Source organism: Sphingopyxis sp. (assembly GCF_050725615.1).
Taxonomy (GTDB): domain Bacteria; phylum Pseudomonadota; class Alphaproteobacteria; order Sphingomonadales; family Sphingomonadaceae; genus Sphingopyxis.
Genome location: NZ_JBOHHU010000029.1, coordinates 1 through 44,971 on the forward strand (window position 1 = coordinate 1; position 44,971 = coordinate 44,971).

General features: G+C 65.9%; 45 protein-coding genes and 1 tRNA gene. 25 read left to right on the forward strand and 21 right to left on the reverse strand.

Features of this window, described 5'->3' with window-relative positions; translation table 11 throughout:
• The 4 genes from ACREB7_RS08720 to ACREB7_RS08735 all read left to right on the forward strand — a co-directional run.
• On the forward strand, positions 1–1,654 hold a 1,654-nt coding region (locus ACREB7_RS08720; protein ID WP_431591878.1), incomplete at its 5' end, for a class I tRNA ligase family protein.
• A gap of 101 nt (positions 1,655–1,755) precedes the next feature.
• Positions 1,756–3,120 carry an MATE family efflux transporter gene (locus ACREB7_RS08725; protein ID WP_431591918.1) on the forward strand — a complete coding sequence of 455 codons (1,365 nt, stop codon included), beginning with the start codon at positions 1,756–1,758 and terminating at the stop codon, positions 3,118–3,120.
• Between the two features lie 94 nt (positions 3,121–3,214).
• A complete protein-coding gene (locus ACREB7_RS08730) occupies positions 3,215–4,387 on the forward strand; it encodes a sensor histidine kinase (RefSeq protein WP_431591879.1) in 1,173 nt (390 codons plus the stop codon).
• Between the two features lie 4 nt (positions 4,388–4,391).
• On the forward strand, positions 4,392–5,123 hold the full coding sequence (locus tag ACREB7_RS08735) for a LytR/AlgR family response regulator transcription factor (protein WP_431591880.1): 732 nt from the start codon (positions 4,392–4,394) through the stop codon (positions 5,121–5,123).
• Between the two features lie 63 nt (positions 5,124–5,186).
• Here ACREB7_RS08735 and ACREB7_RS08740 read toward each other — a convergent pair whose 3' ends face one another.
• Positions 5,187–5,522: a UrcA family protein gene (locus ACREB7_RS08740; RefSeq protein ID WP_431591881.1), complete on the reverse strand. Its 336-nt coding sequence runs from the start codon at positions 5,520–5,522 to the stop codon at positions 5,187–5,189.
• A gap of 268 nt (positions 5,523–5,790) precedes the next feature.
• Between ACREB7_RS08740 and ACREB7_RS08745 the strand changes: the two genes are divergently transcribed.
• Positions 5,791–6,273: a hypothetical protein gene (locus tag ACREB7_RS08745; RefSeq protein WP_431591882.1), complete on the forward strand. Its 483-nt coding sequence runs from the start codon at positions 5,791–5,793 to the stop codon at positions 6,271–6,273.
• Between the two features lie 38 nt (positions 6,274–6,311).
• Here the strand turns inward: ACREB7_RS08745 and ACREB7_RS08750 are convergent, their stop codons facing one another.
• Positions 6,312–6,683 carry a hypothetical protein gene (locus ACREB7_RS08750; protein WP_431591883.1) on the reverse strand — a complete coding sequence of 124 codons (372 nt, stop codon included), beginning with the start codon at positions 6,681–6,683 and terminating at the stop codon, positions 6,312–6,314.
• Positions 6,684–6,813: 130 nt separating this feature from the next.
• Here ACREB7_RS08750 and ACREB7_RS08755 point away from each other — a divergent pair, with 130 nt between their 5' ends.
• Entirely contained in the window at positions 6,814–8,340 is a 1,527-nt protein-coding gene (locus ACREB7_RS08755; RefSeq protein ID WP_431591884.1) for a BCCT family transporter, read from the forward strand.
• On the opposite strand, the gene ACREB7_RS08760 is transcribed toward ACREB7_RS08755, so the two are convergent.
• Both ACREB7_RS08760 and ACREB7_RS08765 read right to left on the reverse strand, forming a co-directional pair.
• Positions 8,337–8,783 (reverse strand): hypothetical protein, encoded by a 447-nt coding sequence (locus ACREB7_RS08760; RefSeq protein WP_431591885.1) that lies wholly within the window; start codon positions 8,781–8,783, stop codon positions 8,337–8,339. The genes ACREB7_RS08755 and ACREB7_RS08760 overlap by 4 nt on opposite strands.
• Positions 8,784–8,960: 177 nt before the next feature.
• A complete protein-coding gene (locus ACREB7_RS08765) occupies positions 8,961–11,039 on the reverse strand; it encodes a M13 family metallopeptidase (RefSeq protein ID WP_431591886.1) in 2,079 nt (692 codons plus the stop codon).
• Between the two features lie 239 nt (positions 11,040–11,278).
• Between ACREB7_RS08765 and uvrA the strand changes: the two genes are divergently transcribed.
• Together uvrA and ACREB7_RS08775 are read left to right on the forward strand one after the other, a co-directional pair.
• On the forward strand, positions 11,279–14,170 hold the full coding sequence (gene uvrA, locus ACREB7_RS08770) for an excinuclease ABC subunit UvrA (protein WP_431591887.1): 2,892 nt from the start codon (positions 11,279–11,281) through the stop codon (positions 14,168–14,170).
• A gap of 221 nt (positions 14,171–14,391) precedes the next feature.
• Positions 14,392–14,601, forward strand: coding sequence for a cold-shock protein (locus ACREB7_RS08775; RefSeq protein WP_431591888.1), 210 nt, complete (start codon positions 14,392–14,394; stop codon positions 14,599–14,601).
• A 141-nt stretch (positions 14,602–14,742) separates the two neighbouring features.
• Here ACREB7_RS08775 and ACREB7_RS08780 read toward each other — a convergent pair whose 3' ends face one another.
• The 5 genes from ACREB7_RS08780 to ACREB7_RS08800 form a co-directional block, all read right to left on the reverse strand.
• Positions 14,743–15,297 carry a hypothetical protein gene (locus ACREB7_RS08780; protein ID WP_431591889.1) on the reverse strand — a complete coding sequence of 185 codons (555 nt, stop codon included), beginning with the start codon at positions 15,295–15,297 and terminating at the stop codon, positions 14,743–14,745.
• Positions 15,298–15,636: 339 nt separating this feature from the next.
• On the reverse strand, positions 15,637–16,035 hold the full coding sequence (locus ACREB7_RS08785; protein ID WP_431591890.1) for a putative quinol monooxygenase: 399 nt from the start codon (positions 16,033–16,035) through the stop codon (positions 15,637–15,639).
• A gap of 14 nt (positions 16,036–16,049) precedes the next feature.
• Entirely contained in the window at positions 16,050–16,379 is a 330-nt protein-coding gene (locus ACREB7_RS08790; protein ID WP_431591891.1) for a hypothetical protein, read from the reverse strand.
• 25 nt (positions 16,380–16,404) lie between these two features.
• Positions 16,405–16,713: a putative quinol monooxygenase gene (locus tag ACREB7_RS08795; RefSeq protein WP_431591892.1), complete on the reverse strand. Its 309-nt coding sequence runs from the start codon at positions 16,711–16,713 to the stop codon at positions 16,405–16,407.
• A gap of 186 nt (positions 16,714–16,899) precedes the next feature.
• Positions 16,900–18,050 (reverse strand): IS3 family transposase gene (locus ACREB7_RS08800; RefSeq protein ID WP_241554513.1). Its coding sequence is split into 2 segments (ribosomal slippage): positions 16,900–17,798 and positions 17,798–18,050, totalling 1,152 coding nucleotides; the frame shifts between segments, so codons are not numbered across the junction.
• 113 nt (positions 18,051–18,163) lie between these two features.
• On the opposite strand from ACREB7_RS08800, the gene ACREB7_RS08805 reads away from it, so the two are divergent.
• The 4 genes from ACREB7_RS08805 to ACREB7_RS08820 all read left to right on the forward strand — a co-directional run bounded on the left by ACREB7_RS08805 (position 18,164) and on the right by ACREB7_RS08820 (position 22,209).
• Entirely contained in the window at positions 18,164–18,649 is a 486-nt protein-coding gene (locus ACREB7_RS08805) for a TonB-dependent receptor domain-containing protein (RefSeq protein WP_431591893.1), read from the forward strand.
• Between the two features lie 78 nt (positions 18,650–18,727).
• A complete protein-coding gene (locus ACREB7_RS08810) occupies positions 18,728–19,498 on the forward strand; it encodes an SDR family NAD(P)-dependent oxidoreductase (RefSeq protein ID WP_431591894.1) in 771 nt (256 codons plus the stop codon).
• Positions 19,499–19,529: 31 nt separating this feature from the next.
• Positions 19,530–20,651 (forward strand): DUF5938 domain-containing protein, encoded by a 1,122-nt coding sequence (locus ACREB7_RS08815; protein ID WP_431591895.1) that lies wholly within the window; start codon positions 19,530–19,532, stop codon positions 20,649–20,651.
• A gap of 13 nt (positions 20,652–20,664) precedes the next feature.
• The gene (locus ACREB7_RS08820) at positions 20,665–22,209 is read left to right on the forward strand and encodes an AMP-binding protein (RefSeq protein ID WP_431591896.1); all 1,545 of its coding nucleotides are present in this window, start codon (positions 20,665–20,667) and stop codon (positions 22,207–22,209) included.
• A 165-nt stretch (positions 22,210–22,374) separates the two neighbouring features.
• On the opposite strand, the gene ACREB7_RS08825 is transcribed toward ACREB7_RS08820, so the two are convergent.
• Positions 22,375–22,704 (reverse strand): HD domain-containing protein, encoded by a 330-nt coding sequence (locus ACREB7_RS08825; RefSeq protein ID WP_431591919.1) that lies wholly within the window; start codon positions 22,702–22,704, stop codon positions 22,375–22,377.
• 14 nt (positions 22,705–22,718) lie between these two features.
• Between ACREB7_RS08825 and ACREB7_RS08830 the strand changes: the two genes are divergently transcribed.
• On the forward strand, positions 22,719–23,300 hold the full coding sequence (locus ACREB7_RS08830; RefSeq protein WP_431591920.1) for a hypothetical protein: 582 nt from the start codon (positions 22,719–22,721) through the stop codon (positions 23,298–23,300).
• A 352-nt stretch (positions 23,301–23,652) separates the two neighbouring features.
• Positions 23,653–24,483 (forward strand): 23S rRNA (adenine(2030)-N(6))-methyltransferase RlmJ, encoded by an 831-nt coding sequence (locus ACREB7_RS08835; RefSeq protein WP_431591897.1) that lies wholly within the window; start codon positions 23,653–23,655, stop codon positions 24,481–24,483.
• A gap of 127 nt (positions 24,484–24,610) precedes the next feature.
• Here the strand turns inward: ACREB7_RS08835 and ACREB7_RS08840 are convergent, their stop codons facing one another.
• A complete protein-coding gene (locus tag ACREB7_RS08840; RefSeq protein WP_431591898.1) occupies positions 24,611–24,931 on the reverse strand; it encodes a hypothetical protein in 321 nt (106 codons plus the stop codon).
• A gap of 108 nt (positions 24,932–25,039) precedes the next feature.
• On the opposite strand from ACREB7_RS08840, the gene ACREB7_RS08845 reads away from it, so the two are divergent.
• On the forward strand, positions 25,040–25,222 hold the full coding sequence (locus ACREB7_RS08845; protein WP_431591899.1) for a hypothetical protein: 183 nt from the start codon (positions 25,040–25,042) through the stop codon (positions 25,220–25,222).
• A gap of 524 nt (positions 25,223–25,746) precedes the next feature.
• Here the strand turns inward: ACREB7_RS08845 and ACREB7_RS08850 are convergent.
• A complete protein-coding gene (locus tag ACREB7_RS08850) occupies positions 25,747–26,073 on the reverse strand; it encodes a DMT family transporter (protein ID WP_431591900.1) in 327 nt (108 codons plus the stop codon).
• Positions 26,074–26,309: 236 nt separating this feature from the next.
• Here ACREB7_RS08850 and ACREB7_RS08855 point away from each other — a divergent pair, with 236 nt between their 5' ends.
• Positions 26,310–26,831 (forward strand): ECF-type sigma factor, encoded by a 522-nt coding sequence (locus ACREB7_RS08855; RefSeq protein ID WP_431591901.1) that lies wholly within the window; start codon positions 26,310–26,312, stop codon positions 26,829–26,831.
• Here the strand turns inward: ACREB7_RS08855 and ACREB7_RS08860 are convergent.
• On the reverse strand, positions 26,828–29,317 hold the full coding sequence (locus ACREB7_RS08860; protein ID WP_431591902.1) for a serine/threonine-protein kinase: 2,490 nt from the start codon (positions 29,315–29,317) through the stop codon (positions 26,828–26,830). The two genes, ACREB7_RS08855 and ACREB7_RS08860, sit on opposite strands and share 4 nt — an antisense overlap.
• A gap of 192 nt (positions 29,318–29,509) precedes the next feature.
• Between ACREB7_RS08860 and ACREB7_RS08865 the strand changes: the two genes are divergently transcribed.
• The gene (locus ACREB7_RS08865; protein ID WP_431591903.1) at positions 29,510–30,367 is read left to right on the forward strand and encodes an FAS1-like dehydratase domain-containing protein; all 858 of its coding nucleotides are present in this window, start codon (positions 29,510–29,512) and stop codon (positions 30,365–30,367) included.
• Positions 30,364–31,092, forward strand: coding sequence for an enoyl-CoA hydratase/isomerase family protein (locus ACREB7_RS08870; RefSeq protein ID WP_431591904.1), 729 nt, complete (start codon positions 30,364–30,366; stop codon positions 31,090–31,092). Before ACREB7_RS08865 ends, ACREB7_RS08870 begins: the two co-directional genes overlap by 4 nt.
• Positions 31,093–31,275: 183 nt before the next feature.
• Here the strand turns inward: ACREB7_RS08870 and ACREB7_RS08875 are convergent, their stop codons facing one another.
• From ACREB7_RS08875 to ACREB7_RS08885, 3 genes are read right to left on the reverse strand one after another with little or no spacing between them, the layout of a single operon-like run.
• A complete protein-coding gene (locus tag ACREB7_RS08875) occupies positions 31,276–32,034 on the reverse strand; it encodes an N-acyl homoserine lactonase family protein (RefSeq protein WP_431591905.1) in 759 nt (252 codons plus the stop codon).
• Positions 32,031–32,822, reverse strand: a complete 792-nt coding sequence (locus ACREB7_RS08880) for an enoyl-CoA hydratase/isomerase family protein (protein ID WP_431591906.1) — start codon at positions 32,820–32,822, stop codon at positions 32,031–32,033. Before ACREB7_RS08880 ends, ACREB7_RS08875 begins: the two co-directional genes overlap by 4 nt.
• On the reverse strand, positions 32,819–33,595 hold the full coding sequence (locus tag ACREB7_RS08885; RefSeq protein WP_431591907.1) for an SDR family NAD(P)-dependent oxidoreductase: 777 nt from the start codon (positions 33,593–33,595) through the stop codon (positions 32,819–32,821). Before ACREB7_RS08885 ends, ACREB7_RS08880 begins: the two co-directional genes overlap by 4 nt.
• Positions 33,596–33,922: 327 nt before the next feature.
• On the opposite strand from ACREB7_RS08885, the gene ACREB7_RS08890 reads away from it, so the two are divergent.
• Positions 33,923–35,506 (forward strand): Na+/H+ antiporter, encoded by a 1,584-nt coding sequence (locus ACREB7_RS08890; RefSeq protein ID WP_431591908.1) that lies wholly within the window; start codon positions 33,923–33,925, stop codon positions 35,504–35,506.
• 9 nt (positions 35,507–35,515) lie between these two features.
• Here the strand turns inward: ACREB7_RS08890 and ACREB7_RS08895 are convergent, their stop codons facing one another.
• The 3 genes from ACREB7_RS08895 to ACREB7_RS08905 form a co-directional block, all read right to left on the reverse strand.
• Positions 35,516–36,106 carry a methylated-DNA--[protein]-cysteine S-methyltransferase gene (locus tag ACREB7_RS08895; RefSeq protein WP_431591909.1) on the reverse strand — a complete coding sequence of 197 codons (591 nt, stop codon included), beginning with the start codon at positions 36,104–36,106 and terminating at the stop codon, positions 35,516–35,518.
• A 54-nt stretch (positions 36,107–36,160) separates the two neighbouring features.
• A tRNA-Gln gene (locus ACREB7_RS08900) sits at positions 36,161–36,235 on the reverse strand.
• Positions 36,236–36,290: 55 nt separating this feature from the next.
• Positions 36,291–37,376, reverse strand: coding sequence for a branched-chain amino acid aminotransferase (locus ACREB7_RS08905; RefSeq protein ID WP_431591910.1), 1,086 nt, complete (start codon positions 37,374–37,376; stop codon positions 36,291–36,293).
• Positions 37,377–37,454: 78 nt separating this feature from the next.
• Between ACREB7_RS08905 and ACREB7_RS08910 the strand changes: the two genes are divergently transcribed.
• Positions 37,455–37,961 (forward strand): MarR family winged helix-turn-helix transcriptional regulator, encoded by a 507-nt coding sequence (locus tag ACREB7_RS08910; RefSeq protein WP_431591911.1) that lies wholly within the window; start codon positions 37,455–37,457, stop codon positions 37,959–37,961.
• A 4-nt stretch (positions 37,962–37,965) separates the two neighbouring features.
• Here ACREB7_RS08910 and proC read toward each other — a convergent pair whose 3' ends face one another.
• A complete protein-coding gene (gene proC, locus ACREB7_RS08915) occupies positions 37,966–38,796 on the reverse strand; it encodes a pyrroline-5-carboxylate reductase (protein ID WP_431591912.1) in 831 nt (276 codons plus the stop codon).
• 19 nt (positions 38,797–38,815) lie between these two features.
• Positions 38,816–40,495 carry an alkaline phosphatase family protein gene (locus tag ACREB7_RS08920; protein WP_431591921.1) on the reverse strand — a complete coding sequence of 560 codons (1,680 nt, stop codon included), beginning with the start codon at positions 40,493–40,495 and terminating at the stop codon, positions 38,816–38,818.
• 106 nt (positions 40,496–40,601) lie between these two features.
• Here ACREB7_RS08920 and ACREB7_RS08925 point away from each other — a divergent pair, with 106 nt between their 5' ends.
• The 5 genes from ACREB7_RS08925 to ACREB7_RS08945 all read left to right on the forward strand — a co-directional run bounded on the left by ACREB7_RS08925 (position 40,602) and on the right by ACREB7_RS08945 (position 44,909).
• Positions 40,602–42,671 carry a protein-disulfide reductase DsbD family protein gene (locus ACREB7_RS08925; protein WP_431591913.1) on the forward strand — a complete coding sequence of 690 codons (2,070 nt, stop codon included), beginning with the start codon at positions 40,602–40,604 and terminating at the stop codon, positions 42,669–42,671.
• Positions 42,671–43,411, forward strand: a complete 741-nt coding sequence (locus ACREB7_RS08930) for a TlyA family RNA methyltransferase (protein WP_431591914.1) — start codon at positions 42,671–42,673, stop codon at positions 43,409–43,411. Before ACREB7_RS08925 ends, ACREB7_RS08930 begins: the two co-directional genes overlap by 1 nt.
• A gap of 61 nt (positions 43,412–43,472) precedes the next feature.
• Entirely contained in the window at positions 43,473–44,021 is a 549-nt protein-coding gene (locus tag ACREB7_RS08935) for a TspO/MBR family protein (RefSeq protein ID WP_431591915.1), read from the forward strand.
• Between the two features lie 39 nt (positions 44,022–44,060).
• Entirely contained in the window at positions 44,061–44,357 is a 297-nt protein-coding gene (locus ACREB7_RS08940) for an accessory factor UbiK family protein (RefSeq protein WP_431591916.1), read from the forward strand.
• 45 nt (positions 44,358–44,402) lie between these two features.
• Positions 44,403–44,909, forward strand: a complete 507-nt coding sequence (locus ACREB7_RS08945) for a YbjN domain-containing protein (protein ID WP_431591917.1) — start codon at positions 44,403–44,405, stop codon at positions 44,907–44,909.
• The last annotated feature ends 62 nt before the right edge of the window (positions 44,910–44,971 follow it).

Sequence of the window (44,971 nt, forward strand, 5' to 3'; positions counted from 1 at the left end):
GATGAAGGAACAGGGCTTCCTGATCCCCCATGTCGACAAGGACGGCGGCGAGCATGACGCCGAGCCGCGCACGATCCAGACCCCCTTCGGCGACCGCGGCGGCGTGGTGATCGAGCCCTGGCTGACCGACCAATGGTATGTCGACGCCGAAACCCTCGCGCAGCCGCCGATGGCCGCGGTGCGCGACGGGCGCATCAATATCGTGCCCAAGACGTGGGAAAAGACCTTCTTCAACTGGATGGAGAATATCCAGCCTTGGTGCGTGTCGCGCCAGCTCTGGTGGGGTCACCGGATTCCGGCTTGGTACGCTGACGATGGTCGCATCTTCGTCGCCGAGACCGAAGAGGAAGCGCAGGCCGAAGCCGGCGCAGGTGTCGCGCTCACCCGCGACGAAGACGTCCTTGATACCTGGTTCTCCTCAGCACTCTGGCCCTTCGCCACGCTCGGCTGGCCCGAAGACACCGACCTCGTCAAACGCCACTACCCCAACGACGTCCTCATCTCCGGCTTCGACATCCTTTTCTTCTGGGATGCCCGCATGGCGATGCAGGGGATGGAGTTCATGGGCGACGTCCCATGGAAGACACTCTATCTCCACGGCCTCGTCCGCGCGCCCGACGGGCAGAAGATGTCGAAGTCGAAGGGCAATGTCGTCGATCCGCTCGGCCTGATCGACCAGTACGGCGCCGATGCGCTGCGCTTCTTCATGGCGGCGATGGAAAGCCAAGGCCGCGACATCAAGATGGATGACGCACGCCTCGCGGGCTATCGCAACTTCGCGACCAAGCTGTGGAACGCCGCACGCTTCTGCGAAGCCAACGGCATTTCGGCCTCGACCAGTCTCGAGGCGCCCGCCGCGACCCTGCCGGTCAACCGCTGGATCATCGGCGAGGTCGCCGACACCGTCGCGGCGATGGACCGGGCGCTCGCCGCCTATCGCTTCGACGAGGCCGCGAACGCGATCTACAGCTTCGCCTGGGACCGCTTCTGCGACTGGTATCTCGAATTGATCAAGGGCGCGATCGACGAGGAGACCAAGGCCGTCGCAGGCTGGGTGCTCGACCAGATCCTCGTCATGCTCCACCCCTTCATGCCCTTCATCACCGAAGAGCTTTGGACGGGGCTTGGCGACCGCGCCGACTATCCGCTGATCACAGCCAAATGGCCTGCACCCGACGTCGCACGCGATGCCGAGGCGAGCGCCGACATCGACTGGCTGATCAAGCTCGTCGGCGAACTACGCACCGCTAAGGCCGAACTCGGCCTCCCGCCGGGCGCCCGCCTCACCGCGCACTTCCCGCCGTCGCTCAGGACCCGCACCGACAAGCTCGCGGCGCAGCTCGACCGCCTCGCGCGGCTCGAAGCCGTCAGCTTCGACCCCGCGCCCGCAGGCGCCTCGGCACAACTCGTCGTCGAAGGCGAGACAATCACCGTCCCGCTCGAAGGCGTGATCGACATCGCCGCCGAACGCGACCGCCTGACCAAGGCGCTCGCCGCCGCAGCGAAGGAACGCGACGGCCTCGCTGGCCGCCTGAACAATCCGTCCTTCGTCGAGCGTGCCAAGCCCGAAGCGGTCGAAAAGGCGCGCGCCGACCATGCCGCGAAGGACGCCGAGGCCGATCGCCTGACCGCCGCGCTGGCCCGCTTGGGGTGAGCGACGGCGAGGCACCCGTCACGCCGACGCCGGTTGCGGCCGCCGCCGACCCGGCGGCCAATCCCGTTCCGCCGCGCCAGACCGCACGCGGCGGCGGGCGGATCGACCTGACGACGGGGCCGATCGCCAAGACGCTGATTCTCTTCGCGCTGCCGACGCTGGCGTCGAATATTCTCCAAACGCTGTCGGGTTCGGTCAACGCCATCTGGGTCGGCCAGTTCCTCGGCGAAAGCGCACTCGCCGCGACCGCCAACGCCAACATCATCATGTTCTTGATGTTCGGCGCCTTCTTCGGCTTCGGCATGGCGGCGACGGTGCTCATCGGCCAGTCGATGGGCCGCGGCGACGTCGACGCCGCGCGCCGGGCGACCGGCGGCGTCATCGGCCTCGCGCTGATCTTCTCGATGGTCATCGCGATCGTCGGCTGGTTCGCGTCCGATCAGATACTGCACTGGCTGAAAACCCCGCCCGAGGCCTTTGCGCTCGCCCACGACTATCTGCGCGTGACCTTCCTCGCCGTGCCCGCCTCGATGCTGTCGGTGACGCTGATGATGGCCTCGCGCGGCGCCGGCGACGCGGTGACGCCGCTGCGCTTCATGATCCTCGCCGTGGTGCTCGACATCGCCTTCAACCCGATCCTCATCCTCGGCCTCGGCCCCTTCCCGCGCCTCGGCATCGCGGGCAGCGCGTTGGCAACCGCCGTTGCCGGCACGATCGCGCTGATCGGCATGATCGGGTGGTTCTATGCGAAGAACCATGTCCTGCGCCTGCGCGGACACGAGCTGTCCTACCTGCTCCCCAAATGGAGCGAACTGCGTTTCATCATCGGCCGGGGCCTGCCGATGGGCGCGCAGATGCTCGTCATCTCGGGCGCGGGGCTGGTCATGGTCGGCCTCGTCAACCGCGAGGGTCTTGTCACCGCCGCCGCCTATGGCGCGACGCTGCAGCTGTGGAACTATATCCAGATGCCCGCGCTCGCGGTCGGCGCCGCGGTCAGCTCGATGGCGGCGCAGAATATCGGCGCCGGGCGCTGGGATCGCGTGTCGTCGGTGACCAACAGCGGGATCGCGATCAATCTCGCGATGACCGGGGTGCTGATTGTCCTGCTACTGCTCTTCGACCGCGCCGCGCTCGCGCTCTTTCTGGGCGGCGGCAGCGACGCGATCGAAGTCGCGCGCAATATCCAATATATCGCGACCTGGACCTTCCTGCCCTTCGGCACGACGATCGTCCTCATCAGCACGCTGCGCGCCAACGGATCGGTGGTGCCGCCGCTGATCATCCTGTTCCTGTCGATGTTCCCGATCCGCCTCGGCATCTATTATTTCGGCTACCCGCTGATCGGCAGCGAGATATTGTGGTGGAGCTTCCCGCTGTCCTCGATTGCCTCGCTGGCGATGGCATGGGCGGTGTACCGGCGCGGCGGCTGGCGCGGCGCGATGACAGCGCCAGCGGCGGCCGGTTGAGCCGGGCCGCGCTTTCGACCAACCTCCCCCCGCCTTCGACTGGCGGTCAGGTGACGACTCGCGCTATTGGGTGGGCTGCGATAGGAGGGCGCCAATGAACATGTCCGACCGCAAACTGGCCCAGAGCGATCGCCGCGCCAGATTCCTCGCCGCCGCACCTGACTGGCGCGCGTCCGACGCCCGCGTCAATCCGCGCGTCGCCATCGGTTCGATCATCGCGATGTGGATGCTCTATTTCCTCATCACCACCGGCCTCGCGATGCTCACCGGGGCGCCCGACCAATGGGAATTCGTCGGCCGCCGGGCGATCGTCGTTGTCGCCGGAATCCTTTGCACCTTCGTGCTCTATCAGCTGCTCCAGCGCGTCCAGCCGCAGAGCTTCGGAGCACGGCTCGCCGCGGCGCTGGGCACGGCGATTCCGCTGGTCGTTCTCTATGCCACGATCAATCTGCTCGTCTTTTACTATTGGTTTCCTGGGCCCGACACGAAAACGATCATCGCCGAGGTGCAGGAAAAATATCCGGTCGCCTGGGAAACGGTGCTCGTTCTCGACAGCTCGATCCGCTGGTATTTCTTCTTCGCCGTCTGGGCCGCGCTCTATGTCGCCTTCGGTTATGCCAACGAGATGCGCGCGGTCGAGCGCCGTGCGAACAACTATCGGCTCGAAGCGCAGACCGCGCAGCTTCGCGCGCTGCATTATCAGGTCAACCCGCACTTCCTGTTCAACACGCTCAATTCGCTGTCGACGCTGGTGATGCGCGGATCAAAGACCGAGGCCGAAACGATGATCATCAACCTGTCGGCCTTCCTGCGATCGAGCCTCGCGATCGACCCCGAACAGCTCGTCAGTCTCGATGAGGAAATTGCGCTCCAGCGGCTCTATCTCGACATCGAACAGACGCGCTTTCCCAACCGGCTGCAGGTCGAAGTCACGATGCCCAAAGAGCTTGAGCATGCGTGCGTGCCGGTGCTGATCCTGCAGCCGATCATCGAAAATGCGATCAAATATGGCGTCGCGCCGAGCAAGGGCACGATCGCGGTCCGGCTGACCGCCAGCGCTGAATATGGCCTGCTGGTGCTGCGGATCGAAAATGACATCGACGCCAACGCGCCCGTTCCCGAAGCGGGAACCGGCCTTGGTCTCGGCAACGTCCGCGAGCGGCTGATGACCCGCTATGGCCCGACTGCCGGGTGCGAATGGGGCGCCTCGGACAGCGGCGGCTTTGCCGTCTCGCTCTGGCTTCCGCTCGCACAGCAGGGGTGCTGATCCGATGATCCAGACGCTCCGCACCCTGATCGTCGACGACGAACCGCTTGCCATCGAGCGGCTCCAGATCCTCGCTGGCCAGCAAGAGGGTGTGTCGCTCGTCGGCACCGCGACCGACGGCGCATCGGCGCTGCGCCTTGTCGATGCGCTCGCGCCCGACCTCGTGCTGTGCGATATTGCGATGCCGGGGCTCAACGGGCTCGACGTCGCGGCCGCGATCGACGGGCTCGACAATCCCCCGGCGGTGATCTTCGTGACCGCCTTCGACCAATATGCCGTCGCCGCCTTCGATGTCGCGGCGGTCGATTACCTGCTCAAGCCGGTGTCGCCCGACCGACTGGGCCGCGCGCTGTCGCGGGTGCGCGAATGGCGCGCCGCCGATCGTGGGCGCTCGCCCAAGAGCAAGTGGATCGGCGAATTCTGGGTCCAGAACCGCGGCGAGATGCTGCGCATCGACGCCGGCCAGGTCGACCTGATCGAGGCCGAACGCGACTATATGCGGCTCCACGTCGGTGCCCGCAGCTGGCTGATCCACCAGACGATCAAATCGCTGGAAGCACGCATGGACCCCGACCAGTTCATGCGCATCCATCGGTCGAAGATGGTGCGCCGCGACGGCATCGCCGGGCTCAAGCATCATGGCGACGGCGCGTGGAGCGTCGACCTGGGCGAAGGCGGCGTCCACCGCATCGGCCGCACCTATCTGCACGACGTCAAGGCGATCATGCAGGGCTAAAAAAAAAGGCGGCCATGCCGCAGCATGACCGCCTTCGTTCCGGCCGATGGCCCTGGGACATCGTCAGGGCGCGGCGACGATCACCGGGCCGCGGTCGGCGAGCGCCGTCCCATTGCCGTTGAACAGGCCCGCCAGCTTCACCTCGGCATCGCGCATGGCGACCTTCTTGCAAGTGTTGGCTTTGGCCTTCGCTTTCAGATCGCGAACGTCGCGCATGCCGCAGACCTCCATCACCGCCATGCGGACGCGCGTCGTCAGCCGCTCGCGACCCAAGGTGCTTGAAAGGTTGAGATCGTCGTAGCGGACGACGACCGACTGTTTTTCCTGCGCCGCGGCAGGCAAGGAAAGACCGGTGATCGCAAGCGGTGCGGCCAGCAGGATCGGGATGAGTTTCGCCATGGGGGAGTCCTCTCTTTGGGGGATGCAGGACACGAAGACCCGGACCGGGGAAGGCCGAGGCCTCCGCATCCCGCATTCGAAGGAATAGGCAATTTTCGGGTGCTTGGCCGTCGCGGTTCGACCGGATGGAACAAGCCGTCGATTGCCAGACAAAGGGCGTTCATCCATCGACGAATGGTCGAAAGCGGGCTGCGGTCGGCGATGCAACCCGATCGGACAGCACAGCGTTGCTTGTCCGATGACAGACAAGGGGACACGAACAAAAGTCTTGGGATGGCTCGGGGTCGTCGGTTTCGGCGCGATCGGCGGAATAGTGCTGGGCGACCTGGCGATCGGCGACGCGAGCGAGCGAGCCGACGGGGCGAGCAGCTATGCCGAATTTACCGGCAATCCCGATGCGACGCGCGTCGAAAGCCTGCCGATCGAACCCTGCTATGGCTGCGCGGACAGCTATGGCGTCTCGATGCGTCTGAAATCGGCGCGAGAAGACCGAATGGACGGCGAATTTCGCGAACTCGGCGCAGTAGCGATCGACTATGGTTCGGAGCCCGCCGACGATTATCGCTACGGCGGCCGTTTCGACGATCCCGATGCGGCGCGCCCGATAACGATGCAATCGCCGGTGCCCGTCCCGGCGGTGCAGCCGACGGCAACGGAAACCGGCGCGAGCGAAGATGCAAAGCTCACTGTTCCGGCCACCGTACCGCCGACTGCAGAAGATTTACCGGCCGGGTCCGAAGACGCCCAATAATAAAAGCCGGCAATTTCCGGCGGCTTACGCTTTCCAGATCAGGGCTGCGGGGGCGTTGCGGGCTTGGCGCAGCGCGTCGTATCGCCTGCCTTGCACGCCGCCACGGCGGCTTCCCATTCTATGCGCTCTTCGGCCGACAGCGCCGCGATGCGCGCCTTTTCCGCTTCATAGGCGGCGGTTTCCTCGGCAAATACGGCCTGCGAATTCGCTTCCTGCTGCGCAGCGGCGGCAAGCTGCTGCTCATAGGCCGCCTGTTCCGCCTCCCCGCGCGCGCGCTGTTCGGCGTTGAGTCGCGCGGTGTTCGCGCGTTCCTCGGTCGTCGTGCCGTCGGGCAGCGGCTCGAAGGCGGCGACCTGCGTCCCGGCGAGCAGCGCGAGGGCGCCGGCGGCGGCAAAAATCATCCTGGTCATCGATGCTCTCCTTGCGAGGAATATATGTTCGTCCAAACGCGCGTCCGCGCAAGGCGTTCCGATGGCGTTTGACCGGCGGCGGCGGTCACGTCATGCTGACCCCCCATCCCTTTTCAAGCGGAACCCGCCATTGTCCGCCGCACCGCCGCGCCGCATCAACCGCCCCGTCTTCTTCATTCCGCTGGTCGTGCTGGCCGCCGCGGTGGGCTTCAGCCTGTGGCAGCGGGCGGCCTTCCTCGAGGCCGAGGTCGCGATCAACGATTGGGTGCTGCTCTATCTCGGCCCCGTCTTCGCCATCGCCGGGGTCGGCTTTCTTGGGCTGCTCGGCGCGGTCGCGCTGTCGCCGCTCGGCAAGGTCATCATTGGCGGTCCCGATGCGAAACCGCTGCTGGGTCGCTGGCGCTGGTTCGCGGTCATGCTGTGCACCACCATCGCCACCGGCATCCTGTTCTGGGGCGCAGCCGAACCCTTGTTCCATCTCAACGCCCCGCCGCCGATGCTCGGGCTCGAACCCGGCAGCGACGCCGCTGCGGCCTTCGCCATGTCGACGATGTTCCTCCATTGGACACTCACGCCCTATGGCATCTACACCGTCGCCGCGCTCGCCTTCGCCCTCGTCTATTATAATCGCGGCGAGCCGTTCAGCCTGTCGTCGCTGTTCGTTCCGCTGATCGGCCGGCGCGCGCACGGCCCGGTCGGATCGGGCATCGACATCATCTGCCTCTATGCGCTGGTCGCCGGCATGGCGGCCTCGATGGGCGCCGGCATCCTGGCGCTCGCGGGCGGGATCGAGGGGCTCGGCGGTTTCGCGGGCGGCGGCGGGCTGCGCTGGGGCATCATGGTCGCGATCGTCGCCAGTTTCCTCATCTCGGCAGCAACGGGCTTGCAGAAGGGCATCGCCGGGCTATCGGTTCTCAACACCTGGATCTTCTTCGCGATCATTGCGTTCGTCCTGATCGCGGGGCCGACGGGCAGGATGCTCGGTCTGTCGCTGAGCGGCGGCGCCGATTATGTCGGAACCTTTCTGCCCCGCAATCTTGGCCTCGACGTCGATCGCGACTGGCATCGGCAATGGACGATCTTCAACTGGGCCAACTGGTTCGCCTGGGCGCCGGTGACCGCGCTGTTCCTCGGCCGCCTCGCGGTCGGCTACAGCGTCCGCGCCTTCATCCTGTTCAACCTGATCCTGCCTGCGCTGTTCGGGGCGGTGTGGATGACTGCGATCGCGGGTGCGACGATCATTCTCGACCAGCAGAGCGGCGCCAGCCTCTATGCGATATTGTCGAGCCAGGGCCCCGACCCTGTGTTGTTCCGCCTGTTCGACGCGCTCGGCGGCGGGTCGGTGGTGACCGCGATCGTGCTCTTCGCGATCTTCCTCTCCTATGTGGCGGGCGCCGATGCCAATGTGTCGGCGATGAGCGCGCTGTCGACGCACGGCATCACCCCCGAACGCCCCGAAGCTGCGCTGTGGATGCAGAGCATCTGGGGCGTCACCGTTGGCCTCGTCGCGATGGTTCTTGTCGCTGCGGCCGGGCTCGACGGCATCCGCATGATGTCGGTGCTCGGCGGGTTCCCGGCGCTGTTCGTCATTGTCGGCGCGGCCCTGTCGCTCGCGGTGATGGCGATCGGCGCGGCAAGGCCGCGTAGGCCGGGCTAGACCTTGGGCGGCGGCGCGGGCGTTGGCGGCGCGGGCGTCGGCGGTGCGGGCGTCGAAGCTCCGGGCGCGGAGGCTGTCGGTGGCGGCGTCGGCATGCAGACGCGCGGCAGGTCGATCGTCGACAGCCAGACCAGCGCCATGCCCGCGACGAAGAGGAAGAACCAGACCGGCGCCTTGGCAAGGCTGTCGATCAAGGCGATCACCGCCTTCAGGAAATCGGGTGACGGCGCGACACCGAAATTCGCGGGCGGATTGCCGCCCGCTGCCACCTTGATCGCGCGGAATCGCGCATAGGTTTCGACCAGCGCCGACAAGACCGCCAGGCCGATCGCCAGGATGAACGCCCATTTCGCCAGATCGGTCAACGTCCCGAAATACGCGAGCGTCGATTTCATATAGACGCCGCAATAGGCAATGATCTCCGCCTGCTGACCGTTGGTCATAACCATGCCCCCGCTATGGCCGATCCACATGCCCGGCCCTCCACCTCCAGGTGGGGGCAGTCTAAAATCGGTGCGACGGACGTATAGGATCGATGCGCCAAAAGGACGCGCGCCGAAATCGCGACGGTGCACAATCGGCGTCCCCGGACCGGCGGAACGCGGTCCGGGGGCGAGACTTTACCAGATCTTCGTGCGGTCTTCGGGCTTCAGATAATATTTGGCGCCCGCGCCAACCCCGAACGCGGTGTACCAGGCATCGACGTTGCGGACGGGCCCGATGATCCGCCAGCGCGCCGGGCTGTGCGGGTCGCTCGCCACCTGCTGCTTGATCGAATCCTCGCGCGCCTTGTCACGCCAGGCCTGGGCAAAGGCGAGGAAGAAGCGCTGGTCGCCGGTCAGCCCGTCGATCACCGGCGCTTCCTTGCCGCCGAGTGAGCGGTGGTAGGCGTCGTACGCGACCTCCAGCCCCGCGAGGTCCGCGATATTCTCGCCCATCGTCAGGTCGGGATTGATGAACGCGCCCGGCGCCGCCTCATAGGTCGCATATTGCGCCCCGAACGCCTTGGCCGCCGCGTCGAAGCGCGCCGCGTCCTCGGGCGTCCACCAGTCGCGCACCGCGCCATTGGCATCGATCTTGCGCCCCTGATCGTCGAAACCATGGACGATTTCATGCCCGATCACCGCGCCGATCGCGCCATAGTTGACCGCATCGTCGACGCTTTCGCTGAAATAGGGCGCCTGCAGGATGCCCGCCGGGAACACGATCTTGTTTTCCAGCCCGCCGTTATAGGCATTGACCTCCTGCGGGTTCATCGACCATTTCTTGCGGTCGACCGGCTTGTTCAGGTCCGACAGGCCATAGGCATATTCGAACTGGCCGCTACGCTTCACATTGCCGTAAAGGTCCGCAGGGTCGATCTTCAGCCCCGAATAGTCGCGCCATTTGTCGGGGTAACCGACCATGACGTCCATCCGTTCGAGCTTGGCCAGCGCCGCCTGTTTCGTCGCCGGCGCCATCCAGCTGTTGGCGCGGATGCGGTCGCCCATCGCCAGCTTCAGATTGCCGACCAAAGTCTCCATCTTCGCCTTGGCGCTCGCGGGGAAATAGTCGCGCGAATAGGTTTCGCCGACCAGTTCGCCGAGGCTGCCATCGACCAAAGTCAGGCCGCGTTTCCAGCGCGGGCGAAGCTCGCTGACGCCGCTCAGCACCTTGGTATAGTCGAAGCGGCTGTCGACGAACGCCTTCGACAGATAGGGCGCCGCCTGATCGGCAACATGGAATTGCTCCCACAGCTTCAGCGTGTCGAGCGGGGTTTTCGCGTAAAGCGCGGCGATGTCGCGGATCGCGGTCGTTTCGTTGACGATGATGCGTTTCTGCGACGCGATCCCCGCGCCCGCGAACCACGCGTCCCAATCGAGTCCCGGGGCATAGGCCGCGAGTTCGGTCGACGACATCGGGTTGTTGATCTTGCCTATGTCGCGGCGATCGGCGATCTTCCAGCTGACTTTCGCAATCTCGGTCTCGAACGCCATGATCGCGTCGGCTGCGGCTTCGGGGTTCTTCGCCCCCGTCATCCCCAGCGTGCGGACGATATAGGCGCGATAGGCGGCGCGTTCCTTCTGGAACTGGTCGTCGAGATAATATTCGCGCTCGGGCAGGCCCAGCCCGCCCTGCCCCAGCCACAGCACATTCATCGTCGGATCGTCGGTGTCGGCATAGGGGCCGCCGCCGACGATCGTCATGCCGAACGCCCCCTGCGACGCGCCCATGAAGCGCGCCAGCTCGCTCTTGTCCTTGATCGCGGCGACTGCGGTGAGATCGGCCATCAGCGGCTTGGCCCCCAGCGCCTCGACCTTCGCTTCGTCGGTGAAACTCTTGTACAGTCCGCCAACCTGGCTGGTCGCGGGCGCCCCGGTCACCAGTTGGCGCAGCTGGCGCTGGGTGAGATTATAGACGTCATAATCGACCCCCGCCGATCCCTGATCGGCCGGGATGACCGTCTTGGCGAACCAGGTGCCGTTGGCGAAACGATCGAAATCGTCGCCCGGCTTCACGCTCGTGTCGCGCGCGCCAAGGTCGACGCCCCAGCTGCCGAAGGTCAGTGCCTTCAGCGACGCGTCGTCGGTCGCGGGCGCATCATCGTCCGCCTTCGCCATGATCGACGCGGTCGGCGCCGCGTCTTTCGCCAACACCGGCACGGCGGCCAGCGCCGCCGCAATCGCGAGGCCAGCGGCCCCTGCAAAATATGTCTTCATTCCCCAGCTCCTTTCGTGCGCCAACCCAACCCCGGCGGGAGGCGAACATGCCATGTTTGTCCGCCCGGCATCGAAACGGGTCAAGCATGGGCCGGGGCATTGGTCGAAGCCATTGGGGAGTTGGTGGAAAGTTGGCGCGCGACGCGGCGTTGCGGTGCGCTTTCCGCTTCCCTATTTAGGGAAGGATCACGCGCAAACGCCCTTGCGCGGCAAGAACAAATCTGGAACACACCCCTCCCATGAGTCTCACCCACATCTCCGTGCGCGGCGCGCGCGAGCATAATCTGAAGGGCGTGAACGTCGACCTGCCGCGCGACGCGCTCGTCGTCATCACCGGCCTGTCAGGCAGCGGCAAGTCGAGCCTTGCGTTCGACACCATCTATGCCGAGGGGCAACGGCGCTATGTGGAGTCGCTCTCCGCCTACGCGCGCCAGTTCCTCGAAATGATGCAGAAGCCCGATGTCGAGCATATCGACGGGCTGTCACCGGCGATCAGCATCGAGCAGAAGACGACGTCGCGCAACCCGCGCTCGACCGTCGCGACGGTCACCGAAATCTACGACTATATGCGCCTGCTGTGGGCGCGCGTCGGCATTCCCTATTCGCCCGCCACCGGCGAGCCGATCAGCGCGCAGACGGTCAGCCAGATGGTCGACCGCGTGATGGAACTGCCCGAGGGCACACGCGCCTATCTGCTCGCCCCCGTCGTGCGCGGCCGCAAGGGCGAGTATAAGAAGGAACTCGCGCAGTGGCAGAAGGACGGCTTCACCCGCGTCCGCATCGACGGCGAGTTCCACGAGATCGGCGAGGCGCCCGCGCTCGACAAGAAATACAAGCATGACATCGAGGTCGTCGTCGATCGCATCGCGGTGCGCGAAGGCCTCGGCACGCGGCTCGCCGACAGTTTCGAGACCGCGCTCAAGCTCGCCGAAGGGCTCGCTTATGTCGACCTCGCCGACGGCCCCGTCCCGGGGCGCGAGGAGGAAGATACCGGCGGGGCGATGAAGGGCGCGGGCATCCCCGCGAACCGGCTGATCTTCTCCGAAAAATTCGCCTGCCCCGTCTCGGGCTTCACGATCGCCGAGATCGAACCGCGGCTGTTCAGCTTCAACGCGCCGCAGGGCGCCTGCCCCGCGTGCGACGGCCTCGGCGAGCGGCAGGAGTTCGACCCCGACCTCGTCGTGCCCAACCATGCGCTGAGCCTGAAGAAGGGCGCGGTGGTGCCGTGGGCGAAGTCGAACCCGCCCTCGCCTTACTATATGCAGGTGCTCGAAAGCCTCGGCAAAGCTTATGGTTTCGACCTGACGACGCCCTGGCAGGACCTGCCCGGCGAGGTGCAACTCGTCATCCTCTATGGCACCGGCGGCAAGCCGGTCGAGCTGACCTTCAAGGACGGCAAACGCAGCTATACGACGCACAAGGCCTTCGAGGGCGTCATCGGCAACCTCAACCGCCGCATGCTCCAGACCGAGAGCGCGTGGATGCGCGAGGAGTTGTCGAAATATCAGACGCCGCAGCCGTGTGAGACGTGCCACGGCGCGCGGCTGCGCCCCGAACCGCTCGCGGTGAAGATCGCGGGCGAGAATATCAGCCTGTCGGCGCAACGCTCGGTGGCGGATGCACTCGAATGGTTCGGCACGCTCGACGCGAAGCTCAACGACACGCAGCGCCAGATCGCCAAGGCTATCCTGAAAGAGATCAACGAGCGGCTCGGCTTCCTCAACAATGTCGGGCTCGATTACCTCAACCTCAACCGCACCAGCGGCACGCTCAGCGGCGGCGAGAGCCAGCGCATCCGCCTCGCCTCGCAGATCGGCTCGGGCCTCTCGGGGGTGCTCTACGTCCTCGACGAACCGAGCATCGGCCTCCACCAGCGCGACAACGACCGGCTGCTCGCGACGCTCAAGCGCCTGCGCGACCTCGGCAACACGGTGATCGTCGTCGAGCATGACGAGGATGCGATCCGCCACGCCGACTATGTCGTCGACATGGGCCCCGGCGCGGGCCTCCACGGCGGCGAAATCGTCGCCGAGGGCACGCTCGAACAGGTGTTGCAGAGCGACAAGAGCCTGACCGCCGCCTATCTCAACGGCACCAAGCGCATCGAAATCCCGAAGCACCGCCGCAAGGGCAATGGCTTCGACCTGGTGCTGAAAGGCGCACGCGCGAACAACCTCGATAACGTCACGGTCAAGATCCCGCTCGGCACCTTCACCTGCGTCACCGGCCTGTCGGGCAGCGGCAAGTCGAGCCTGATCATCGACACGCTCTATGCCAGCGCGGCGCGCGTGCTGAACGGTGCGCGGATGGTCGCGGGGCCGCACGACAGCCTGAAGGGGCTGGAGCATTGCGACAAGGTGATCGACATCGACCAGTCGCCGATCGGCCGCACCCCGCGATCGAACCCCGCGACCTACACCGGCGCCTTCACGATCATCCGCGACTGGTTCGCGGGCCTGCCCGAAAGCCAGGCGCGCGGCTACAAGCCCGGGCGCTTCAGCTTCAACGTCAAGGGCGGGCGCTGCGAGACCTGCACCGGCGACGGCCTCATCAAGATCGAAATGCACTTCCTGCCCGACGTCTATGTGACGTGCGAGACGTGCCACGGCAAACGCTACAACCGCGAAACGCTCGAGGTGAAGTTCAAGGGCCACAGCATCGCCGACGTGCTCGACATGACGGTCGAGGATGCGGCGGAGTTCTTCAAGGCGGTGCCGTCGATCCGCGAGAAGATGGCGATGCTCGTCCGCGTCGGGCTCGGCTATATCAAGGTCGGGCAACAGGCGACGACGCTGTCGGGCGGCGAGGCGCAGCGCGTCAAGCTCGCCAAGGAGCTATCGCGGCGCTCGACCGGGCAGACGCTCTACATCCTCGACGAGCCGACCACCGGGCTGCATTTCGAGGATGTCCGCAAATTGCTCGAAGTGCTCCAGCAACTGGTCGAGCAGGGCAACAGCGTGATCGTGATCGAGCATAATCTCGACGTCATCAAGACCGCCGACCATATCGTCGACATGGGGCCCGAGGGCGGGGTCAAGGGCGGCGAAGTGGTCGCCGAGGGCACCCCCGAACAGGTCGCGAAGAACCCGCGGAGCTATACGGGGCAATATCTGGCGCCGATGCTGAAATAAGCCCCTCCCGCTTGCGGGAGGGGTTTGGGGGAGGGCGTGTCGATCGGCGCTCCCGTTACAAGCCCTCCCCTCGCCCCTCCCACAAGTGGGAGGGGAACAACGTCCCCGCTTGATACACAGCGCGCCACCGCCATTTCTCGCTGGCTTTCCGTTCATCTTCTGGCAAAAGGCTGCGGCACCGCGTCGGCATATCGTCCACGCAGTTCGTGGAGATATCTAAAATGGCTACCGGTACCGTCAAATGGTTCAACAGCACCAAGGGTTACGGCTTCATCACCCCCGACAGCGGCGGCGGCGACGTCTTCGTCCACATCTCGGCGGTCGAACGCTCGGGCCTGGGTGATCTGAAGGACAATCAGAAGATCAGCTACGACGAAGAAACCGACCCGCGCAAGGGCAAGACCAGCGCCGTCAACCTCGTCGCGCTTTAAGAACCAGTTCCCCTCCCGCAGGCGGGAGGGGTTAGGGGTGGGCGCGAGCGAAGCGAGCGTCCGGGACCGAGAAGGCCCACCCCGCTGCGACTAACGAACAAGTTCGTAAGTCTCACTACCCCTCCCGCTTGCGGGAGGGGTTTATGATGCGCCCCACACCGCCGAGAGCGGGTAGAGCGTAATCAGCCAGATCAGGCACCCCACCACCACCCGCCGGTCCTTCGTCGCGATCGCCAGCGCCGCGACGGGGAAGAAGGACCAGGTGACGACCGCGTTGCGCAGGTCGAGCGCGGGCAGTTCGTGGAGCGCCGCGACGGTGACGATCAGCGCGAGATTGCACAGCAGCAGCGCCCCCATCACCTTGCGCCGATGCTTGTCGAAATGGGCGTTGAGGTCGTCCGTCGATTCGGGATCGTCGGGAAAGACCAGCGACGCCGCGACATAATAGAGCGCGGTGACGAGGAAGCCGCCGAACAGCACCGGCCAGTTGATCGGGATCAGGTCACGGACCGCCCAGCCATACATCCAGAAGGTGACGACGTCGCACGACACGAACAGCCCGAGCAGCGCGGTCGGCCAGCCGATGCGCACCTTGTGGCTCGCCTTCAGCGCCCGCGCCAGCCCGCCCAGCCCCTCGGCGAGCGCGAGGCCGAGCAGCAGCCCGAACAGCGAAAAGACGAATTCGAACCCGCTCATATGCCCCCCGATGCGGCGCGCGTGCCGCCCGGAGAAGCTGTGGCAAACAATGACGCGCCGGGCAAGGCGAAGCCCTGCTCTACTCTTTTTCGTCACCCCGGACTTGATCCGGGGTCCCGCTTTTTTCATCGGCGCAGGTCATGGTTCTGCGGTGTCGCCATTGGTTTCGCGCAAAGCCGCGAAGACGCAAAGAAGAAGAAATCTCGCACAAAGCCACAAAGCCACAAAGGGTCTATAAATAGCCGTTCGTGCTGACCTTGTCGGGCCGAAGGCGACCGAAGGTCTCCCACTGTCCTTCTCTTTGACATCGGAGAAAGAAAGAACAGCCCTTCGACAAGCTCAGGGCGAACGGTGTTGAACCATCTTTGTGGCTTCGTGGCTTTGTGCGAGCCCTTGTCCGCCAGCGGCCACGCGCGCCGCCCGACACCGCACACCACCTCTTCCGCGTCTTTGCGTCTTTGCGCGAAACCCTCGCAAAGCCCCCATCGGCGTCCCTGTGACATCCTCCGCGCTGTAAATCCGGATCGCCGACGGAGGCGGCGACAGCGCGCGCATTTCGGCGACGAAGGCGCGCGATGCGGGTACCGCGAAATGAGCGCGCACCGCATCGATGCTCGCCCACGCCTCGACGAACATCGGGCGGCCGGGGTTTTCGATGTCGATAGGGTCGTTATGCGCCAGACACCCCGGCCCTGTCCGTGTCCGTGCCCCCTCGCCACCCCTGACTCGATCGGGCAATGCTATGTCCCGGTCTAGGCGGGCAGCGCCGCAATCAGGTGACCGATCGCGTCACGCCGGGCGATCAGCGCATCGGCGACCTCGCCATCGGGGAGCGCCGCAGGATCGAGCGCCAGCGCGGCGGCATAGGATATGGCAAACAGCATTTTCGGCGGCGGAAAGGGCAGGATATAGCTATCGGCGTCCCAGACATGGCCGAATTCGACCTGATCGCCGATCCGGCGCGCAGCGACGCTGCGTTCGAAATGGACGTTGATGCCCTTGAAGTCATCGGTTTCACGGTGATCCACGAACAGGAGGGTCCAGGGAATCGCCCCCTCGGCGGATGGCGTTACGGTCGTCATGCGGATATCCTCCCAACCCGTCGCCCTACCCCATCAGCTTCGCGGTGATGTCGTCGGCGGTGTAGATGCGGATCACCGGCGGCTGCGGCGACAGCGCGCGCATTTCGGCAACGAAGGCGGCGGACTCGGGCACCGCGAAATGGGCGCGGACCGCGTCGATGCTCTCCCATTCCTCGACGAAGACGAGGCGGTCGGGGTTTTCGATATCGATATGGCAATTATGCGCCAGACACCCCGGCTCGGCCCGCGACCGCGCGCTATGCAGGGCGCCGAGCGCGATCATGCGCTCGCGATGCTCGGAAGTGAGGATGACGTGGCCGGTGATGAGGATCATGGAATTTCGTTCATTATAGCGCACGCTTCCTATAAGTCCGCTTTCGTTGCCGGTACGACGGATATATCTCCCAAATAATATCCTTACTTATAGGCCGTCCAAAACGAAGAAGGTCCGGTTCATCTGTGAATGTTCTAAATTCAACTTCGGAAGCATCCGTTGACGTGCTCCCCTGATTGTTACCATTCAGAGGTAGAGTCTCGCACCTTCATGATTGATGTTTGATGGGATGGCAACGTGTCTGGGGGCATGCCCCCAGACACGTTCGCCGGCGATCTCGGCGGGGGTCTTCCCGCCCAGTTTCGAGTGTGGCCTGACCGTGTTGTAATCGTGCCGCCATGCAGCGAGCACGAACCGGGCATGAGCCAGAGAGGTGAACAGCGTCTCGTTGAGGCATTCGTCCCGGAGGCGGCCATTAAAGCTCTCCACGAAGCCGTTCTGCATCGGCTTGCCCGGCGCGATGTAGTGCCACTCGACCCGTCGTTCCTGCGACCAGCGCAGGATGGCTGACGAGGTCAGTTCGGTGCCATTGTCGCTGACAACCGTGTGCGGCCTGCCGCGCATCCCGATCAGGCTGGTCAGTTCACGAGCCACCCGTGCGCCTGACAGTGACGTATCGGCCACCAGCGCCAGGCATTCCCGCGAGAAGTCATCAACCACGCACAGGATACGGAAGCGCCGACCGCAGATCAGGCTGTCGGAGACGAAGTCGAGCGACCACCGCTGGTTCGGCCCATCCGGCAGCACCATTGGTCTGCGCGTGCCCAGTGCCCGTTTGCGACCGCCACGACGACGGACCCGGAGGCCTTCCTCACGATAGATGCGCAGCAGCTTCTTGTGGTTCGGTCGCATGCCTTCCCGCGCCAGCAGGTAGCCCAGGCGGCGATAGCCGAACCGGCGACGCTCCGCCGCCAGCTCGCGCAACCGTTGCCGCAGTGCCCCGTCATCCGGCCTCGTCGGCTCGTAACGGATCACCCTGCGGCTCACGCCAACCAGACTACACGCCCGACGCTCGCTCAGCCCGTGCTGTTCACGGGCATGGGCGACGGCTTCCCGCTTCGCGCCGGGCGTTACCATTTTTTTGATGCCAGATCCTTCAGCACAACATTGTCGAGCATCGCCTCGGCCAGCAGCTTCTTGAGCCGACTGTTCTCCTGCTCGAGCGTGCGCAGCCGCCGAGCATCGGATACCTCCAGCCCGCCGAACTTCGACTTCCATTTGTAGAACGTGGCGGAGCTGATCCCGTGACGGCGGCACACCTCCGCCGTCGCCATGCCAGCCTCCTGTTCCTTCAAAACCGCGATGATCTGCTCTTCGCTGAACCTGCTTCGTTTCATTGTCGTCCGACTCCTTTGCGTCGGACTCTACCAAAAACCAGTCACATTTCAGGGGAGCACGTCAAGCCGAGCTCACGATCCAGGCCGCCGACTTCCTGCGCTTCGACGCCTCGATGAGCCTCTTGCGCAGCAAATATAAGGGCAATGTGATCGACCCGACCGATCCGTCGAGCCCGACCCGCAACGTCAACGGCAATCCCTTCCCCAATGCGCCGCGCACCACCTTCTCGGCCGGGTTCGACTGGGATATTTTCGAGCAGAACGACAACAAGCTGACGCTGCGCGGCGACGCCGCCTACACCGGGAAATATTATTTCGACCCGTTCGGCGACTATGGCCAGAACCCCTGCGACCGCGCCGGCGCGCCCGGCAACGTCCGCCCCGCCGGCCCCGCGATCACCTGCGGCAACCCCGGATATTGGCTGGTCAACAGCCGGCTGACCTTCGAACATGGCAATTATGCCGCCAGCCTGTGGGTCAAGAATCTGACCAACAAATTCTACTACAGCTATGGCCTGAACATCGACATCTTTGGGCTCGACTACCTCAATCGCGGGACCCCGCGAACCTATGGAGTCGAGCTGACGGCGAAATTCTGATGGGTCGCCCCCGGGGCCGGCGGGCAATCCTCCTCCCGCCCGCCGGTCCCACCCCTGTTTGAACCAAGGAGCATCCCAATGATGCGTTTTACCGGAAAGAGCGTGCTGATCACCGGCGCCGCGCGCGGCATCGGCCTCGCCGCCGCGCAGGAGTTCGCCCGCGAAGGCGCGTCGGTGACGATCACCGATATCGACCTCGCCGAAGCCGAAGCGGCGGCCGCCGCGATCCGTTCGGAAGGGCTGAAAGCCGAGGCGCGGCAACAGGACGTCGCCGACGAAGCCGCCTGGGCGGCGCTGATCGCCGATATCACCGCGCGCGACGGCGGGCTCGACATCCTCGTTAACAACGCCGGCATGGGCTTCCTGAAATCGGTCGTCGATACGAGCCTCGCCGAATGGCAGCGGCTGATGGCGGTCAATCTGGAGAGCGTCTTCCTCGGCACCCGCATCGGGATCGCGGCGATGAAGGACAGGGGCGGCGTGATCGTCAACGTCGCTTCGATCGCCGCGAATGTCGCCGAACCGCTGTTTCCCGCGTATAACGCCAGCAAAGCCGGGGTGGCGATGTTCACCAAGGCTGCAGCGGTCGATTGCGCGCGCAAGGGCTGGCCGGTGCGGATCAACTCGCTCCACCCCGGCTATTGCGAAACCAAACTCGTCGCCGATGCGGTCGGCAGCCTTGGCGATGCCGCCGGCGATTTCGCCTCGGCGACGGTCTCCGCCATCCCGATGGGCCGCATGGCGACGACGCGCGAAATCGCCCGCCCGCTGCTGTTTCTCGCCAGCGACGACGCGGCCTATATGTGCGGCAACGAGCTGATCGTCGACGGCGGCTACACCGCGATCTGACCGACAAAATCAACGAAAAGGGAAGAGGGACATGAGCAAGAAACCGGTCATCGTCTATGGCGCCTCGGGCTACACCGGCCGCCTCGTCTGCGAATATCTGCGTGAGCTCGGCATTCCGTTCATCGCCGCCGGGCGCGACAAGAAGCGTGTGCAAGAGGTGATGGACAAGGTCCCCGGCATCGAAACCGCCGATTACGAGGTCGCCGAGGTCGAACATAATGTCGCGGCGCTGACCAAGCTGTTCAAGGGCGCGAGCGTCGTGTGCAACATGGTCGGCCCCTTCATCAAATATGGCCCCGAGACGGTCGAGGCCGCGCTCGCGGCGGGCTGCCATTATCTCGACACCACCGGCGAGCAGGACTGGATGATGCTGGCGCAGGAGAAATGGGGCGACGCCTTCGCGAAGAAGGGCCTGCTGCTCTCGCCCTGCGTCGCGCATATGTACACGACCGGCGAGATCGCGGCGAATATCGCGCTCGAGACGATGCCCGGGCTCGACACGCTCGACATGCTGGTGCTGTGGAAGGGTTTCCCGACCTATGCCTCGGTCCAGACGATCTTCACGATCCTCAAGGCCGACTGGTATTATCTCGAGAACAACCAATATGTCCAATGGCCGACGCTGACGACGACCGAATGCCAGGTCCCCGGCCAGCACGCCACCGCGCTGACCCTGCCGTGGGGCGGTACCTCACACCCCCTGTGGTTCAAGAACGACCCGCGCGTCTCGACGGTCAAGGTCTATGGCGGCGTCTTCGCGCGCGAGGTCATGGACAATGTCGTGGGCATGACCAAGATGATCGACACCGATATCAAGCCGCTGCCGTTCAAGGAACAGGAAGCCGCGCTCGCCAAGATGGCCGAGTCGGTCCAGGGCGACATGCCGCCGCGCGAGAATCCGCGGCTCAACACCAGCATCGACTCGGTCTATGCCTCGGGCCCGCTCGGGCGCGTGCATGTGCTGATCCACGGCAATTGCAATTACAAGCAGACCGGGCTGATGCAGGCGTGGGCCGCAGCGAACCTGCTCCAGCAGGCCCCGCGCCGCACCGGCTTCGCCTCGGCATGCCAGGCCTTCGGGCACCGCGAGATCCTCGGCGCCCTGCGTCAGTTCGGGCTGGTGCTGAAACCGATCGTCACGGCGCACGACTGAGGAGGGGCGAGCGATGCGGCTGGTCGACTGGCTCGACAAGGGGGCGTCGCTCGGCGCCGATGCTCCCTGTCTGACGACGGACGGGCGGAGCCTGTCCTATGCGGATGTGCAGGCGCTGACCCACCGCGTCGCGCGCGGGCTGAATGCCTCGGGCATCCTGCCGGGCCAGCATGTCGCGATCCTGTCGGGCAACGACCCCACCGCCTTCGCCTGCGTCTTCGCCATCTCGCGCGCCGCCGCGGTGTGGTGCCCGATCAACCCGCGCAACGAAGGGGCGGAGAATGCCTATGTGCTCGACAATTTCGACTGCACCGCGCTGATCTTCCACAGCAAGTTCGCCGATCTGGTCGCCGAACTGCGCGGACAATTGCCCAAGCTCCAATTGCTCGTCTGCCTCGACGCCGAACAGCCGTTCGCGCCGTCGCTCGACGCGTGGCTGGCGGGTGTCGATGCGAGTCCCTTCGCCGCGACCCCCGTCAGCGACCTCGCGATGCTCCCCGGCACCGGCGGCACCACTGGCCATCCCAAGGGGGTGATGCTGTCGGGCCGCAATCTTGAGGCGATGACCGCGCTGACCCTGATGGGCTATCCCTTCGAAGGCCGGCCCGTCTATCTCGCGATGGCGCCGCTCACCCACGCGGCGGGCGTGCTCACCTTCCCGATCATGGCGCATGGCGGCGAGGTCGTGATCATGCCCTATCCCGACATCGGCGAGTTCCTCGCGCTCGCTTCGCAGCACCGCGCGACGCACACCTTCCTGCCGCCGACGCTGATCTACATGCTGCTGGACCACCCCGCGCTGCCTGCGACCGACCTCTCGGCGATGCAGTGCTTCTGGTACGGCGCTGCGCCGATCTCGCCCGCGCGGCTCGAGGAGGCGATCGGCAAGCTCGGCCCGGTGATGGCGCAGCTCTTCGGCCAGACCGAGGCGCCGATGATGATCTCGATGATGGCGCCCAGGGACCATCTGAACCCCGACGGATCGGTCGCGCGCCACCGCCTGTCCTCTGCGGGCAAGCCCGGGCCGCTCGTCCGCGTCGCCATTCTCGATGCCGAGGGCCGCGAACTGCCGCAGGGCGAACGCGGCGAGATCGTCGTGCGCGGCAGCCTCGTCATGGACGGCTATTACAAGAACCCCGAAGCGACTGCCGAGGCGACCATCGACGGCTGGCACCGCACCGGCGACATCGGCTATCTCGACCCCGACAATTATCTGTTCATCGTCGACCGCGCCAAGGACATGATCATCACTGGCGGCTTCAACGTCTATTCGGCCGAAGTCGAGGCGGCACTGCTCGCGCATCCCGCAGTACAGGACGGCGCCGTCTTCAGCCTGCCCGACGACAAATGGGGCGAGCGCGTCTGCGCGGTGGTGCAACTGCGCGCCGGGCAGGACGCCGACCCGCAGGAGATCATCGCGTCGGTCAAGGCCGCGATCGGCAGCGTGAAAGCGCCAAAGGAGCTCGAAATCTGGCCCGACCTGCCACGCTCGAAGGTCGGCAAGGTGCTCAAGAAGGACATCCGCGCGCAGCAGCTGGCGGCGCAAAATTCGGGGTAAGGCGGTACCCGGCTTGGGAAATGGTGCGCCACGCAGTCTGGAGCAAACCAGTCTCCGACGGATTTCCCTTCCCTGCATAACAGGGAACTACCAAGCCGTGACAGCGATAGCCTGATCGGTATCGGCGAACGCGAAATGCAGCGATCCTGTTTCGGATCGCAGCCATCATTGCGTCGCCATGAGCGAAGCGAATGCTGCATCAAATTGCTCGGCCAACTCAGCATTCGCCTCGCGGCATCCCGCAACAACCTTTGCCGCCCACAAGCCATATTCCATCACGCGGTCGCGGTTCCAATCTTCCGGCGGGCTGGTCGCCAATGACCGGAGATTCGAAATCTTGTCGGCCATCTTGATTGTCTGCGCGCCTGGCGATGCCCGGCGTGCATGCTCCACTTGCAGATCCTTGCGAACTTGCTTTGGCAGGGACTTGTCGTCGGTAACCTCGGCAACGAGACGAGCGACGTCCGAACCGAATTGCTCTTCGATCTCGATGATCGTGGCAGAACTATCTGCACGACGGCACGCTCGGCAACGACAGCATGCGTGGCCGCAAGGTGAAGGTGCGCGAGGAAAATGGCGCGATCCACGCCGAGCTGTGGATGCCGGGCACCACCGCGCCGATCTACAGCCCGCTGTTCGGCCAACCCTGCGATCAATGGACCAACATGATCTGGATGGCGCCGAGCAATATGCGCCTCGACTATGGGGTCGTTCCGCCGGGCGAACCCCCGGCGCAAAAGGGCGAGGATGTCGCCGTCCACATCCTGACGCCTGAGACGGCCCGGACGACCCACTATTTCTATGGCACGTGCGGCGTGTTCGGACCGGACCAGCGCGAGCTCGCAGGGCAGATCCGTGAGGCGCAAACGGCGGCCTTTACCAATGAAGACAATCCCATGATCGAAGCCGTCGACGAGCAGATGGACGGCGCCGACCTCTGGTCGCTCCGGCCTGTGATCCTGAGCAGCGATGTCGCTACGGTGCGGGTCCGTCGCCGGATCGAGAAGCTCATCCGCGAGGAAGCGTCTGCAAACCACGCCAACGAGGCTGCCAAGACAAGGCTCGCATCAATCGAAAGCCGCCTCGGCTAGTGGCCGCAAACGGACTGGCGGCTTTTGAGAACGAAACTGAAGAAGCGGCCATTCGCGTTGCGACTTGGAGCTATTTCCGAATCCGATCGATCCAAGGCATTCGACATTGAGCGGGTGCAGATCCGCTACTTACAGACGCGGACGTCGAAGCGCCGCAGTTCAGATAATGCGGGAGGCCTGTGTCTCCGCCTCTGTGACGATCGCTAACGCGGACCGAGGCCTTGCCCAGAATGCTTTGAAGGTTTCCGCCCGATTCTATACGGGCACCGGATTGCTTGCTTCCATCGCCTCGCGCTCGGCTTCCGCGCCCAGCCGTTCGCATGAAGGCAGATCGCCAGGATTTTGAATTACAATGAATTATCGCCATAGCTTTCATGCCGGCAATAGCGCCGATGTCGTAAAGCACAGCCTGCTGATCGCCCTCGTGCACGCCTTGCAGCAAAAACCGGGCGCGCTGACCCTGATCGACACCCATGCCGGCTGCGGGCTGTACGACCTTGGCGGCGAGGAGGCGAGGCGCACCGGTGAGGCCACACAGGGCGTGCTGCGGGCCTTTGCCGACCCGAACCCCTTGCTGGACGACTACCGCGCCGCCGTACGGGCGGTGAATGCCGGGGCCGAGCCTCGCCTCTACCCCGGATCGCCACGATTTCTGGCGCAGCTTCTGCGTCCGCAGGATTTTCTGATCCTGAACGAAAAACATCCCGACGACGCCTATGCCCTGCGCGGCGCGATGCGCGACACATCCGCCGCCGTGCATCAGCGCGACGCCTACGAGCTTTGGCTGGCGATGCTGCCGCCCCGCACCGCGCGCGGCGTGGTGGTGGTCGACCCGCCGTACGAGCAGACCGATGAACGCGAACAGGTCACCGCCACCCTCGCAGCCGCGCGCCGCAAATGGGCGCATGGCGTGACGGTGGTCTGGTATCCGCTGAAAGACCGCGCCGCGCATGTGCGGTGGAAGGCGCAGCTACGTAGGCTCGACATCCCGAAGTTTCTGGTGGTGGAGCATTGGTTGTACGATCGCGATCAGCCCGACATCTATAATGGCGCGGGCCTCTTTATCATCAACCCGCCCTATGCCTTCACGCAGGCGTTGCCGCCGCTGCTGGAAGCCCTGCGTGCCGCGCTGGCGCCGGAGGGACATAGGGGAGCGATCACAACCGGTTGGCTGGGCGATTAAAATAAACCCTCGTCTTCCCTGTCTCCCAAAGAAAGAATTGCCGCGCTTCAGGCTGTAAACAAATTGGGTCACGCCGAATTTGAAACATAGTTTTCGTGCTGGATGCCAGTGCTCCGGACGATGGCGCTTAGTCGCCGTTGGCATCCACCATGAAGACCGTCGGCTTGCCGCGAGAAGCCGGGTCCCATCCTGCCGACAATGCCGCCCGCACCCCTCGCGAGGCGATCGCGTCGTTGATGTGCGAACGCCCTTTCGGCAATCCTTTCAACAGGCGCTTTGGCGTCGGAAATTCCAGCACGGCCTCGCGGGGCATATCTCTCTGGCGCAAGGCGACCGTCATGCCCTTCCAGCCATCGGAGGAGGACAGTTGGGGCTCGCTCAGGAGTTCCCAGTCATATTTGACACCATCGATTTGGACGGTGCCGCCGCGGCCGTGCATGTGAAGCATAGGATGCCCTTAGCATATCAGGCGCGGCGCTCCAGTCGGTTCACATCAAAGACCGGTACCGGAACGTTTGGCGGCCAAGACAGCCGCTCGGGGGCGACGATTGGCCGCTTGGAGGATCTGGCCGCGATGTTCGAGCGCGGCGAATTCGATCTGGTCGCGCTCGGCCGCGTCCTCCTCGCCGATCCCAATTGGCTGGAGAAAGTCAAACAGCGCCGCATCGACGAGCTGACCCCTTATGATCGCGCGACCGCGCTCAAGCAGTATGAGCATGATCAATGCTCGCTTGGGTAAGGTCGGCATAGGCGCATTGCGATCCTGCGGCTAGGCGTCGCGATCTGGCCGGATGCGGACAGCCCGCTTAGCGGCACCGAGACCGCAGTATCGGACATATGTCGAGCCAAGCCGATAGCGCGCAACCCGCATGTCATTTAGTGAACGCTTCCCAAGAAGTCTTTACTAGCGCTATTGCTTGCGGCTCAAGCCGACCTCGGCCACCTCATACCTTTCGTCCTGCCCGCCACGAGTTCCTCAGAAATCATCCGATAGCTCTGCAGGAGGAGACGAGTTTGCGTGGCTTCTCTTTGTAAACCAGTTCGAACTTCATCCACGAACTGGAGCCACTCATTTCAGCGGAGGGCACCAAGTTCTTTGGCTGCCCATTTCCTAAAGCTAGCACCGCATTCACAAGCGATTCGTTCGTCGCTCTGATTCGAATATAGCGTGCCCGGATCGCCACGCGCCGAGTCAATAGACGAACATGATCCAGGCGCCATTCGCCGTTCTTGCCCGGCGCAGGAACAGCCCGTGTCGGAAGTTCAGGTCGCCAGGCCGCGCAGATTGAGCATGATCGTACCGGTGAGGATCAGGCCGATCGCGGTGAGCGACCAGACGTCGAGCCGCTGGTCGAACGCGATCCAGGCGATCGCGGTGATGAGGACGATGCCCGCGCCGCACCAGATGGCATAGGCGATGCCGACATCGATCGTGCGCAGCGATTGCGAGAGGCAATAGAAGGCCAGGCCATAACCGAGGACAACCAGGCTGGACGGCAGCAGCTTCGAAAATCCGTCCGAAGCCTTGAGCAGCGACGTCGCGACGACTTCGAAGAGAATCGCGAGCGCGAGCCAGATATTTCCCGTCATATGCGCCTCCGGACCGATGATGCCGCCCCCTATCGCATGCGCCGACCCGCCCTGCCAGTTGGCAGCAACAAGCCCACCTATGCAACGACGAGGTCGTCCCGCGGCCTGATTTCGCGGAGGCACGCGAACAGCGCTTGCGGGGCACGGGGTCTGCCATCTCACGAAAGGGTCGACCGGCGGCCATCCCACCCAGCAAGATATTTGCGCTGCCCCGCGCCGCCGCTATGGTCGTCGCCGTGGCCGATGCCGAACCTGACAAACCCGATCGCGACGAGCTTCTCGCATCGATCTATGACGAGCTTCGCCGGGCGTCGGCGCGGATGTTGCGGCGCGAGGTATCCTATCTGACGCTGCAGCCGACCGAGATCGTCAACGAAGCGGTGATGCGCGCGATGAACCTCGATCGCATGGCGTGGAACGACCGTCAGCACATGTTCGCGACCTGCTCGCGACTGCTGCGCCAGGCGATGCTCGATGCGATCCGCAAGCGCCGTGCCGCCAAGCGCCAGATGCCGACCCTCGGCCTGATGATCGAGGACGCCGGACCACCGATCGACGTCGAGCGGCTCGATGCCGCGCTGCATCGGCTCGAAGAGCTGTCGCCTGAGCTTGCGAAGATCGTCGAACTGCGTTTCTTCGTCGGACTGACGGTCGAGGAGATTGCCGCCGTCACCGGCCAGTCCGACCGCACCGTCAAGCGGCGCTGGCAGACCGCGCGGCTATGGCTCGCCGATGCGATGGCCGAGGACGACGATTAGCGCCGGGCCCCGGCGGAGCAGTTCGCGCGTTGCATCGCTGCGGCAATCGGGCGTTCCTTGGCGGCATCGCGCGGCGTCAGCGCATCTTCGTCCTCCAGTTTGCGCCACAGCGCCAGCGTCCGCCCCGCCAGCGCGCACGCCTCGGCCTTATGCCCGGCGCTTGCCGACACCCGCGCCTGCTGCGCCAACCCGATTGCCAGGTCGCGCAAGGCGGCTCCGTTGCCGGGGTGCGCCGCGAGCCGTTGTTCGCGAAGCGCGTTGCCGCGCAGCAGCGGCCCGAGCGCCGCGTCGAGCCGACCCAAATTCTCCAGCAGCACCGCCTGCTGGCCATAAAGCGTCAGCAGCGCCTTCTCGGCCGAGGAATCGCGCCCCGCCTTGAGCAACTGCTCCATCGCGATCGCCGCGCGGTCGACGATCGCCAGCGCCTCGGCGTCGCGCCCGCCCATATCGCCGAGCGTGCCACCGATGTTGAACGCCGACGTCGCCTTGGCGATCAGCAAGGTCGGGGTCGCGCCGCCCGCCGCGATACGCCGGTCGATTAGCGCGTCGGCCTCACGATACGGAGCCAGCGCCCCGGCGATGTCGCCGCTGTAATAGGTGGCGTCGCCCAACTGGTTGAGCAGTCCGATTTCGAGCTGCGCGGCGGGCAAAGCGAGCGGTGCCGGCCAACGCCGCGCGCGCAGTCGCATCAGCGCGTCACCCACGATCGGGATCGCGGCGGCGGGACGGTCGGCGGACCAGATTTGCTGGAAACCTCGCGCCTTGGCCAGCGCGATGTCGCCGAGCGTCGCCGACGCATCACCCGGCGCCAGCGCCAGCGCGGCGGCGAAAGAGCCGGCGGCGGCATCGATCTGGGCCCGGGACTGCGCATCGTCGGCGACCGATGCCCAGCGATCGGCGTGCACCCAGCCGAGTTCGGCCTGCGCGGCGGCATTTTTGGGCTCGTCAGCAACCAGCGCGACGAGCAGCGCCTGGGCCCGGTCGAGCGATGCGCGCGCCTGTTCGGGTTCGCCGATGTTCGAAGTGCCGGGATAACCCTGGATCGCCGCGAGCCGTCGATAGGCCCGGGCGGCGTCGAGCCGCAGGTCGGCGGGGGCGTCGCCCGACAGCTGCAAGCCGGCGAGATAGCGCGCTCCGGTCGCGGCGAGCTCGGCGCGCTTATCGACGGTGCCGGGATAACGCGCCAGCGTGTCATGGACGTCGAACAGCATGGCATTGGCGAGGGTGCGCACATCGCCCAGGCGCTTTTCGGCGACCGCACGCGCGCGGTCGGCGCGCACCGCCTGCACCGTGCTGAAGATCGCGGCGCCCGCAAGCAGCAGGCCGACGACGGCAGCGGCGGCAAAGCCGGACCGGTGACGACGGACGAATTGCGCCGAGCGCTCGCGCCATCCGGCCGGACGCGCGCTGACCGGATAATAAGCGAACCACGCCGCGATATCGGCGATCAACGCCGCAACATCGGGGTAGCGGTCGGCGGGGTCGGGCGCGACTGCCCGAGCAACGATCGCGTCCATATCGCCGACCAGCATCGCGGCCGTGAGGCGCGGCACCGCAGCGACGCGGCTGACCAGCGGCCAGGCTTCCGCAACGGGTGCATCGGGCGAGCGCCCGGCGAGCAGTTCGAACAGGATCGCCCCGAGGCTGAAGATATCCCCCTCAACCGTCGGACGCGCGCCGCCCTGCCGTTCGGGTGCGGCATAGGCGCGGGTCAGCGTCACCGACCGGCTGCCCGATGTCCCGCTCGCTTCCCCGGCCGTTGCGGGGGCGCCCTGTTCGGCCTCGTCCCCGATCAGCCGGGCAATCCCGAAATCAAGCAGTTTCACAGAGCCATCGGGGGTGATCAGGATGTTCGACGGCTTCAGATCGGCGTGAACGATCAACTGGCGGTGGGCATATTGGACCACCGCACAAATATCGAGAAACAGCCGCAGCCGCGCCTTGAGGTCGAGGTCGGTCGCCGCGACATACTCGGTCACCGGTTGCCCCTCGACATGGTCCATGATCAGGAACGGCCGGTCCTCCCACGTCCCGCCGTCGAGGATGCGGCAGATCCCGACATGGTCGAGCCGCGCGAGGATGCGTCGTTCGAGGAGGAAGCGCTCCTGCAGACGGAGCGACGTCAGCCCGCTGCGCATCAGCTTGATCGCCACCGTCTGCGTAAACAGGCCGTCGTCGCGGTCGCCGCGCAGCACCACCCCCATGCCGCCGCGGCCGAGCACCCCGGTGATTGCAAAGGGGCCGATGCGGTCGGGCGCGCGATCCTCCTCGGCCGCCCACAGCCCGGGGCCTTCGGTCGGCATCCAGCCATGGGCATCGGGATTGCGGCGCAGCAGCCGCTCGACCGTCGCCGCCAGATCGGCATCGCTTTCGCGCAGCGCGCGCAGCGCCTCGGCCCGCGCCGCTTCATCCTCCAGGTCGAGCAGCTTTTCGACATGCTGGAGCGCGCGGCGATCGCGGTCGGGGTCGGACGTCTTTTCCGTCATCTCGTCTGTGCAGCCCCTCCCCTCGCGCGGCCAAATTACGCCTTCCTTTGGTCAAGGCGCAAGCGCGCCGGAAAAAGGGCCAGAGCGAGCCGCCGTTCGGCTCGGGCCTCTCGCAGAGCCCGCTTTTTGGACTATTCCGGCGTCGCATTACCCCCTACCGCAACCGCAAGACGCGACGACGGGGAGGGGTGAATGGCGGACTGGACGGCATGGATCGGGCGCCGCATCACGCAGCAGGATGTGCTGACACGCGCCGCGCTCGCCCGGTTTCGCGCGACGATCGACAGCGGCGCCACCGGTGATCGCGCGAGCCAGGCGATCCACTGGTGCCTGTGCCTGCCCGATGCGCCCACCGCAAAGCTCGGCGCCGACGGCCACCCGCTGCGCGAGGACAATCCGGACAGCTTCATGCCGCCGATCCCCCTGCCGCGCCGGATGTGGGCGGCGAGCGATGTGCGGTTCCTGGCGCCGATCAGCGCCGGGGCCACGATCGCGCGGACCTCGACCATCGCGGCGATCCGGGAAAAGACCGGCACGACCGGACAGCTCGTCTTTGTCGAGGTCGACCATGAGACGCGCGCCGACGACGTGCCGGCCGTGCAGGAGCGACAGACGATCGTGTTTCGTGCGCCGGCACCGGTGGCGGCCCCCGCGCCAAACTCGGCGCCCGCTCCCGCGCCGACCGGCGCACCCGACTTGTCGGGCTGGTCATGGCGGCGCGATGTGCTGCCGGGCGAGGCGATGCTGTTCCGTTATTCGGCGCTGACGTTCAACAGCCACCGCATCCATTACGACCTGCCCTATGCGCAGGATGAAGAGGGGTATCGCGGACTGGTCGTTCATGGCCCGCTCACCGCGACGCTGTTGCTCGACCTTGCCCAGCGCGAGCTTGGCCCCAACGCACTGTCGGCGTTCACCATGCGCGCGCAGGCGCCGGCCTTTGTCGGCGAACCGCTGTACCTGGTGGGCCGCGCCGCGAAAGACGGATGGGAAATGGCAGCGATCGGCCCCGACGGGCGAATCATCATGGCGGCGGAGGCAAAAGCATGAACGAACTGGTCCTGCGTGACGATAAGGACGGCGTCGCGACGCTGACGCTCCATCGCGCCGCGAAGCGCAACGCACTCAACCTCGCACTATGGGCCGAACTCGACGCGCACGCCGATGCGATTGCCGCCGCTAGCGACGCGATCGGCGCCGTGATCCTGCGCGCCGACGGTCCGGTGTTCTGCGCCGGCAACGACCTCAAGGAACGCGGGATCGAAGCGCCGCGCCCGCATTATCAGGCGTCGATCGTCACCAAGCTGGCCGAGCTGCCGCAGCCGCTGATCGTCGCCGTCCAGGGCGGCTGCTTCACCGGCGGCCTCGAGCTGGCGCTGGCGGGCGACATCATCATCGCCGGCGAAAGCGCGCATTTCGCCGACACCCACGGCAAGTTCGGACTGGTACCGATCTGGGGCATGAGCCAGCGCCTGCCGCGCCGCGTCGGGGCGTGGAAGGCGCGCGAAATGAGCTTCACCGGGCTGCCGGTGGACGGGCGCGAGGCGGCGCGCATCGGCCTCGCCAATCATTGCGTGCCCGATACCGAGCTGGACGCGACGACACGGACGCTGGCCGGCGCGATCGCCGCGCAGTCGCGGCACAGCGTCTTCGCGTACAAGAAGCTTTATCGCGAGCAGGCGGATTTGCCGCTGGGCGCCGGACTGGCGCATGAGGTGTTCAACAGCGCCGGCGTCGCTCCGGATTTTGCGGAACGGGTGGCGCGGGGGTTTTAGGTCGCTTTGGGCGGGGGCTCAGAGTGGAGAGCGGACGCCTATTTGATCGTCATCCCGGGCTTGACCCGGGACCCGCCTTCCTTCTGTCACCGTCGGAGCAAAGACAAGGCAGGCCCCGGGTCAAGCCCGGGGTGACGGGAAACGGAACGTCGACACTAGCTCGCTCCCACCCGCGACCGCCCGTTACCCGATCGCCCTACCCTCCTCGACGCTCGCCCATTGCCGCCCGTCGTGGCCGAACAGGATCTGCACCCCGGCGCGCCGCTGGCGCTGCAGATAATCCATCGTCCGCAATCCCGCCTCGCGATCGACCACCGCCTTTTGCAATATCATCAGGTCGAGATTGCGCTCGGTGTAGCAGCAGTCCGCCGCCAGCAGCACCTCACGCCCGCTCGGCAGCTTGACGATCACGCTCTGGTGCCCCGGCGTATGGCCATGGGTCGGCACGATCCGCACGCTGCCGTCGCCGAACAGGTCGAGTTCGCCGTCGATCGCCCGCACCGGCTGGCCGGTCGCATAATCGACCGCTTCATAGAGGCCCGCTTCCTCGGTCGCCTGCGCCGCTGCGAGTTCGCGCGACTGCACGATCATGGTGGCATTGGGCAGGCTGGCGTTGCCGCCGCAATGGTCGATGTGGAGGTGCGAGTTGATGACCCAGTCGATGCTGCCGGGATCGACGTCGATGCTTTTCAGCCGCGCCGCAATCTCCTGCCCCTCGAAAAATTGCAGCCCGAACTTGTTCGGCGGCAGCGCCGTTTCGAGCGTGCGGCGATAGCGCACCCCCATGCCGGTATCGAACAGCGCGCGGCCCTTCGGATGGTCGATCAGATAAGAAGGCACCGGGCCTTTGAGATAATCGCCCTCCTCGCCCTCGATGAAATAGCCGGGGCGGCACTGGAACCAGCCGGTGTTGAAGGCATAAAGGCGAAGCGTACCGATCACCGCTCGCGATACTCGGGCGCCCGCTTGCCCAGGAAGGCGGCGAGCGCCTCCTTATGATCCTCGGTCGCCGAGAGGATCACCTGCTGCCGGTCCTCGATCGCCATCGCCGCGTCGAGGCTCTGCGCATCGATGTTGAGGTTGAGCGCCTGTTTCGAGAGGCGCAGCCCCCAGGGCGCGGTTGCGAGCATTTCGTCGGCGAGCGCAAGGCCGCGGTCGAGCAGCGCCTCCTCCTCGACGATCTCGCTGATCAGCCCGGCGCGCAAAGCCCGCTCGGCGTCGATGAAACGCCCGGTCAGGATCATTTCGGCGGCGAGGCTCGCGCCGACCAGGCGCGGCAGGAAATAGCTCGACGCCATGTCGCAGCCGCCGAGCCCGATGCGGATATAGGCGGCGTTGCAGCGAAAGTTCGGCGTGCCATAGCGCACGTCGGAGGCGAGCAGGAGCGACAGCCCACCGCCCGCCGCGGCGCCATGGCCGAGCGCGATGATCGGCTGCGGACAGGCGCGCATCTTGCGATAGATATTGCCGATGCTCGTCTGGGTGCGCAGCGTCCGCAACACCGCCGTCTCGTCGCTCGAGCGATCCTCCTGGATATCGAGCCCCGCGCAGAAGCCGCGCCCGGCGCCGCGCAGGACAACGACGCGAATATCCTTGCGATCGGCGAGGCCGCCGAAATAGGCGTTGAGCGCATCGACCAGGCCTTCGCTAAGCGCGTTGAGCCGATCGGGCCGGTTGAGCGTCGCGATCTCGACCGCGCCGCGCGTCTCGATCAGCAGCTCATCGCTCACAGTGTCTGCCCGTCGTCGATGGTGAACACGCTGCCCGTGATGCCCTGCGCCGCGTCGGAGCAGAGCAGCAGCAGCGGCGCGTGCAGGTCGCTCGCGGGGCGCATGCGCTGGCGCGGGAAGCTCTTCACCATCGCGTCGCCGACCTCGCTTTCGAACATGACGGCGGTCATTTCGGAGTCGAAATAGCCCGGTTGGATCACATTGACGCTGATCCCGCGCCGCGCCCATTCATGCGCCAACGCCTTGCCCAGGTGGCGTACTGCGGCCTTCGTCGCGCCATAGACCGAGGTCGCCGGAAACACCTTGTCAGCGGTGATCGACCCGATCAGCACGATCCGCCCATGCTGCTTCTCGCGCGCGCCGTCCTTGTCGAGCCGCTTCGCCCCCTCGGTCGCGGTCAGGAAGACCCCGCGGACATTGGCGGCATGGAGGAAGTCGACGTCTTCGACGGTCAGCCCCATCGCCATCTTCTCGGTCGCGACGCCCGCGTTGGCGACGATGGTATCGACGGTGCCGAAGGCGGCCTCGGCGGCGTCATAGGCGGCGATGGTGGAGGCTTCGTCGGTGACGTCCATCGACACCGCAATCGCCTGTCCGCCTGCAGCCTCGATCGCCGCGACCTGTTCGGCGAGCTTGTCGGCGCGCCGCGCGGCGAGAACGACCTTGGCCCCCGACGCCGCGAGCGCCTTCGCAAAGCCCGCGCCGAGTCCCGAGGAGGCCCCGGTGACGAGCGCAACGCGGCCCGTCAGGTCGAATTTGGGTTGCTCCGCCATCGTCTCTCCCTTTTCGTCAGTTCACGCAGCCTTGGCGGCAATTGACGTTTACGTCAACCTGCCCGACCTCGCGGCGGCCGTAGCGACAAAGGGGTTGACGTGCGCATTTTGTTCCCTTAATGTTCTCATTGTGCACAACCAACCTTTCCCCCGTCGCGGCTGCCAAGTGCGGCGGACGGGGGATAATGGTTCCTCTCGATCCCCTTTCATCCGAGAGCATTGATCGCTGCGACAAACCGCGTCAGAAGTGATGCCGGATTTGGCGAATAATGCGGGGGATCAGCATGGCATCATCGTTCGGCATCGTCCGGGATCGGACCTGACGTCATGCACGCCGTCGAAGCATTCGAGCTTGTGCTGGGCCTGCTGGCCCTGGTTATCGCGCTCCACTGGCTCGCGCTCAAGCTGCGCTGGCCGCCCGCGACCGCGCTGCTCGTCGGCGGCGGAGCGCTGGCCTTCATCCCCGGCCTGCCGGAAATCTCGCTCGACCCCGAACTGGCGCTGGTGCTGTTCCTGCCGCCGCTGCTGATGGACGGCGCCTATTACACCGCGCTGGGCCGTTTCCGCCGTCACCTGCCGGGTATCTTGTCGCTCGCGGTCGGCGCGGTCGTCTTCACCACCCTCGTCGTCGGGGTGGTTGCGCATTGGGTTCTGCCCGAACTGCCCTGGGCGGCCTGTTTCGCGCTCGGCGCCATCGTCTCGCCGCCCGATGCGGTGTCGGCCCGCGCGGTGCTGAAGGGCGTCCATCTCCCCCGCCGCCTCGAAGCGTTGCTCGAGGGCGAGAGCCTGCTCAACGACGCGACGGGTCTCATCCTTTTCCGTTTCGCCGTGGCGGCGACGCTCAGCGGGGTATTCCATACCGGCGAGGCGGTGCGGAGCTTCGCCTTCGTCGCGATCGGCGGCGTGGTCGTCGGCGCCGTCGTCGCCAAGGGCTGGGTTTTCCTCGCGCGGCGCTTTCGCGATCCGATGCTGATCATGCTGATCACGATCCTGCTGTGCTGGGCCGCCTATCTTGCGGGCGAGGCCGTCCATGTCTCGGGCGTGATCGCGACCGTCACGGCGGGCCTCGCCATGGGCTGGTATCAGCATGAAATCCTTCCGGGGTCCGTCCGCCTGCGTGCCAATTCGGGGTGGCAGATCCTCGTCTTCGTGCTCGAAGCCCTCGTCTTCATCCTGATCGGTTTTTCGCTGCGTGGCGCGATCGAGCGGATCGGCGGCATCGAATCCATGCCGGCGTCGTGGGTCACCATGATCGTCGCGGTCGTCCTGACCGTCGCCGCCACACGCTTCGTGTGGATTTTCGCGTCGGAGGCGGTGCTGGAGATCGCCCGCAAGGCGGGGTTGCGGCGCGCGCGTCCGCTCGGCTGGCGGCAGGCGACGGTGTTGGGCTGGGCGGGGATGCGCGGCGTCGTGACGCTGGCGGTGCCGCTGACCCTGCCCGTCGACATGCCGGGGCGCGACCTGATGCTGATCTGCGCCTTCGCGGTGATTTTCGTGACGGTGGTCGTGCAGGGATCGAGCCTCGGCCTGCTGATCCGACGCGTCAAGCCGATCGATACCGATCCGCCGGCAAAAATGGCGCTGCCGACGGCGGAAGCCGCGATGGCGCGCGCGCGCTTCGCGGTGATCGAGCGGCTCGCCTATGACGAGAATGGCACGCTGATCCACCCGATGATGCTCGAAGAACATCGCAAGCGGATGAATTTCATGGAGCGCTACGAAGCCGATGCCAGCGCCACGATGGACGGCCTGCGCGCGCATTTCGACGTGCTGCTCGAGGCCATAGCGGGGGGGCGCGCCGAACTGATCCGCATCCACCGCGCGGGACTGATCGAGGATGAGGTGCTCCACGAACTCGAGCGCGACCTCGACGTCGAGGAACTGGCGATGACGCTCCAGCGCGGGGACTAGAGCGCGGCGCTAGAAGTCGAAGCCGCCCTGCGCCTCGTCGCGGCGCGCCGCCGCCTTTTTGACGGCAGGCTCGGCATCGATCGACACGCCTTCGAGGGCGAGCATCTGCGCTTTCGACGTCGATCCGCCGGGGGCCGAAAAGCCGCCGATCTTGCCGCCCGCGCCGGTCACGCGGTGGCAGGGGACGATCAAAGGCACCGGGTTTTTCGCCATCGCCTGCCCGACGTCGCGCGCATATTCGGGGCCGGCGCCGAGGTCCTTCGCAATCGCGCCATAGGTGCTCGTCTCGCCCCAGCCGAGCCGGCGGACGCGCGCATAGACGCGATCGAAAAATACATCCTGCGCGCCGAGATCGACCGGCACATCGCCGAAGTCGATCCGCTCGCCGGCAAAATAGCGGATAACCGCATCGACCACCGGGCCGACATGCGGCGGCGGGTCGGTCCGCCGCGCCTCGGGACAATGACGCAGCAACGCCCGCTCGGCATCGCGTACGCTCACCGCCGGGAGCCGCAAGCTGGCCACCCCGCGCTCGTTCCAGCCAAGCGCGACAAAGCCCGCAACGGTTTCGAACAGATGATAATCGACGCGCGTCGCCATAGCCCGGCCTATATCGGGCGGCGACGGCGCGAATGCAATGCGATGGGCACCGGCTGGCTGGGGCGGCAGGATTCGAACCTGCGCATGGCGGCATCAAAAGCCGCTGCCTTACCGCTTGGCGACGCCCCAACGGCCGGTGCGAGCGCGTCTATAGCGCTCGGCGCGTGAATGGCAAGTTGCCGGCTTAGAGCCGCGTCACCCAACCATGCGGGTCGGCGGCGCGGCCGCGCTGGATGTCGACGAGCTTGTCCTTGAGCATCGCCGTCACCTGTCCGGGACCGCCGGCGCCAATCGTGAATACGGTATCGCCGCGCGTCACCTTGCCGACCGGCGTGACCACCGCGGCGGTGCCGCAGGCGAAGCTTTCGGTGAGCCTGCCGCTTTCGGCATCGGCCTGCCACTGATCGATCGCATAGGGTTCCTCCCGCACCGTGAGGCCCGCATCCTGCGCCAGCGTGATAATCGTGTCGCGGGTAATGCCGGGCAGGATCGTGCCGGTCAGCGGCGGGGTGACGATGCTGCCGTCATCGAACACGAAGAACATGTTCATGCCCCCCAACTCCTCGATCCAGCGATGCTCGGCGGCGTCGAGGAAGACGACCTGGTCATGGCCCTTGGCGATCGCCTCGCGCTGCGCGACCAGGCTGGAGGCATAATTGCCGCCGCACTTGGCGGCGCCGGTGCCGCCGGGCGCGGCGCGGGTATAATCCTCCGACACCCAGAGCGAGATCGCGGGCGCGCCCGAGCGGAAATAATTGCCGACCGGCGAGATGATGACGAGGAACTGATATTCGGACGCCGGCTTGACGCCGAGGAACACCTCGCTCGCGAACATGAAGGGACGCAGGTACAGCGCGCCGCCGTCGACCGGCGGGAACCAGTGCGCATCGGCGGCGACGGCTTCCTTGACGGCGGCGATGAACAATTCCTCGGGCAGCTCGGCCATCGCCATGCGGCGCGCGCTGGCGTTGAAGCGGGCGGCATTCGCCTCGACCCGGAACAACGCCATCGAACCGTCGTCGAGCCGATACGCCTTCAGCCCTTCGAAGATTTCCTGCGCATAATGGAGCACCGCCGTCGCCGGATCGAGCGTCAGCGGGCCGCGCGGCATCACCTGCGCATCGTGCCAGCCCTTGTCCTCCGAATAGCGGATCGACACCATATGGTCGGTGAAAACGCGCCCGAAGACGGGGTCCGCAATCGCCGCCGCGCGTACCTCGTCCGCGACCTTGCTGGGGTGCGGCAGATGGGTGAAGGCGGGAAGCGACATGCTGGAACCTACTCGGTCTGGGGGTGAAACGTGCGCGCCTCTTGCCAAAGCGCGGCCCTTCGCGCAACGCTGGTGACTATGCCGAACGATAATTTTCTTTCACAAGTTCCCGCCGCATCAGCCCTTTTCTTACGCGAGGCCGAGGTCCGCCGCGGCATCGAATTTCTGTTTTTCGCCCATGCCTCGCTGTGGCGGTCGATCGACGCGCGACTCGCCGAGCAGGCCTTGGGACGGGCGCATTATCGCGCGCTCTATTTCATCGCGCGCCAGCCGGGGCTGACGATTTCGGACCTGCTCGCGCTGCTCGGCATCACCAAACAGTCGCTGGGACGCGTGGTGAAAGAGCTGGAGGCGCGGGCGCTGGTGTCGACCCGGCCGGGCGGGCGCGACCGGCGCGCGAAGGAATTGCGGCTGACCGAGGAAGGCCGCGCAACCGAGGCGGCAATTTTCGACCTGCTGCGCGATGCGATGAGCCGCGCCTACACACAGGCCGGGCAGCAGGCGGTCACGGGGTTCTGGCAGGTCAGCGAAGCCTTGCTCCCTCCCCGCGAGCGCGAGCGGATCGGGAAGCTGGGGGGCGACTGAGCGTCTACCCCTCACCGCGCGCGATATCGGCCAATTCGCGGCCGCGATCACGCGCCGCGCGCAGCACATTGGTCATCAGCGCGACAAGCTGGCCGCCTTCGTCGAGGACATCGAGGCCGGCCTGTGTCGTGCCGCCCTTGCTCGCGACCTGCGCGACCAGCGCGCCCGGCTTTTCGCCGCTGTCGGCGAGCAGCGCGGTCGAACCGCCGAAGGTCGCGGTGGCAAGCGCCAGCGCGTCCTCGCTCGACAAGCCAAGACGTTCGCCGGCGGCCGCATAAGCTTCGATCAGGCGAAAGACGAAGGCCGGACCGCTACCGGTGAAGGCGGTGACGAGGTCCATCGTCGAATCATCGGCGAGCGCGGTCACATGGCCGAGCGGCTTGAGCAGCGCGGTGACCGCCTTGTCGTCGGTGCGGCCGAGGCTGGCCACCGCCGACACCCCGGCGCCGATACGCGCAGCCAGGTTGGGAAGGATGCGGACCTGGGCCCGGGCATCGGGAAAACGCGCCGCAAGATCGGCGAGCGAAACGCCGGCGAGGATGGAGAGCAGATGGACGTCGTTGCCGACCTGCGGCCCCAGTTCGTCGGCGACGTCGCCGAGTTGCTGCGGCTTCATGCCGAGCATGATCCAGTCGGCGCTGCCACCCGCGGCGAGCCATTCGTCGAGCGAGGCGAATGACGCGATGCCTTCGCGCGCCGCCGCATAAGGATCGACGATCGCGACCTGCGCCGGGTCGAGCCCCGCCGCGAGCCAGCGATCGAGCATCGCCTCCGCCATATTGCCGCAACCGACGAGCAGCAGCCGGCCGGAAAAAGTCCTCAAAGTCTTGGTCATGGTCGTTTCTTTTCGTTGTTTAGCGGCAGCTCGTCGCCGGACCCGAGAGCAGGTCGAGACAGCGGCCGTCGATCTTGGTGGCGTCCACCGGCAGGCCGATCAGCCCCGCCAGTGTCGGCAGGATATCGACCGTCATCACCGCATTGGGCTGTTCGAAACCGGCGATCCCCTTGCGCCAGAAGAGCATCGGCACGCGGCGGTCATAGTCCCACACCGACCCGTGCGTCGCGACATAACCCAGCCCCGATTCGGGGATCGGTGTCACGCGCGGCTTGAGCACGACGACGAAGTCGCCCGAACGCTGCGGATTATACGACGCCCGCAGCTTGTCCATCATCGACCAGACATCGGGCGAGCGTTTCGAGATCGGATGTTTGGCGAGTTCCTCACCGGTCACCACCGCCTCGACCTGCGGATGGGCGCGCCAGCGGGCGAGGAGCTCGGCCGACGCCGCCTTGCGCTGCGCCGGGGTCAGCGTCTTCGCCAGATACATGTCGCCGAACGGGCCGTCGCTGTAGAGCAGCGGCTGCGGCAGGCCGAGCTTTTCAGCAACGGCCTTGCCCAGCTGGTCGGCGTCGAGACCGCGATCGACGCGCTCGGCGGCGGGCCAGGCGTTCTGGCGGTTGCGTTCGGGTAGGTCATGGCCGCCATGGTCGGCAGTGAGCGCCACGGCATAATCGACGCCGCTCGCGTCGAGCCGGGCGAAGAAATCGCCGAGTTCGCGGTCCAGCCCGGTCATCTGCAGGCACATTTCGCTGCCCTCGGTGCCATAGGTGTGGCCGACATAGTCGGTCGCCGACAGGCCGACGATGAGCAGGTCGGTGGTGTCGCCCTCGCCCATCTTGCGCGTCTGGCGCAGCGCGGCAGCGGTCGCTAGGACCGCGCCATCGGCTTCGGGCGAGGCCATGAAGCCGCGGAAATTGCCGCCATCGCGCGCGAGGCGGCCGGTGCCGACGCTGGCGCCCTTGCCATCCTTGCTGTCGATCGGGATCGCCACGTCGTGCGCGGCGCAATCGGCGGGCAGCGTCAGGCCGGGGCGCGGCTCCGCCATCGCGGCGGCGATTGCACTGCTCGCCTGCGTCGCGACCGGCGACAGCGCGGTGCCGCGATAGCTGGTGAGACCGGTGGGGACGAGCCACATCAGCTCGTCGGCCTGGTGCCCGCCCATCATAATCGCGGCGCGGTCCTTGCCCGCGACCGAGACGACCTGCGTCCGGGGATCGCGCGCCTTCATCAAATCGCCCAGCGTCGGGACGAGCAGATGCTTGACCGACGCGGCATATTTGCCGCTGCCCGACGTCGTGCCGGCGACGCTCTCATCCTCGGCGCAATAGACGCGCTTGTCGTCGCGGCTGGCCGACAGGTCGAAATAATTATTCGCGACAATGCCGGTGTGCGCGGGGTGATTGCCGGTCAGGATCGTCGAGTGGCCGGGGCAGGTCTCGGTCGCGCCGTGCGACTGATAGCCCGACGGGAACACGACCCCCGAGGCCAGGCGCGCGAGGCCGCCGGTGAACTTACCGCGATATTCGGCGAACAGATCGGCCGAGAACTGGTCGACCGCGACCATCACGATCAACTTGGGCGGTGCGGTTTCGGCTGTAACCTTTGGCGCCGACGCCGCCGAATCCTGCGCGAAGCTGACGCCGGTTCCGGCGAAACAAAGCGCGGCGGCAAGGGCGGTGTTGAGATATTTCATCTTCACGGGCGGCTTCTCCGATACGGGGGGTGTCAGCGCGGGCTGTCCTCTCGACGAAAGCCGCCTATATGGCAAGCCTCGAACGATGGATGGACACAGGACGGGCATGGATCGCAGCAGGGACGCTTTTGTGACAGGCGCTTGGCGCATGCTGCTCGCCATGCTCGCGCTCGCGCTGCTCGCGTTCGCTCCCGCCCGCGCGCAGCCGGTGAATATCACGCCGCAGCTGGTCGCCGAGTCGGCGGCGCCCGCGCCGGGCACGACATCGACGCTGGCGCTCAGCATGACGCCCGCGAAAGGCTGGCACGGTTACTGGATCAACGGCGGCGATGCCGGGTTCGGTATGTCGGTCGACTGGAACCTGCCCGAAGGTGTCACCATTGCCCCCTTCCGCTACCCGGTGCCCGAAGCGCTGATCCTCTTCGGGCTGATGAACCATGTCTATGAGCATCCCTATGCGCTGCTCGCCGATATTAAGGTCGACAAGGGCGTGGCGCCGGGAACCGACCTGACGCTGTCGGGGGTCGCCAACTGGCTCGCCTGTACCGACAAGATTTGCGTTCCCGAAAAAGCGGTGATCTCGGTCAAGTTGGTCGCGGGCGACGGCGCGATCCCGGCGGCGTCGCGGGCGCGCTTCGACGCCTGGCGCGCACGGCTGCCGCAGCCGCTCGACCGACCGGGGACGTGGGAGCGGCGCGGCGAAACGCTGCGCTTCGGGGTTCCCTTGCCCGAGGGCACGGCAATCGACGCGCCGCACCTGTTCCTCGAGACGCAAAATCTGATCGACTATGGCGCGCCGCAGAGTTTCTCCCGCAACGGCGACTGGATCGTCATCGAAACCCGCGCCAATGGCGACGCGACCGGTCCGGTGCAGGGGCTGGTCAAGCTCGCCGACGGGCGCGGGCTGACCCTGAACTTCGAGCCCGCGGCGGTGCGGACGGCGGGCAAGCCGATCGTCGGCAGCAAGGCCGGCGTCGACATGGGCATATTCTGGGCCGCGCTCGGCGGTGCGATCCTAGGCGGGCTGATCCTCAACCTGATGCCCTGCGTCTTCCCGATCCTCAGCCTCAAGGCGCTGAGCCTCGCCCGCTCGGGCGGCAATGCGCGCGAAGCGAAGGTCGAAGCACTCGCCTATACGGCGGGCGCGGTGCTGGTCAGCCTCGCGCTCGGCGGCGTGCTGCTCGCGCTGCGCGCGGCGGGCGAACAGGTCGGCTGGGCGTTCCAGCTCCAGCACCCGGTGAGCGTGTTCATCCTGCTGCTGCTCGCGGTCGCGATCACGCTTAACTTGCTCGGCACCTACGAACTCCCGTCGTTCGGCGGTGGCCAGAAACTGGCGAGCAAGGGCGGAGCGGTGGGTGGCTTCTGGACCGGCGCGCTGGCGGCTTTCGTCGCGACGCCATGCAGCGGGCCGTTACTCGGCGCCGCGCTTGGCGCGACTTTGGCGCTCCCCGCATGGGCCGCCCTGCCGATCTTCGGCGGCCTCGGCTTGGGCCTCGCCCTTCCCTTTCTTGCCATCGGCTTCGTCCCCGCGCTACGCAATCGCTTGCCCAAGCCGGGTCCGTGGATGGCGACCTTCCGCAAATGGATGGCGTTGCCGATGGGACTCACTGTTGTCGCACTGGCCTGGCTATTGATACGACAGGTCGAAGGGCTGCAATGGGACGACCTGATCACCATATTCATGGCCTGCTTCGCATTCATTGGGCTCTATCGCCATTGGATGAAGGGTCCCGACAGGGGCCATGTTGGCAAGCTGTTGCTGCTGGTCCCGCTGATCGCGGTCGGCAGTCTTGTTTATCAGGTCGTTACGGCCACGCCTTCGACCCTCGTGAACAAGGCGAACGGTGCTGCCTTCACTCCCGAAGCCCTCGCTAAAGCGCGCGCCACCGGCAAGCCGGTCTTCGTCTATTTCACCGCCGACTGGTGCCTGTCGTGCAAGGCCAACGAGGCGGGCGCGATCAACCGCGAGGCGGTGCAGGAGGTCTTCAAGGCGAAGGGCGTCGTCACCCTCGTCGGCGACTGGACCAATGGCGATCCCGTCATCACTCGCACCCTCGCCGAGCATGGCCGCAACAGCGTGCCGCTCTATCTCTGGTACGCCCCCGGCGCCGACAAGCCCGAAATCCTGCAGCAGATCCTGACCCCCGGCACGCTCACCGATCTGGCCGAACGCTGATGGCGAAGATCCGGGCTGACCAGTTGCTCGTCGACCGCGGCCTCGCCGAAAGCAGGACGCGGGCGCAGGCGTTGATCCTTGCCGGGCTCGCTTTCGTCGGCGACCGCAAGATCGACAAGGCGGGGCAGCAGGTCGCCGCCGATGCCGCGATCAGCGTCAAGGGTCGCGATCATCCCTGGGTGTCGCGCGGCGGGATCAAGCTCGACCATGCGCTGACGCATCTCGGCTGGGACGTCGCGGGCACGGTCGCGATCGATGTCGGATCGTCGACCGGCGGCTTCACCGACGTGCTGCTGAGCCGCGGCGCCGCCCGCGTCTATGCGGTCGATTCGGGCACCAATCAGCTCGCGTGGAAACTGCGCCAGGACGAACGTGTGATCGTCCACGAACAGACCAGCGCGCGCATTCTGACCCCGACCCATATCCCCCAGCCCATCGACCTGATCGTCTGCGACGCGAGCTTCATCGCCTTGTCGAAGGTGCTGCCGGTGCCGCTGTCCTTCGCGAAACCCGGCGCGCGCATGGTCGCGCTGATCAAGCCGCAGTTCGAGGCCGAGCGCGGCGAGGTCGGCAAAAAGGGCGTCGTGCGCGACCCGTTAGTGCACGAGCGCGTGTGCGGCGAAGTCCGGGCCTGGCTGGAGGGCGAAGGCTGGGCGGTCGTCGACCTCGTCGAAAGCCCGATTACCGGTCCCGAGGGCAATGTCGAATTCCTGATCGCGGCGGTCAAAGGACCCGCTTGACGCTGCGCCGCGCAATCGCGACACCTTGCCGCGCAGAATCGCGAACAGGGGCCGCCATCCGATGAGTGAAATCGCCACACCGGGTCAGCTACGCATGTCCTATCTGCGCTGGGCGCTGGTCACGGTCCCGGCGGTCGTCCTGCTCGGCAGCCTGTCGGGCCTGCTCTCCAACAGCGGCTATGCCAATCGCTGGTTCGCGGCGCTCGATCTGCCGGCGATCACCCCACCGGGCTGGGTCTTCGCCACCGTCTGGCCGGCGCTCTATGTCTGCCTCGGCCTGTCGCTGGCGATGGTATTGCATGCACGCGGGGCGAAGGGGCGCGGCATGGCGCTGACGCTCTTCTTTGCCCAGCTCGTCGCCAATTTCGCCTGGTCGCCGCTGTTTTTCGGCGCGCATGAAGTGACCAAGGCTTTTTACCTGATCGTTTTCATCCTGCTGATGACGATCGCGACGGCCTTTGCTTTCGCGCCGATCCGCAAGGCGGCGGCGTGGCTGCTGCTACCCTATATGGTCTGGCTGAGCTTTGCCGCGATCCTCAATTTCCAGATCGACCAGCGCAATCCCGACGCCGAAACCCTTGTGCCGCACGCGGCAAGCACCCAGATATAACCCCGGCAAGGGGTTCTCCCCACAAAGGAAGTGACGAATATGCAGAGCGAAAACCGCTTTTTCGACGATCTGGCCAAGATGGTGAACGGCGTTGCCGGAACCGTCGCCGGCGCCGGCCGCGAGGCCGAATCCGCGATGCGCGAGCGCGCCAAGGAATGGATCGGCCGCATGGATTTCGTCAGCCGCGAGGAGTTCGAGGCGGTGAAGCAGATGGCCGCGACCGCGCGTGCCGACGCCGAAGCGCTGAAGGCGCGGCTCGACAAGCTCGAAGGCGCCGCAGCGCCCAAGGCAGCAGCAGCAGCCAAGCCCGCAACGTCGCGCAAGCCCAAGGCCTGACGCAGCGACTCGCCACCTTGCGCGTTTCCCGCTAAAGGCGCGCGCATGAGTGACGATATCTACGACGAAGACGACGGCCAGGACGCGGCGCCGATGGAAATGCTGGCGTCCTATTTCGCCGCGCACGACTGGCCGCATGAGATGGTCGGCGAGGACGAGATCGTCGCGACCGCGCAGGGCAGCTGGACGACCTATGAGCTGCGCGCCGTGTGGCGCGCCGACGACGGCGTCATCCAGCTGCTCGCCTTTCCCGACATCCGCGTCGTCGAGGACAAGCGCGCCGTCGCGCACGAAGCGCTGGCGCTGATCAACGAACAATTATGGCTCGGCCATTTCGAGCTGTGGTCGAATAGCGGCACGATCCTGTTCCGCCACGGCCTGTTGCTCGGCGGCGACGCGGCGCTGCCGCTCGACCTGACCGAGACGCTGATCGAAAGCGCAATCGACGAGTGCGAGCGCTTTTACCCGGTGTTCCAGTTCGTACTGTGGGGCGGCAAATCGCCCGCCGAGGCGCTGGCCGCCTCGCTGATCGAAACACGCGGCGAGGCTTAACGCTCACCCACATTCCGTTTGTGTCGAGCGAAGTCGAGACACTTGAAGTCATGCACGATGTC

Excerpts from the sequence above, each read along its gene's own strand:
- ACREB7_RS08730 (WP_431591879.1), top strand. The coding sequence starts at position 3,215 with ATGAACATGTCCGACCGCAAACTGGCCCAGAGCGATCGCCGCGCCAGA.
- ACREB7_RS08735 (WP_431591880.1), top strand. The coding sequence starts at position 4,392 with ATGATCCAGACGCTCCGCACCCTGATCGTCGACGACGAACCGCTTGCC.
- ACREB7_RS08740 (WP_431591881.1), bottom strand. The coding sequence starts at position 5,522 with ATGGCGAAACTCATCCCGATCCTGCTGGCCGCACCGCTTGCGATCACC.
- ACREB7_RS08750 (WP_431591883.1), bottom strand. The coding sequence starts at position 6,683 with ATGACCAGGATGATTTTTGCCGCCGCCGGCGCCCTCGCGCTGCTCGCC.
- ACREB7_RS08760 (WP_431591885.1), bottom strand. The coding sequence starts at position 8,783 with ATGACCAACGGTCAGCAGGCGGAGATCATTGCCTATTGCGGCGTCTAT.
- ACREB7_RS08765 (WP_431591886.1), bottom strand. The coding sequence starts at position 11,039 with ATGAAGACATATTTTGCAGGGGCCGCTGGCCTCGCGATTGCGGCGGCG.
- uvrA (WP_431591887.1), top strand. The coding sequence starts at position 11,279 with ATGAGTCTCACCCACATCTCCGTGCGCGGCGCGCGCGAGCATAATCTG.
- ACREB7_RS08775 (WP_431591888.1), top strand. The coding sequence starts at position 14,392 with ATGGCTACCGGTACCGTCAAATGGTTCAACAGCACCAAGGGTTACGGC.
- ACREB7_RS08780 (WP_431591889.1), bottom strand. The coding sequence starts at position 15,297 with ATGAGCGGGTTCGAATTCGTCTTTTCGCTGTTCGGGCTGCTGCTCGGC.
- ACREB7_RS08790 (WP_431591891.1), bottom strand. The coding sequence starts at position 16,379 with ATGACGACCGTAACGCCATCCGCCGAGGGGGCGATTCCCTGGACCCTC.
- ACREB7_RS08795 (WP_431591892.1), bottom strand. The coding sequence starts at position 16,713 with ATGATCCTCATCACCGGCCACGTCATCCTCACTTCCGAGCATCGCGAG.
- ACREB7_RS08805 (WP_431591893.1), top strand. The coding sequence starts at position 18,164 with ATGAGCCTCTTGCGCAGCAAATATAAGGGCAATGTGATCGACCCGACC.
- ACREB7_RS08810 (WP_431591894.1), top strand. The coding sequence starts at position 18,728 with ATGATGCGTTTTACCGGAAAGAGCGTGCTGATCACCGGCGCCGCGCGC.
- ACREB7_RS08815 (WP_431591895.1), top strand. The coding sequence starts at position 19,530 with ATGAGCAAGAAACCGGTCATCGTCTATGGCGCCTCGGGCTACACCGGC.
- ACREB7_RS08820 (WP_431591896.1), top strand. The coding sequence starts at position 20,665 with ATGCGGCTGGTCGACTGGCTCGACAAGGGGGCGTCGCTCGGCGCCGAT.
- ACREB7_RS08835 (WP_431591897.1), top strand. The coding sequence starts at position 23,653 with ATGAATTATCGCCATAGCTTTCATGCCGGCAATAGCGCCGATGTCGTA.
- ACREB7_RS08840 (WP_431591898.1), bottom strand. The coding sequence starts at position 24,931 with ATGCTTCACATGCACGGCCGCGGCGGCACCGTCCAAATCGATGGTGTC.
- ACREB7_RS08850 (WP_431591900.1), bottom strand. The coding sequence starts at position 26,073 with ATGACGGGAAATATCTGGCTCGCGCTCGCGATTCTCTTCGAAGTCGTC.
- ACREB7_RS08860 (WP_431591902.1), bottom strand. The coding sequence starts at position 29,317 with ATGACGGAAAAGACGTCCGACCCCGACCGCGATCGCCGCGCGCTCCAG.
- ACREB7_RS08865 (WP_431591903.1), top strand. The coding sequence starts at position 29,510 with ATGGCGGACTGGACGGCATGGATCGGGCGCCGCATCACGCAGCAGGAT.
- ACREB7_RS08870 (WP_431591904.1), top strand. The coding sequence starts at position 30,364 with ATGAACGAACTGGTCCTGCGTGACGATAAGGACGGCGTCGCGACGCTG.
- ACREB7_RS08885 (WP_431591907.1), bottom strand. The coding sequence starts at position 33,595 with ATGGCGGAGCAACCCAAATTCGACCTGACGGGCCGCGTTGCGCTCGTC.
- ACREB7_RS08890 (WP_431591908.1), top strand. The coding sequence starts at position 33,923 with ATGCACGCCGTCGAAGCATTCGAGCTTGTGCTGGGCCTGCTGGCCCTG.
- ACREB7_RS08895 (WP_431591909.1), bottom strand. The coding sequence starts at position 36,106 with ATGGCGACGCGCGTCGATTATCATCTGTTCGAAACCGTTGCGGGCTTT.
- ACREB7_RS08905 (WP_431591910.1), bottom strand. The coding sequence starts at position 37,376 with ATGTCGCTTCCCGCCTTCACCCATCTGCCGCACCCCAGCAAGGTCGCG.
- ACREB7_RS08910 (WP_431591911.1), top strand. The coding sequence starts at position 37,455 with ATGCCGAACGATAATTTTCTTTCACAAGTTCCCGCCGCATCAGCCCTT.
- proC (WP_431591912.1), bottom strand. The coding sequence starts at position 38,796 with ATGACCAAGACTTTGAGGACTTTTTCCGGCCGGCTGCTGCTCGTCGGT.
- ACREB7_RS08920 (WP_431591921.1), bottom strand. The coding sequence starts at position 40,495 with ATGAAATATCTCAACACCGCCCTTGCCGCCGCGCTTTGTTTCGCCGGA.
- ACREB7_RS08925 (WP_431591913.1), top strand. The coding sequence starts at position 40,602 with ATGGATCGCAGCAGGGACGCTTTTGTGACAGGCGCTTGGCGCATGCTG.
- ACREB7_RS08930 (WP_431591914.1), top strand. The coding sequence starts at position 42,671 with ATGGCGAAGATCCGGGCTGACCAGTTGCTCGTCGACCGCGGCCTCGCC.
- ACREB7_RS08935 (WP_431591915.1), top strand. The coding sequence starts at position 43,473 with ATGAGTGAAATCGCCACACCGGGTCAGCTACGCATGTCCTATCTGCGC.
- ACREB7_RS08940 (WP_431591916.1), top strand. The coding sequence starts at position 44,061 with ATGCAGAGCGAAAACCGCTTTTTCGACGATCTGGCCAAGATGGTGAAC.
- ACREB7_RS08945 (WP_431591917.1), top strand. The coding sequence starts at position 44,403 with ATGAGTGACGATATCTACGACGAAGACGACGGCCAGGACGCGGCGCCG.